At 61.2% G+C, this 54,627-nt stretch carries 61 protein-coding genes and 1 tRNA gene (2 of these 62 cut by a window edge); 29 read left to right on the top strand and 33 right to left on the bottom strand.

What is annotated here, in order from left to right:
- On the top strand, window positions 1-1,383 hold the 3' portion of the coding sequence (gene thrS / locus HTY61_RS04540; protein WP_175275676.1) for a threonine--tRNA ligase. The gene continues 609 nt to the left of window position 1, outside the view; only the last 1,383 of its 1,992 coding nucleotides appear in the window; its start codon lies beyond the left edge, outside the window; the stop codon is at window positions 1,381-1,383.
- Between the two features lie 117 nt (window positions 1,384-1,500).
- Complete coding sequence (locus tag HTY61_RS04545; RefSeq protein ID WP_175278419.1) at window positions 1,501-2,364, top strand: lysophospholipid acyltransferase family protein; 864 nt, start codon at window positions 1,501-1,503, stop codon at window positions 2,362-2,364.
- On the opposite strand, the gene HTY61_RS04550 is transcribed toward HTY61_RS04545, so the two are convergent.
- Window positions 2,358-3,287 carry a hypothetical protein gene (locus HTY61_RS04550; RefSeq protein WP_246272926.1) on the bottom strand — a complete coding sequence of 310 codons (930 nt, stop codon included), beginning with the start codon at window positions 3,285-3,287 and terminating at the stop codon, window positions 2,358-2,360. The genes HTY61_RS04545 and HTY61_RS04550 overlap by 7 nt on opposite strands.
- A gap of 214 nt (window positions 3,288-3,501) precedes the next feature.
- On the opposite strand from HTY61_RS04550, the gene HTY61_RS04555 reads away from it, so the two are divergent.
- The 3 genes from HTY61_RS04555 (at window position 3,502) to HTY61_RS04565 (ending at window position 5,928) form a co-directional block, all read left to right on the top strand.
- Window positions 3,502-4,086, top strand: coding sequence for a nitroreductase family protein (locus HTY61_RS04555; protein WP_175278421.1), 585 nt, complete (start codon window positions 3,502-3,504; stop codon window positions 4,084-4,086).
- Window positions 4,087-4,090: 4 nt separating this feature from the next.
- Window positions 4,091-4,690: a flavin reductase family protein gene (locus HTY61_RS04560; RefSeq protein WP_175275677.1), complete on the top strand. Its 600-nt coding sequence runs from the start codon at window positions 4,091-4,093 to the stop codon at window positions 4,688-4,690.
- Between the two features lie 92 nt (window positions 4,691-4,782).
- Entirely contained in the window at window positions 4,783-5,928 is a 1,146-nt protein-coding gene (locus HTY61_RS04565) for a DUF2336 domain-containing protein (protein ID WP_175275678.1), read from the top strand.
- Between the two features lie 5 nt (window positions 5,929-5,933).
- Here HTY61_RS04565 and parE read toward each other — a convergent pair whose 3' ends face one another.
- Window positions 5,934-7,985 carry a DNA topoisomerase IV subunit B gene (parE, locus tag HTY61_RS04570; protein WP_175275679.1) on the bottom strand — a complete coding sequence of 684 codons (2,052 nt, stop codon included), beginning with the start codon at window positions 7,983-7,985 and terminating at the stop codon, window positions 5,934-5,936.
- A gap of 234 nt (window positions 7,986-8,219) precedes the next feature.
- On the opposite strand from parE, the gene cpaB reads away from it, so the two are divergent.
- The 9 genes from cpaB (at window position 8,220) to HTY61_RS04615 (ending at window position 16,957) form a co-directional block, all read left to right on the top strand.
- Window positions 8,220-9,155 carry a Flp pilus assembly protein CpaB gene (cpaB, locus tag HTY61_RS04575; protein WP_175275680.1) on the top strand — a complete coding sequence of 312 codons (936 nt, stop codon included), beginning with the start codon at window positions 8,220-8,222 and terminating at the stop codon, window positions 9,153-9,155.
- Entirely contained in the window at window positions 9,155-10,543 is a 1,389-nt protein-coding gene (locus tag HTY61_RS04580) for a type II and III secretion system protein family protein (protein WP_175275681.1), read from the top strand. Before cpaB ends, HTY61_RS04580 begins: the two co-directional genes overlap by 1 nt.
- Window positions 10,544-10,611: 68 nt before the next feature.
- Window positions 10,612-10,824 carry a hypothetical protein gene (locus HTY61_RS04585; protein WP_175275682.1) on the top strand — a complete coding sequence of 71 codons (213 nt, stop codon included), beginning with the start codon at window positions 10,612-10,614 and terminating at the stop codon, window positions 10,822-10,824.
- Window positions 10,825-10,872: 48 nt separating this feature from the next.
- A complete protein-coding gene (locus HTY61_RS04590; protein ID WP_175275683.1) occupies window positions 10,873-12,090 on the top strand; it encodes a CpaE/TadZ family protein in 1,218 nt (405 codons plus the stop codon).
- Between the two features lie 55 nt (window positions 12,091-12,145).
- Window positions 12,146-13,561 (top strand): TadA family conjugal transfer-associated ATPase, encoded by a 1,416-nt coding sequence (locus tag HTY61_RS04595; RefSeq protein ID WP_175275684.1) that lies wholly within the window; start codon window positions 12,146-12,148, stop codon window positions 13,559-13,561.
- A 1-nt stretch (window position 13,562) separates the two neighbouring features.
- Window positions 13,563-14,531: a type II secretion system F family protein gene (locus HTY61_RS04600; protein ID WP_246272927.1), complete on the top strand. Its 969-nt coding sequence runs from the start codon at window positions 13,563-13,565 to the stop codon at window positions 14,529-14,531.
- Between the two features lie 10 nt (window positions 14,532-14,541).
- Complete coding sequence (locus HTY61_RS04605) at window positions 14,542-15,489, top strand: type II secretion system F family protein (protein ID WP_246272928.1); 948 nt, start codon at window positions 14,542-14,544, stop codon at window positions 15,487-15,489.
- 134 nt (window positions 15,490-15,623) lie between these two features.
- Window positions 15,624-16,097: a tetratricopeptide repeat protein gene (locus HTY61_RS04610; protein ID WP_175275686.1), complete on the top strand. Its 474-nt coding sequence runs from the start codon at window positions 15,624-15,626 to the stop codon at window positions 16,095-16,097.
- A gap of 71 nt (window positions 16,098-16,168) precedes the next feature.
- A complete protein-coding gene (locus tag HTY61_RS04615; protein WP_428978276.1) occupies window positions 16,169-16,957 on the top strand; it encodes an ATP12 family chaperone protein in 789 nt (262 codons plus the stop codon).
- Here HTY61_RS04615 and radC read toward each other — a convergent pair.
- From radC to HTY61_RS04635, 4 genes are read right to left on the bottom strand one after another with little or no spacing between them, the layout of a single operon-like run.
- Window positions 16,954-17,730: a RadC family protein gene (gene radC / locus HTY61_RS04620; protein WP_175275687.1), complete on the bottom strand. Its 777-nt coding sequence runs from the start codon at window positions 17,728-17,730 to the stop codon at window positions 16,954-16,956. The genes HTY61_RS04615 and radC overlap by 4 nt on opposite strands.
- Before the next feature lie 38 nt (window positions 17,731-17,768).
- Entirely contained in the window at window positions 17,769-18,596 is an 828-nt protein-coding gene (map, locus tag HTY61_RS04625; RefSeq protein ID WP_175275688.1) for a type I methionyl aminopeptidase, read from the bottom strand.
- Window positions 18,597-18,619: 23 nt separating this feature from the next.
- Complete coding sequence (gene sfsA, locus HTY61_RS04630; RefSeq protein ID WP_175275689.1) at window positions 18,620-19,321, bottom strand: DNA/RNA nuclease SfsA; 702 nt, start codon at window positions 19,319-19,321, stop codon at window positions 18,620-18,622.
- Entirely contained in the window at window positions 19,318-21,150 is a 1,833-nt protein-coding gene (locus tag HTY61_RS04635) for a PHA/PHB synthase family protein (protein WP_175275690.1), read from the bottom strand. Before HTY61_RS04635 ends, sfsA begins: the two co-directional genes overlap by 4 nt.
- Window positions 21,151-21,327: 177 nt before the next feature.
- Here HTY61_RS04635 and HTY61_RS04640 point away from each other — a divergent pair, with 177 nt between their 5' ends.
- The 5 genes from HTY61_RS04640 (at window position 21,328) to recJ (ending at window position 27,389) form a co-directional block, all read left to right on the top strand.
- A complete protein-coding gene (locus HTY61_RS04640; protein ID WP_175275691.1) occupies window positions 21,328-21,768 on the top strand; it encodes a hypothetical protein in 441 nt (146 codons plus the stop codon).
- Window positions 21,769-21,851: 83 nt separating this feature from the next.
- On the top strand, window positions 21,852-23,069 hold the full coding sequence (locus HTY61_RS04645; RefSeq protein WP_175275692.1) for an LL-diaminopimelate aminotransferase: 1,218 nt from the start codon (window positions 21,852-21,854) through the stop codon (window positions 23,067-23,069).
- A gap of 48 nt (window positions 23,070-23,117) precedes the next feature.
- Window positions 23,118-24,434, top strand: a complete 1,317-nt coding sequence (locus HTY61_RS04650; RefSeq protein WP_175275693.1) for a homoserine dehydrogenase — start codon at window positions 23,118-23,120, stop codon at window positions 24,432-24,434.
- 126 nt (window positions 24,435-24,560) lie between these two features.
- On the top strand, window positions 24,561-25,553 hold the full coding sequence (gene glpX / locus HTY61_RS04655) for a class II fructose-bisphosphatase (protein ID WP_175275694.1): 993 nt from the start codon (window positions 24,561-24,563) through the stop codon (window positions 25,551-25,553).
- 57 nt (window positions 25,554-25,610) lie between these two features.
- A complete protein-coding gene (gene recJ, locus HTY61_RS04660) occupies window positions 25,611-27,389 on the top strand; it encodes a single-stranded-DNA-specific exonuclease RecJ (protein WP_175275695.1) in 1,779 nt (592 codons plus the stop codon).
- Between the two features lie 7 nt (window positions 27,390-27,396).
- Here recJ and HTY61_RS04665 read toward each other — a convergent pair whose 3' ends face one another.
- The 3 genes from HTY61_RS04665 to bcp form a co-directional block, all read right to left on the bottom strand.
- Window positions 27,397-28,674: a M23 family metallopeptidase gene (locus HTY61_RS04665; RefSeq protein ID WP_175275696.1), complete on the bottom strand. Its 1,278-nt coding sequence runs from the start codon at window positions 28,672-28,674 to the stop codon at window positions 27,397-27,399.
- A gap of 89 nt (window positions 28,675-28,763) precedes the next feature.
- On the bottom strand, window positions 28,764-29,579 hold the full coding sequence (locus tag HTY61_RS04670) for a ferritin-like domain-containing protein (protein ID WP_175275697.1): 816 nt from the start codon (window positions 29,577-29,579) through the stop codon (window positions 28,764-28,766).
- A gap of 19 nt (window positions 29,580-29,598) precedes the next feature.
- Window positions 29,599-30,069, bottom strand: coding sequence for a thioredoxin-dependent thiol peroxidase (gene bcp / locus HTY61_RS04675; RefSeq protein ID WP_175275698.1), 471 nt, complete (start codon window positions 30,067-30,069; stop codon window positions 29,599-29,601).
- On the opposite strand from bcp, the gene HTY61_RS04680 reads away from it, so the two are divergent.
- Window positions 29,978-33,595 (top strand): hypothetical protein, encoded by a 3,618-nt coding sequence (locus HTY61_RS04680; RefSeq protein ID WP_487345368.1) that lies wholly within the window; start codon window positions 29,978-29,980, stop codon window positions 33,593-33,595. The two genes, bcp and HTY61_RS04680, sit on opposite strands and share 92 nt — an antisense overlap.
- Window positions 33,596-33,600: 5 nt before the next feature.
- Here HTY61_RS04680 and tyrS read toward each other — a convergent pair whose 3' ends face one another.
- Window positions 33,601-34,851, bottom strand: a complete 1,251-nt coding sequence (tyrS, locus tag HTY61_RS04685) for a tyrosine--tRNA ligase (RefSeq protein ID WP_175275700.1) — start codon at window positions 34,849-34,851, stop codon at window positions 33,601-33,603.
- Window positions 34,852-34,947: 96 nt separating this feature from the next.
- Here tyrS and HTY61_RS04690 point away from each other — a divergent pair, with 96 nt between their 5' ends.
- Window positions 34,948-36,075, top strand: a complete 1,128-nt coding sequence (locus HTY61_RS04690) for an anhydro-N-acetylmuramic acid kinase (protein ID WP_175278424.1) — start codon at window positions 34,948-34,950, stop codon at window positions 36,073-36,075.
- On the opposite strand, the gene HTY61_RS04695 is transcribed toward HTY61_RS04690, so the two are convergent.
- The gene (locus HTY61_RS04695; protein WP_246272929.1) at window positions 36,068-36,742 is read right to left on the bottom strand and encodes an alpha/beta hydrolase; all 675 of its coding nucleotides are present in this window, start codon (window positions 36,740-36,742) and stop codon (window positions 36,068-36,070) included. The genes HTY61_RS04690 and HTY61_RS04695 overlap by 8 nt on opposite strands.
- Window positions 36,743-36,934: 192 nt before the next feature.
- On the opposite strand from HTY61_RS04695, the gene HTY61_RS04700 reads away from it, so the two are divergent.
- The 7 genes from HTY61_RS04700 (at window position 36,935) to sufA (ending at window position 43,940) form a co-directional block, all read left to right on the top strand.
- A complete protein-coding gene (locus HTY61_RS04700) occupies window positions 36,935-38,110 on the top strand; it encodes a cysteine desulfurase family protein (RefSeq protein WP_175278425.1) in 1,176 nt (391 codons plus the stop codon).
- A gap of 141 nt (window positions 38,111-38,251) precedes the next feature.
- Window positions 38,252-39,721 (top strand): Fe-S cluster assembly protein SufB, encoded by a 1,470-nt coding sequence (sufB, locus tag HTY61_RS04705; protein WP_175275702.1) that lies wholly within the window; start codon window positions 38,252-38,254, stop codon window positions 39,719-39,721.
- A 74-nt stretch (window positions 39,722-39,795) separates the two neighbouring features.
- Window positions 39,796-40,551: a Fe-S cluster assembly ATPase SufC gene (gene sufC / locus HTY61_RS04710; protein ID WP_175275703.1), complete on the top strand. Its 756-nt coding sequence runs from the start codon at window positions 39,796-39,798 to the stop codon at window positions 40,549-40,551.
- 19 nt (window positions 40,552-40,570) lie between these two features.
- Complete coding sequence (gene sufD, locus HTY61_RS04715) at window positions 40,571-41,842, top strand: Fe-S cluster assembly protein SufD (RefSeq protein WP_175275704.1); 1,272 nt, start codon at window positions 40,571-40,573, stop codon at window positions 41,840-41,842.
- Between the two features lie 2 nt (window positions 41,843-41,844).
- Window positions 41,845-43,080 carry a cysteine desulfurase gene (locus HTY61_RS04720; RefSeq protein ID WP_175275705.1) on the top strand — a complete coding sequence of 412 codons (1,236 nt, stop codon included), beginning with the start codon at window positions 41,845-41,847 and terminating at the stop codon, window positions 43,078-43,080.
- A gap of 10 nt (window positions 43,081-43,090) precedes the next feature.
- A complete protein-coding gene (locus HTY61_RS04725) occupies window positions 43,091-43,498 on the top strand; it encodes an SUF system Fe-S cluster assembly protein (RefSeq protein WP_175275706.1) in 408 nt (135 codons plus the stop codon).
- A 64-nt stretch (window positions 43,499-43,562) separates the two neighbouring features.
- Window positions 43,563-43,940, top strand: coding sequence for a Fe-S cluster assembly scaffold SufA (gene sufA / locus HTY61_RS04730; protein ID WP_175275707.1), 378 nt, complete (start codon window positions 43,563-43,565; stop codon window positions 43,938-43,940).
- Between the two features lie 68 nt (window positions 43,941-44,008).
- Here sufA and HTY61_RS04735 read toward each other — a convergent pair whose 3' ends face one another.
- A complete protein-coding gene (locus HTY61_RS04735) occupies window positions 44,009-45,409 on the bottom strand; it encodes a DEAD/DEAH box helicase (protein ID WP_175275708.1) in 1,401 nt (466 codons plus the stop codon).
- Window positions 45,410-45,596: 187 nt separating this feature from the next.
- Window positions 45,597-46,364 carry an NAD kinase gene (locus HTY61_RS04740; protein ID WP_175275709.1) on the bottom strand — a complete coding sequence of 256 codons (768 nt, stop codon included), beginning with the start codon at window positions 46,362-46,364 and terminating at the stop codon, window positions 45,597-45,599.
- Between the two features lie 97 nt (window positions 46,365-46,461).
- Between HTY61_RS04740 and HTY61_RS04745 the strand changes: the two genes are divergently transcribed.
- Window positions 46,462-46,537 (top strand) — tRNA-Thr (locus HTY61_RS04745).
- A 6-nt stretch (window positions 46,538-46,543) separates the two neighbouring features.
- On the opposite strand, the gene HTY61_RS04750 is transcribed toward HTY61_RS04745, so the two are convergent.
- The 20 genes from HTY61_RS04750 to HTY61_RS04840 form a co-directional block, all read right to left on the bottom strand.
- Window positions 46,544-47,185: a hypothetical protein gene (locus tag HTY61_RS04750; protein WP_175275710.1), complete on the bottom strand. Its 642-nt coding sequence runs from the start codon at window positions 47,183-47,185 to the stop codon at window positions 46,544-46,546.
- 2 nt (window positions 47,186-47,187) lie between these two features.
- Entirely contained in the window at window positions 47,188-48,261 is a 1,074-nt protein-coding gene (locus tag HTY61_RS04755; RefSeq protein WP_246272931.1) for a tyrosine-type recombinase/integrase, read from the bottom strand.
- An 8-nt stretch (window positions 48,262-48,269) separates the two neighbouring features.
- Complete coding sequence (locus tag HTY61_RS04760; protein WP_175275712.1) at window positions 48,270-48,473, bottom strand: hypothetical protein; 204 nt, start codon at window positions 48,471-48,473, stop codon at window positions 48,270-48,272.
- Between the two features lie 2 nt (window positions 48,474-48,475).
- Window positions 48,476-48,844, bottom strand: coding sequence for a hypothetical protein (locus HTY61_RS04765; RefSeq protein WP_175275713.1), 369 nt, complete (start codon window positions 48,842-48,844; stop codon window positions 48,476-48,478).
- On the bottom strand, window positions 48,837-49,019 hold the full coding sequence (locus HTY61_RS04770; RefSeq protein WP_175275714.1) for a hypothetical protein: 183 nt from the start codon (window positions 49,017-49,019) through the stop codon (window positions 48,837-48,839). Before HTY61_RS04770 ends, HTY61_RS04765 begins: the two co-directional genes overlap by 8 nt.
- Window positions 49,016-49,414 (bottom strand): HNH endonuclease, encoded by a 399-nt coding sequence (locus tag HTY61_RS04775; protein ID WP_175275715.1) that lies wholly within the window; start codon window positions 49,412-49,414, stop codon window positions 49,016-49,018. The genes HTY61_RS04770 and HTY61_RS04775 overlap by 4 nt, the downstream gene beginning before the upstream one ends.
- Before the next feature lies 1 nt (window position 49,415).
- Entirely contained in the window at window positions 49,416-49,556 is a 141-nt protein-coding gene (locus tag HTY61_RS04780) for a hypothetical protein (RefSeq protein WP_175275716.1), read from the bottom strand.
- Complete coding sequence (locus tag HTY61_RS19595) at window positions 49,553-49,681, bottom strand: hypothetical protein (protein WP_281367581.1); 129 nt, start codon at window positions 49,679-49,681, stop codon at window positions 49,553-49,555. The genes HTY61_RS04780 and HTY61_RS19595 overlap by 4 nt, the downstream gene beginning before the upstream one ends.
- Complete coding sequence (locus tag HTY61_RS04785) at window positions 49,678-50,076, bottom strand: recombination protein NinB (RefSeq protein WP_197945365.1); 399 nt, start codon at window positions 50,074-50,076, stop codon at window positions 49,678-49,680. Before HTY61_RS04785 ends, HTY61_RS19595 begins: the two co-directional genes overlap by 4 nt.
- Window positions 50,077-50,103: 27 nt before the next feature.
- Complete coding sequence (gene ssb / locus HTY61_RS04790) at window positions 50,104-50,556, bottom strand: single-stranded DNA-binding protein (protein ID WP_175275718.1); 453 nt, start codon at window positions 50,554-50,556, stop codon at window positions 50,104-50,106.
- Complete coding sequence (locus HTY61_RS04795) at window positions 50,553-51,356, bottom strand: ERF family protein (RefSeq protein WP_175275719.1); 804 nt, start codon at window positions 51,354-51,356, stop codon at window positions 50,553-50,555. The genes ssb and HTY61_RS04795 overlap by 4 nt, the downstream gene beginning before the upstream one ends.
- Window positions 51,353-51,718: a hypothetical protein gene (locus HTY61_RS04800; RefSeq protein WP_175275720.1), complete on the bottom strand. Its 366-nt coding sequence runs from the start codon at window positions 51,716-51,718 to the stop codon at window positions 51,353-51,355. Before HTY61_RS04800 ends, HTY61_RS04795 begins: the two co-directional genes overlap by 4 nt.
- Window positions 51,715-51,933 carry a hypothetical protein gene (locus tag HTY61_RS04805; RefSeq protein WP_175275721.1) on the bottom strand — a complete coding sequence of 73 codons (219 nt, stop codon included), beginning with the start codon at window positions 51,931-51,933 and terminating at the stop codon, window positions 51,715-51,717. The genes HTY61_RS04800 and HTY61_RS04805 overlap by 4 nt, the downstream gene beginning before the upstream one ends.
- A gap of 15 nt (window positions 51,934-51,948) precedes the next feature.
- Window positions 51,949-52,158 (bottom strand): hypothetical protein, encoded by a 210-nt coding sequence (locus tag HTY61_RS04810; protein WP_175275722.1) that lies wholly within the window; start codon window positions 52,156-52,158, stop codon window positions 51,949-51,951.
- The gene (locus HTY61_RS04815) at window positions 52,155-52,496 is read right to left on the bottom strand and encodes a hypothetical protein (RefSeq protein WP_175275723.1); all 342 of its coding nucleotides are present in this window, start codon (window positions 52,494-52,496) and stop codon (window positions 52,155-52,157) included. Before HTY61_RS04815 ends, HTY61_RS04810 begins: the two co-directional genes overlap by 4 nt.
- Before the next feature lie 11 nt (window positions 52,497-52,507).
- Window positions 52,508-52,861 carry a hypothetical protein gene (locus tag HTY61_RS04820; protein ID WP_175275724.1) on the bottom strand — a complete coding sequence of 118 codons (354 nt, stop codon included), beginning with the start codon at window positions 52,859-52,861 and terminating at the stop codon, window positions 52,508-52,510.
- Window positions 52,858-53,169 (bottom strand): hypothetical protein, encoded by a 312-nt coding sequence (locus HTY61_RS04825; RefSeq protein WP_175275725.1) that lies wholly within the window; start codon window positions 53,167-53,169, stop codon window positions 52,858-52,860. The genes HTY61_RS04820 and HTY61_RS04825 overlap by 4 nt, the downstream gene beginning before the upstream one ends.
- Before the next feature lie 41 nt (window positions 53,170-53,210).
- Window positions 53,211-53,429 (bottom strand): hypothetical protein, encoded by a 219-nt coding sequence (locus tag HTY61_RS04830; protein WP_175275726.1) that lies wholly within the window; start codon window positions 53,427-53,429, stop codon window positions 53,211-53,213.
- A gap of 61 nt (window positions 53,430-53,490) precedes the next feature.
- Entirely contained in the window at window positions 53,491-53,733 is a 243-nt protein-coding gene (locus HTY61_RS04835; protein ID WP_175275727.1) for a hypothetical protein, read from the bottom strand.
- Between the two features lie 505 nt (window positions 53,734-54,238).
- Window positions 54,239-54,627: the 3' portion of a helix-turn-helix domain-containing protein gene (locus HTY61_RS04840; protein ID WP_175275728.1), read on the bottom strand. 25 nt of this gene lie beyond the right edge of the window; 389 of the gene's 414 nt are visible here — the last part of the coding sequence; the start codon falls outside the window, past its right edge; its stop codon occupies window positions 54,239-54,241.

The raw sequence follows: 54,627 nt of genomic DNA on the forward strand, positions 1-54,627 counted from the left end.
GCTTTCAAGCTGATGAAGGTCGCGGGTGCTTACTGGCGCGGCGATTCCACCAAGCCGATGCTGACCCGGATCTATGGCACCGCATGGGCCAACCAGAAGGATCTCGATCAGTACCTGCACATGCTTGAAGAGGCCGAGAAGCGGGATCACCGCAGGCTCGGCCGCGAGATGGATCTGTTCCATTTCCAGGAGGAAGGACCGGGTGTGGTGTTCTGGCATGCCAAGGGCTGGCGAATGTTCCAGAACCTGCTTTCCTACATGCGTCGCCGTATCGAGGATGACTACGACGAGGTGAATGCGCCCCAGGTGCTGGACAATTCGCTATGGCAGACGTCGGGCCACTGGGGCTGGTATCGCGAGAACATGTTCGCGGTCACCTGTGCCGACGATGAGGCGGAGGACAACCGAGTATTCGCCCTGAAGCCGATGAACTGTCCGGGGCACGTGCAGATATTCAAGCACGGGTTGAAATCCTACCGTGAACTGCCGATCCGGCTCGCCGAGTTCGGTGCCGTCCACCGCTACGAGCCTTCCGGTTCCCTGCACGGATTGATGCGCGTGCGCGGGTTTACGCAAGACGATGCGCACGTGTTCTGCACCGAGGACCAATTGGAAGCGGAGATTCTCAAAATCAACGACCTGATGATGTCGGTCTACGAGGACTTCGGATTCCAGGAAGTCGTGGTCAAGCTTGCGACGCGGCCCGAAAAGCGCGTCGGAACCGATGCGATGTGGGATCATGCGGAAGACATCCTGAAACGGGCGCTCGCCAGGATGGAGGCCGAATCCGGCGGTCGGATCAAGGCCGGTATCAATGAAGGCGAGGGCACGTTCTATGGCCCGAAATTCGAATACACGCTCAAGGACGCGATCGGTCGTGACTGGCAGTGCGGAACGACCCAGGTCGATTTCAACCTGCCCGAGCGGTTCGGTGCCTTCTACATCGACAAGGATTCCGAAAAGAAGCAGCCGGTGATGATTCACCGAGCTATCGTCGGTTCACTGGAGCGTTTCCTCGGAATCCTGATCGAGAGCCATGCCGGTCATTTCCCGCTCTGGTTCGCGCCACTGCAAGTGGTTGTCGCGACCATCACGCAGGAAGCCGACGATTACGCGATCTCTGTGGCGAAGAGACTGAAGGATGCCGGTCTCCAGGTTCAGACCGACCTGCGCAACGAGAAGATCAATTACAAGGTCCGGGAGCACAGTCATGCGAAGGTGCCGGTCATTCTCGTGTGCGGTCGTCGTGAAGCGGAGGAGGGCACGGTCAATGTGCGTCGGCTCGGTTCCAGGGACCAGGTATCGAAAAGCCTGGACGAGATCGTGACGCTGCTGGTCGATGAGGCGACGCCACCCGATATCAAGCGCAAAACCGGTGCGTAATGCTATAGATCACGGAATACCTGAAAGCCGGCGGCCAGTCCGCCGGTTTTCACTTGCGCCTCGACCCCGATGCGACAGATCTATAGAACTATACCGGGTGGAGATATCCTGCGGATGATGAGAACCGTCCGATTTGCCGAGCTGTCATATGCGCGTCCGGACGATCCGCCGTTCAAGCGATGGGTCATACGAACGATCGAGAGTCTTTCCGGCCGCGAGCGGCTGGCGAATCTCTATGAACACTGGCGCAGCGAGATTTTCGGGAAAAGCGAAAGCGTTTTCACGGAGATGCTGAACCTGATCGAGGTGAAGCTGGACGCCGGAGGCCACTGGCCGCCCGTGGATATACCCGATACGCCAATAGTCATGGTTGCCAACCACCCCTACGGTATCGGCGACGGCATAGCCTTCCTGTCGTTGGCAGAACAACTGGGGCGGCCGTTTCGGGTCATCATAAACAACGATCTGCTCAAGGTGCCGGAGATACGGCCCTATTCGCTGCCGATCTCGTTCGAGGATACGAAGGAGGCTCTGGCGCTCAATCTCCAGACGCGCAAGGAAGCCGTGCGTCTTCTGAAGGAGGGGGTGACGATAGTTATTTTTCCGGCCGGCGGGGTGGCGACGGCCCACAAGGGGTTCGGCCGTGCGGAGGACCTGCCCTGGAAGATGTTTACCGCGAAACTGATTCAGGCTGCTCGTGCCTCGGTCATCCCCGTATATTTCGAGGGGCAGAACGGAAGGCTGTTTCACCTCGTCAGCCAGTTCTCACTGACCCTGCGCACCTCGATGCTGATACGCGAGTTTCAACGGCTTTATGGCAAGCAGATTCGGGCCTGGATTGGACAGACGATTCCATGGGACACACTGGCCAGGATCGATGACAGAAAGGTGCTGCTGCAAAGCGTGCACAACGCGGTGTTTTCGCTCGATCCGAATCCGAGCCGCCGCATCCGTCCGGCCACGTTTGCCGAACGCTACTGAGCGATCTGTTCTGCGGTCTCGGTATCCACCTTCACCACGATATCGCGACCTGGCCGGATCGTGATGTCTCGCTGAAAGACGCGGTTCTTGTTCTTTGCAAGCACGGTGTAATCGCCTGCCGCGAGTATCATGGTGGGGAAGGCGCCGACATTCTCTGCGATAATGTCGCCGGAAGGACCCAGTATCGACCATGCCGTATCCGCGAGCGGAAAGCCGTTTTCTCCGCGCACGAGGTTGAGTGTGACCTGAGCGGCGCGGTGCTCGACCTTGGCGGTGGTCGTCTTTCCTGCCTCGACACGGATATCGGCGCGGATCGTCGCGTTCACGTCGCCATAGTTCGACACGACATGATACGTGCCGGCATTAAGGCGCACGGTCCTGCCGGGGCGCACATCGGGAAGGATCAGACGGCGTTCGCCGTCTTCCTGCTCCTGCGCGTCATAGATGTCGAAGCTGAGCTTGTCCTCGCGCATCGGGATGTTGTCCGGAAGCACGCCCTCCAGGCGCAGGCCGCCCGCGTTCAGCACCATCGTTTCGTGGCGCGGTTCGTTGCGCTGCAGCGTGATGCGGGTGGTGGCACCGGCACGGCCGAATGCGGCGTGAACAAGATAGCTTCCGGGGCTCAGTTGAAGCCGCGTCGAACCTCCCTCTGCCGTGGCGAGCAGGGGCAACTTGCCGTCCGGCCCGGTATCGGATCCGAATATGCGCCAAATAAGGCCCTTCGCGACGAGGTTTCCGTCTTCGGCGAGCTTCGCGTCCAGAAAAAGGTCGACTGCCGGCCCCTCGGCGAGCGCGCCGGCGGAGACATTGGCTGGAGCGTAATTCGCGATGCCGGGAAGCTCGAGGCCTTCGGAGAACGGCGTGGTCTCCTGGGCTCGGAGGGGCAGGGCGCCGCAGAAGGCGCAGCATGCAATTGCGATCAATGCCCGCAATGTCCGCCGCTTCACGGGAATCGGCGGCCGGATGTTCGCCGTGCGTGTCCGATTGATCGCCGTCTGTCGGAATGCCGATTGCAAGAAGCGCATTGTTTCCGTTTCGAATCCCGTCCGTTCGATGAAAGGCAAGGCTCTGGCAATTGCAAGGCCGCTGCGCCATAGGGAGCATACCAATCATGCAAAATCGAGCAATTTCATGTCCATGGATAATCCTGTCATCGAATACCTGAAGTCCCGTCGCTCCGTGCCGCTGACCATGATCCGCGAGCCCGGTCCGGACGCGGCCCAGCTGCGTGAGATCATGCAGATCGCCGCGCGTTCGCCAGATCACGGCCGGCTGGAGCCGTGGCGGTTCATAATCTACCGCGAGGCTGCGGGGCGCGAGATCGGCGAGAAGTTGGCAGCACGCGCGCAAGAGTTGAACGGCCCCATGAGCGAGGAGCAGATCGAGAGGGAGCGAAACCGGCTGTTGCGCGCGCCGGTCGCCGTCGGTGTCGTTGCCGTCACCCGGGCGCACGACACGATCCCCGCCTGGGAGCAATTCCTCTCCGCGGGGGCGGTGGCGATGAACCTGGTTCATGCCGCCAATGCCCTCGGGTTCGGCGCCAACTGGGTGACCGGCTGGTATTCCGACGACGAGAAGGGGCGGGCGATCCTCGGCCTGTCTCCGGAGGAGCGCATGGCGGGAATCGTCCATATCGGAAGCCGGGCCGCCGAGGTCCCGGACCGGCCGCGGCCGGATATTGACAAGCTGGTCTCGGAATACAGCGGCGAATACGAGGGCTGACGGAATGTTCTTCGAGCCGGCCAGCGGGCACGGGCTGCCGCACAATCCCTTCAAGGCCATCGTCGCGCCGCGACCGATCGGATGGATATCGACACGCGACCGGGACGGGGTGGCAAATCTCGCACCCTATTCATTCTTCAACGCGGTTTCCGATACGCCGCCGGTGGTGATGTTCTCGTCCGGCGGGCGCAAGGACAGCATCCAGATCGCCGAGAGGACCGGCGAGTTCGTGTGCAATTTCGTCGGCGAGAAGCTGGTCGCCGCAATGAACCAGACTTCCTTCGCGTATGGACGGGGCGTGTCTGAGTTCGGGGCCTCCGGCCTGGCCGAAGCGGGATGCAGGATCGTGAAGGCGCCGCGCGTGGCGGATGCGCCGGCCTCGCTCGAATGCGTGGTCACCGAGATCCGCGCGGTGAGGGGGCGCGACGGCGAAACGGGAAACTTGATGTGCTTCGGCGAGGTCGTCGGCGTGCATATCGATGATGCGATGCTGACCGACGGTCTTTTCGACCTCGCCAAGGCAAAACCGGTGACCAGGCTGGGATATCTCGACTACGGACTCGATCCGCAGATCGTCAGCATCGCGCGTCCGGTACGCGGCTGACCGCCTCTCCTTTGCTAACAGACATGGTGAAGGAAACGTAAACCATTTCCGCCTAGCGTGCTTCCAGAGCCAATTTGCGGGGGAATCGCGCGATGACGATCGTTCAGCACTTCTTGAAATGGAGTCGCGCAGCCGATGTGGCCAAGCGGGCGGCGGCCGCATCGGCGCTGGCCCGGGCCTATCTGCAGTCGCAGGTGATGGATTTCGACGAGCGTTGCGCAGCGGATGCGGCAATGACCCTGCTGCTCGACGATCCGTCTCCCAAGGTGCGGCTCGCCCTGGCGGAGGCAATGGCTTCCAGCCGCGCGGCGCCGCCGCATATCATCGCCGCTCTGGCCGGCGACCAGTACGAGATCGCCAGCCTCGTCATTGCGCGTTCGCCGGTGCTGCGCGACGGTGACCTGATTGCCCGGGTCGCGATCGCGGAGCCGCGGATCCAGGTGCTGATCGCAAGTCGGCCGGAAGTATCCAACAGCCTGGCGCTGGCGATCAGCCAGCATGGCCATCGCGATGCGATCCTGGCGCTGCTGGGAAATCACAATGCCAAGGTCTGCGCGCGTTGCCGGGAGTTGATCATTGAGCAGCATCTGACGGATGCGGATGTGCGTGGCGCTTTGCTTGCAGATCCGGACCTGTCTCCGGTCCAACGGCTGAAGGTCATGCAGGCTGCCCGGGACGCGCTGGCCGGTTCTCCTCTCGTGGCGCGTGTGCTGGGCGAAACGAGCGCCCGACGTATCAGCAATGAGGCTGCATCAAGTGCGCTGGTGCTATTCGCATCGGGGCGCACGGATGATGGCGTAACCGAGTTGATCGATGAATTGCGGGCCACCGGTGCGCTGACCACGAAGCTGCTCATACGCGCTATCTGTGCCGGAAAGGTCGACTTCGTGGCCCGTGTCATCGCGGACCTTTCGGGGCAAGCCTATACGCGGGTAACGGCAATATTCGCCAGCGAGCGTGAGAACCAGTTGCGCGCGCTCCTCGAAGCCGCGGGCCTTGCCGAAAGTGTCCACTCGCTGTTCACGCATGCAATCCGCATCTGGCGCGACGTCGCGAACGGTAGGTTGCAATCGGGAGAACAGGAAGTCACCCGGATGGTGCTCGAACGGTTCGAAACCGAGCACTTGGCGGCGAAGGACCATGCCAATGACGACGTTGTAGCGCTCCTTCGGTCGATCCATCTCGACATGATCCGCCAGAACGCGCGCAAACATGCGCTGAACCTCGCTGCCGCGTAGCGGCCCTAGATATCGAGATCCTTGGCGAAGGCCGCGTTTTCCTGGATGAAGCGGAACCTGGCGTCGGCTTTCGTGCCCATCAGGCTGTCGACGGTTTTCCGGGTCTCCGTCGCATTTTCCTCGTCGACCTCGACCCGCAGCAGCGTGCGTACCGACGGGTTCATGGTCGTTTCCTTCAGCTGCTGGGCGGACATTTCACCCAGGCCCTTGAAGCGGCTGATCTCGATCTTTCCGCGACCGGCGAACTCTGATTGGACGAGCTCGTTCTTGTGGGCATCGTCACGCGCATAAAGCGTCTTGCCACCCTGGGTTATCTTGTAGAGCGGGGGAACGGCGAGGAACAGGTGCTGGCCTCGGATCAGTTCCGGCATCTCCTGGTAGAAGAAGGTGATCAGCAGCGAGGCGATGTGGGCACCGTCCACGTCGGCGTCCGTCATGATGATGACCCGCTCGTAGCGCAGATCGGATTCGCGGTATTTCGAACGGACCCCGCAACCCAGCGCCTGGATCAGGTCGGCGATCTGCTGGTTGGCCACGAGCTTGTCGCGTCCGGCACTGGCGACATTCAGGATCTTGCCGCGCAGCGGCAGGATCGCCTGGGTCTTGCGGTCACGTGCCTGTTTTGCCGAGCCGCCGGCGGAATCGCCCTCGACGATAAAGAGTTCCGCGCCTGCGGCCGAATTCTGGCTGCAGTCGGCTAGCTTGCCCGGCAGGCGCAGCTTGCGCACGGCGGTCTTGCGGTTGACTTCCTTTTCCTGGCGTCGTTTGAGGCGCTCGTCCGCGCGGTCGATCACCCATTCGAGAAGGGCGTTGGCTTCCTGGGGAGAAGCTGCCAGCCAATGGTCGAAGGCGTCGCGCAAGGCCTGTTCGACGATGCGCTGGGCTTCCGTGGTCGCAAGTCGATCCTTCGTCTGGCCAACGAATTCCGGTTCGCGCACGAAGACCGACAGCATAGCGGCGGCGGAAATCATCACGTCATCCGTCGTGATGACCGAGCCGCGCTTGTTTCCAACCAGTTCGGCATAGGCCTTGAGGCCCCGGGTCAAGACGGTACGCAGGCCGGCTTCGTGGGTGCCGCCTTCAGGGGTCGGAATGGTGTTGCAGTAGGAATGCACGAAACCGTCGCCGCCATGCCACGTGACCGCCCATTCAACCGAGCCGTGACCGCCCGGGCGCTCGCTTTTCCCGGCAAAGATGTTGGACGTGACCCGCTGCTCAGGGCCAAGGCTAGCTTCCAGATAGTCCTTTAGGCCGCCCGGGAAGTGGAACACCGCCTTCGGGGGCGTCTCGTCCTTTTCGCCAAGCAGTTCAGGTGCACAGTTCCAACGGATCTCCACGCCGCCGAACAGGTAGGCCTTCGAGCGTGCCATCCTGTACAAGCGAGCCGGCTCGAATTTCGCGTTCTTGCCGAAAATTTCGGCATCGGGGTGGAAACGGACCTTCGTGCCGCGACGGTTCTGAACCTCGCCGATGTCCTCCAGGGATGTTACCGGCAGACCGCGCGAAAAGCGCTGGCGATACAAGCGGCGCCCGCGGGCCACCTCGACTTCAAGATCGTCCGACAGCGCATTGACCACGGACACGCCAACGCCGTGCAATCCGCCGGACGTCTCGTAGACCTTGGAATCGAACTTGCCGCCGGCATGCAAGGTTGTGAGGATGACCTCGAGCGCCGACTTGTCCTTGTATTTTGGATGCGGGTCTACGGGTATGCCGCGGCCGTTGTCGGTGACCGAAACATAGCCGTCAGCACCGAGCGTGACTTCGATGAAGGTCGCGTGGCCGGCAACAGCCTCGTCCATCGAGTTGTCGATCACCTCGGCAAAGAGGTGGTGCAAGGCCTTGTCATCCGTGCCGCCGATATACATGCCGGGGCGCCGCCGAACCGGCTCCAGCCCTTCGAGTACCTCGATAGCGGATGCGTCGTATTCGCTCGTCTTTTCGATGGCGGCCTTCGTCTTGCGTGATGCAGGGGCATCGGAGGCCGCTGCCTTTTCGGTAGGCCGTGGCTTCGGCGTTTCCTGGTAGCCGCTGAAAAGATCGCTGTTGTCGTCCATTGCCATTGTCAGTCGTCGGTGGAGGGGCGAATCACATTCGGAATATTGCACGCGGGGATGCCAGACGCGAACAGGTCTGGTGCTATGCCGCGCGGTTTTACGCTGGTTTAACCACAATCCCGATTAGTGAGAATTAGAGACAAGGGATTTCCCTAATATTTATCGTTCTCCGCCATTGTAACCCGAAAAGTGGGGAAAACTGGCATCCGCAAAGCGGAAAAGGCGGGGGCTCAATTGAACAAGAAATTCCTGGTCATGGGGGGGATCGCCATTGTCTTTGGCGGCATGTCGATCGTTGCGGCCGACTTTTGGCTGAAAAGCAATGTCCGCACGGTGGTCGAGACCGTGGAGACGCAGGGCGGCGATGCTTCCGAGGTTGAGTTTACCACAATCGTCGTAGCAGCTGAGCCGATGCGCTATGGCGCGCTGATCGATCCGGGCATGGTGAAGGAGATTCCCTGGCCGAAAGACAGCCTGCCGAAAGGCGTGTTCAGGACAGTAGACGACATGCTTTCCGAGGGCGAGCGCACTGCCCTGGCGGCGATCGAGGCAAACGAACCGATCCTGGTCGGCAAGGTGACCGATCCGGGCGAGCGGGCGACGCTCTCGCGCCGTATCGAGGACGGGATGCGCGCGGTGACCATCCGTGTAGACGATATCTCGGGTGTTGCAGGTTTCGTGGTGCCCGGCGACCGCGTGGACATAGCACTGACGCGCACTTTCACGATCAAGGGTGATGCAAACGACACGAGCGCGGGGGAAATCGCGCCGATCGAGGTGTCGCCGGTGGGAGACCGGACCTTCACCGGTGATCCGGATTCCTTCGTGGCGACGACGATCATACTCGAAAAGGTGAAAGTCCTGTCCATTGACCAGATAGCAGACGAGCGCCAGTCCGATCCGGTGGTCGTGCGGGCGGTGACGCTGGAAGTCGATACAGCCGGCGCCAAGGTGTTGGCCGCCGCGCAGTCGGCGGGGGCGCTTTCTTTGCAGTTGCGCAGCGCGGGTGACGTCGATGACGACGAGCTGGCCATGCCGTCGCATGGTATCGACGACTCTTTCACCTCGTCATTTTCGACCGAACCGGTAGCCTCGACCGCGAAGGTGACGGTCCGGCGCAATGCCGAGGTGCAGACCTACGATGTCCGGAACGAAGGAGCGGTGCAGTGATGAAACGTTCGCACCCTTTCTTGAACGCTTTCTTCGGGATACTTGCCGCAGGGGCTGGCCTTGCGGCAGTAGCGCCGTCCGACGCCGCGCTGGCGGACGCCAATGTGATCAACATCACGTCCGGCGGAACGCATCTGATCACCGTGGAGAAGGGCAAACCCAAGACCATCCGTACGCAGAACGCCTTCCACGAGATTGTCGTCGGCGATCCTGAAATCGCCAATGTGCAACCGCTGACCAACCGGTCCTTTTACGTCCTGGGCGTATCTGCCGGCACGACGGGCATTGCGCTCTTCGATGCGCAGAAGCAGTTGATCGGTTCCGTTGACATCGAGGTTTCGGTCGACACGACGCGATTGAAGTCGGCAATCCGGCAGAACGTGCCCGATGCGGATATCAAGGTCACAACCACCAACGGCCAGGTCGTGCTTTCCGGCGATGCGCCGGACCAGGTCTCCGCCGACCGGGCGAAGGAGATCGCCGCCAAATTCGCCGGCAGCGAGGAGGAGATCATCAACTCGGTGAATATTACCTCGTCGCAGCAGGTTCAGCTCAACGTGCGTTTTGTGGAGATCAACCGGAACGCGGGCCATGAGCTTGGGGTGGATATCAACCGGCTGAGCTACGATTCCGAAACGAGGTACAAGGATCGGGGGGCGGTCGGCTATTCCTCGATCGGCAATTTCTTTGGCGCCGCGATAAGTGGCGGGCTCAATGTCGATGTAGCGATCAAGGCGATGGAGAAACGCGGGGTCGCGCGACGGCTGGCCGAGCCGAACCTCGTGGCGCGGTCGGGAGAAACCGCCAGCTTCCTGGCCGGGGGCGAATATCCGATAGCCATAACCGACGATGACGGGAAGGTGACCGTAACCTACAAGAAGTTCGGTGTAGGATTGGAATTTACTCCAACGGTACTGAAGGGCGGCTTGATTTCGCTGGAGATCGAACCCGAAGTGTCGTCCATCGACCAATCCTACGATTCCTTCGGCTATCCGGTGTTTTCCGTGCGCCGCGCCAAAACCTCGGTCGACCTGAAGAGCGGTCAGAGCTTCATGATGGCGGGGTTGTTCCAGGTCGAAAGCGATGTCGCGCGGGATAACCTGCCCGGTGCGCGCAAGCTTCCGGTTATCGGCGCGCTGTTCTCTAGCAAGGAGTTCCAGCGCAAGGAAACCGATCTTGTGATGATCGTTACGCCTCACCTGGTACAGCCAATCCAGCCTGCCACGCCGGCTACAACGCCGCTCGACGGCTCGCGTCCGGCGACCGAGTTCGAAAGTACGATCCTTGGTGTCGATGAAATGCGTTCCGCTGCCATCGCGAAGACCGCGGACGGCATGCCGGCCATGCGGACAAGCGGGCATATCCTGACCCTCGATCTGGATCAGTAGGTGCGACCATGCGGTTAGTTTCCAGAATTATCGTTCTTGCTCTGGCAGGTGTTGCGTCTTGCGGGTGCATGTCGACCACGGAGGACCGGGACCTGGAGGGCATCACGCTCGGCGCGGGTAACTCGGTCGCGGCAAACAGTGCGTTGCAAATCATCGACCCGTGGCCGTCCGGCGTGCAGGACACCGACCTCGTCGTGCCGGCGGAGCGCGGTGGTACGGAAGCGACCGGTAACGGCGGCTCGAACGCCGGAAGTGGCGCGACGACATCGCTCGCCGAGTGAGAAAGATGCTGAAGAATACAGTGTAACCAACTGTAAAAGAAAAGAAAAATGACCGACGCCAAGCCAAGGAACAACACGGTCGTACTCGTCTCGACCGACAGGCAGTTTACAGCGACGACGCAGACGGCGTTCTCGGTGTCGGATGCGATCACGCTGGTCACGATCGACAAGGACGTGACCGAACTGCAGGGCGAGATCAGCGATACCGAAGCTGGCACGATCATCATAGATATCGACGAGGCCAATCTCGAGCGCCTCGAGGCATTGCAGCGGGTAACGCGCCGGCTGACCGATCGGGTGCCTGTGATCGTGGTGGCCAGCAGCTGCGAGCCGGCGATGGTGCGCATCGTGGTGCAGCTGCATGTCGCCGACTTCCTGGTCAAGCCGGTGTCGACGACCGACCTTGTGCGTTCCTGCATTAGGGCGCTTAAGGGGATGGACAAGAACGAGGCCGGCGAGGCGGACATCAGCGCCTTCATGCCGGTCGCGGGCGGTGTCGGCAACACGACGATCGCGCTGCAAACCGCGTTTCTGTTGCATCGCTCGGCCACGCGTGCGGCTTCGACCTGTGTCGTCGATCTCAATTTCCAGAACGGTTCGTGCGCCGAGTATCTCGACCTCGAGCCGCGCTTCGACATCACCGAGATCGAGAACCAGGTGGAGCGTCTCGACCGGCAGTTGCTCGACGCGATGCTGTCCAAGCATTCATCCGGCCTCGCGGTGCTGGCGGCGCCGAACATGCCGATGGAAATGCGATCCTTCGATGTCGATGTCGTGATCCGCGTGCTCGATCTCGTCTCTGCCTATTTCGACAACGTGATCATCGACGTGCCGCGCACATGGTTTCCCTGGACCGAAACGGTGTTGCGTGGCTCCAACCATGTCTACCTGACGGCGGAGATGACGGTGCCCTGCCTGCGTCACACGCAGCGGCTGCTGCACGCAATCGAGACGGAGATCGGCAAGGAGGTAAAGCCGCGTGTCATCGTCAACCGCTTCGCACAGAAGGGGCTGGAAGGCGGAGGCGTGCGCGCTGAGGATGTCGAGGAAGTGCTCGGCGAGCGCTTTGCGGGCGGGATATCGAACAACTATCGGCTCGTTCGCGAGGCCGTCGACCGCGGCGTGCCGCTGCATGAGATCGATGCCCACGCCAATGTCGTTCTCGATCTCAAGCGCATCATCCTGCCGGATGAAATGCAGCTCGAGAGCAGCCGCAAGCGCGGGCTTCTCGGGCTGGGCAGGGAACTTCTGAAGAAGGCAAGCTGAAGGGGGACGGCCATTCCGGTCGGCAACGGAATGTCGAAGGGGATCGGGTAACACGATGCAGAGCAGGTTCACACAGCTCAAGACGCGCGGCGAGACATCGGCCAGCCCGGCACCGGTGGCCGAGGAGAAGCCGGTCGTCATACCCAACAAGAGGGCGGCGAAGCCGGCTCCCGTGCGGGCCGCGCCGAAGGCCAAGGAACGCACGCTCGACGCGCGCGTGAAACTCCACCGCAAGCTGATCGAGGAAATCAACCTCGTCGCCCTCGAGTCGCTGCCGCCGGATCGCATGCGCGAGGAAGTCCAGACCTTCGTGACCGACTACGTGCGCACCGAAAGGCTCGCGCTCAACGCCGCGGAAGTGGAGTCGCTCATCGATGACCTGGTCGACGAGCTCGTCGGGCTCGGTCCGCTCGAGCCGCTGCTCAAGGATCCGACCGTCAGCGACATCCTGATCAACGGCCACGAGAACTGCTTCGTGGAGCGCGGCGGGAAGCTCGTGCAGGAGGCCATCCCGTTCAAGGACGAGGCCCACCTGCTGCGGATCATCAACAAGATCGTCGCCGCAGTGGGGCGCCGCATCGACGAGTCGCAGCCGATGTGCGATGCGCGCATGCTGGACGGCTCGCGCTTCAACGCGGCCATTCGCCCGATCGCGGTCGACGGCCCGCTGGTCTCGATCCGCAAGTTCTCCAAGAACAAGCTCGGCCTGCACAAGCTGGTCGAATTCGGCGCCCTGACGCAGCCGATGGCCGAGGTTCTCGCCGCAGCGGTATATGCGCGGATCACCACGATCATCTCCGGCGGTACCGGCACCGGCAAGACGACCATGCTCAACGCGCTCTCGGCTTTCATTTCCGAGGACGAGCGCCTCATCACCATCGAGGACGCGGCCGAGCTGCAGCTGCAGCAGCCGCACGTGGCGCGCATGGAAACGCGGCCCGCCAATTCCGAGGGACTGGGCGAGATCCGGCAGCGCGATCTCGTCAAGAACGCGCTGCGCATGCGTCCCGACCGCGTGATCCTCGGCGAGTGCCGCGGCGAGGAAGCGTTCGACATGCTGCAGGCGATGAACACGGGCCACGAGGGGTCCATGGCCACGATCCACGCCAATACGCCGCGTGACGCCATTTCGCGCCTGGAACAGATGCTCGGCATGACGGGTATGCCGATGACCGTCGCGTCGATCCGGAGCCAGATCGCGAGCGCCATCGGCCTGATCGTGCAGCTGACGCGCCTCTCGGACGGCAAGCGCAAGGTGACCAGCGTCGCGGAAGTGACGGGCATGGAAGGCGACGTCATCCAGATGCAGGAGATATTTGCCTTCAGGCGTACCGGCATGACCGCTGACGGCTCGATCATCGGGCATTTCGAGGCCACCGGCGTCCGTCCGCGTTTCCTGGAGGAACTGCTCGCCATGGGCATCGAGTTCCCCGGAGATTACTTCGATCCGTCCAACAAGCAGGCAGGGTGACATGGAGCTGGACGAAGTCACGCTCTACATCGTCTATGCCTTCGCCGCGGGCGCCGGCATCATGCTGGCGGAGGCCGCCTACATGCTGTTGTCGACGGGCGCCGAGCAGCGGAAGGTGGTGAACCGTCGCATGCGGCTGCAGTCTAAGACGGTGAACCAGAAGCAGGTGCTGGTGCAGTTGCGCAAGGAACGCGGCCTTGACGGCGAAGCGACCCGCATCTCGCCGATGGCGGCGCTGCGCGAGCTGCGCATCCAGTCGGGCATGGTGATGCCGCTTCCGACGTTCCTCGCCATAACGTCGGCGATCGCGATGGCGATCGGCGTCGGCGGCGGGGTCTATGTCGGCAAGCCTGCCTTCGGCATCCTGGTCGGGCTGGCGCTGGTTCCGGCGATACCGGTTCTGTTCCTCCGGTGGATGCGCAAGAAGCGCCACAAGCGCTTCGGCGTGCAATTGCCGGAAGCGCTCGATCTCATCACGCGCGGCCTCAAGGCAGGCCATCCCGTGCCGGTCGCTGTTTCGATGGTTTCACGCGAGATGCCGGATCCCATCGGTACCGAGTTCGGTATCGTGTCGGACGAGGTGACATACGGATCCGACATGGTGACGGCACTGCGCAATCTCTATGAACGGGTCGGCCACGAGGACCTGCCGTTGTTCGTCACCGCCGTCTCGATCCAGTCGACGACCGGTGGCAACCTTCGCGAGATACTTGAGGGACTTTCGAACGTGATCCGCGAGCGTGGCAAGCTGCGGCGAAAGGTGAAGGCGATCTCCGTGGAAGGCAGGATGTCGGCCTATATCCTGACGGCGGTGCCGGTTCTCCTGGTGCTCGCGGTTCTCGTTCTCATGCCGTCCTATTACACGGACGTCGTGGACATACCCCTGACCTGGTATCTCGTCGGCGCCTCGTTCGGCTGGCTGGTCCTCGGCAATGTCATCATGTTCAAGATGGCCAGCTTCAAGTTCTAGGAGAAGCGTCATGGACCTGTCGGCATATGTCCTTCCTGCGGGCGCCCTGATCTCGCTGCTTGGCATCGGCGGCATCGCCTATTCCTTCATGCAGGATCGCCGGACAAAGTCGCATGTCCGTAACCGCCTTCACGTTCGCATCGAGGAGAACGACGTCCAGGCGGGCGAGGCGGCGAACGCTGCGGAGGAGCAGAAGCGCAGGGAAGCGGAAATCGCCGACAAGGCTGCGCGTAGGGCGGCGGAGTTCTATGCGTCGGCGGATCCCGAGAACGTGGTCCGGTTGCGCCAGACACTGATGCGCGCCGGCTATTTCGACCCGGATGCTGTCGGCAAGTTCTTCCTGATCCGGTTCGGGGCGATGGTTGCCGGTCTGGTTCTCGGCATCGTCCTGATTCTGACAATGCATGTGTCGCCCGTTTCGCAACGCGGCGTCATGATCCTCGCCGGACTTTCAATCGGCGGCTATTTCGTGCCGGCCTTCATACTGAAGCAGCAGGTCGCCCAGCGCGTCACCGAATACCGCAACGGATTTCCGGATTTCATGGACCTGATGATCGTCTGCGCGGATGCCGGCATGAGCCTGGAAGCAGCCATCGAGCGCGTTTCCAAGGAAATTCGTACGACCTATCCGCTCCTGAGCCAGAACCTCGTTCTGGTTTCGCTGGAATTGCGTGCGGGGCGCAGCATCAATGACGCGTTGAAAGCGCTCGGCGACCGCCTGGGAGTCGATGAAGTGCGTGCGTTCGCCACGCTGTTGCAACAGTCCAAGGAACTCGGCACAAGCCTGTCCGGCGCTCTGAAGGTGTTCTCGGAAGAAATGCGGCACAAGCGGATGTCGGCCGCAGAAGAGAAAGCACACGCGCTTCCGGCGAAAATGTCGATACCGGTCACCGTGTGCATCCTGCCGGTGGTGGTGATGATCGCGATCATTCCGATCATCGTTCGGTTCAATTCCTGAACCGGGTTTCGGAAGATTCTTCGGCCGACATTTGCAATTCGTTAGCCGCGTTTGTCGACCGCAGATTTACCCGCAACCTGTACCGTTTTGGAAAAGAGATCCGGGAAGCCGGACGGATCAAACGGGGACTGCAAATGATCAGGACGTCATCTCGGCTTTTGGCGGTTGTGCTGCTGGCTGGTGCGGTTGCCGGCTGCCAGACGGATTCCATCGACAGTGCTTTTGCGCTGGGCAACAACGCGAATGGCCAGGGCGATCTTGCCAGCCGCAAGATCGCGTTTGCCCGAAAGCAGTTTGCCGCGGGAAACTACGGACTTGCCGAGAAGAACTTCCGCCTTGCCGTCGAGGCAACGCCTGAAAATGGCGAGGCGTGGCTCGGCCTTGCGGCTGCCTACGATCAGTTGGGGCGCTTCGATCTCTCCGACCGCGCCTATGACCGGTTGATCAAGCTTGCCGGACGCAAGCCGGCGATCCTGAACAATCAGGGTTATTCCTACATCCTGCGCGGCGACATGGACAAGGCGCGCCGGATTCTCGCGGATGCGATGGCGCTTGCGCCCGGCAATCCGATCATCGAGGGAAACTGGAAGCTCGCGACCGAAGGCTGAGCGACGACCTTGCATTGCTTCGAATGACATGGTCTATCCGGCGCGTCTGAAACGAGCCGGATGGATTTTTCGTGCGCGACATTCTTTCATTTGCCGACCCTGACGATCAAAAGCCCCGGGATCCGATGGCGAGCGCGCAGGCGAACATGCGCCGTCAGCTTCCCAAGCGGTTCTACGAGCAGGTCTCGACCGGTGAACGGGACGGTGCTTTCCACGTCCTGCTGGACGGGCGGGCCGTGAAGACTCCGGGAAAGAATGCACTGGCTTTTGCCACGGCGGGCGCCGCGGCGCTTGTCGCCAAGGAGTTCGAGGCACAGGGCGAGGAAATCGACCCGGCAACGATGCCGTGCTACCGGCTGGCAAACACCGCATTCGATGGCGTCGCGTCCGACATGCAATCCGTGCTGGAAGACATTTTGCGCTTCAGCGGGTCCGATCTGCTGTTCTACCGGGCAGACAGTCCAAGGGAACTTGTCGAGAGGCAGCGCAGATCCTGGGACCCGGTCGTGGAATGGGCCGAGCGGCTTGCGGGCATACAACTGAACCTCGCCGAAGGCGTCATCCACGTGGAGCAGCCGCGGGAGTTGTTCACGGCGCTGGGCGTTCATCTTAAGGAGGTGGACGATCCCGTTGTGCTGGCGGCGATCCATTCCATGACGACCCTGACGGGGTCCGCCTTGCTGGCACTTGCCGTCAGGAAGGGCGAGTTGACCGCACGGGAGGCGTGGGATGCCGCCCATGTCGACGAGGATTGGAATATTTCGCAATGGGGTGAAGATGCCGAGGCAAAGGAGCGCAGGACCCGGCGCTGGGCGGAGATGGATGCCGCCGACCGCCTGGTAAAGGCACTCGCCGGCTAGAAGAGGCCTAGTCCCTTCAGGCTGACGTGACCCGATTTGCCGATGATTATGTGGTCGTGAACGGTGACGTTCAGGGGCACGCCGGCTTCGGCAATTCTTTTCGTCATGTCGATGTCCGCGCGCGATGGCGTCGGATCACCTGACGGATGGTTGTGAACCAGGATGATGGCGGTCGCCGCCAATTCGAGGGCCCTGCGCATCACCTCGCGTGGATAGACCGGCGTGTGGTCGACGGTACCCACCTGCTGGACCTCGTCGGCAATCAGGGCGTTCTTCCTGTCGAGAAACAGGATGCGGAATTGCTCCCGGACCTCGTGCGCCATCGTTGCATTGCAGTAGGCGATGACGGCATCCCACGAGGAAAGCACCTCGCGCCTGATGATCTCGGTCTTCAGCATCCTTTGTGCAGCCGCGGCCACGATCTTCAGGTCGGTTGCTACCTGTTCCTTGACGCCGGGAACTTCCATGAGCCGTTTGGGATCGGCACCGAGCACCGCCCCGAACGAACCGAACCGGTCGACGAGAGCCTTCGCAAGCTGTTTGGTGTCGCGGCGCGGAACGGAGCGGAACAGGAGCAGTTCCAGGAGTTCATAGTCAGCGAATGCTGTCGGGCCGGCGTCCTTGAAGCGCGCGCGCAGGCGCTCACGGTGACCGGCATGGGGCGAGGGCGCCTTTCGGGGCTTTGCAGGCGCGGCCTCCGCGCGCGGGCGTGGTACGATCGGAGGGGCGAACTCTCCGAGAAATATGTGCCGTTCGTCGGGTTCGTCTGCCATGCTTGCCCCCGTTTCGGCGACATGCCCGTGACGACAGGTTAATCGGGCAGGCCGGGACGGTCGAGACCCTTCGGCGACAGCGTGAAAATCTCGCAACCGTCATCGGTAACGCCGACCGTGTGCTCGTATTGTGCCGTCAGGCTGCGGTCCCGCGTGACTGCGGTCCAGCCGTCGGAAAGTACCTTAACGTGTGGGCGGCCAAGGTTGATCATCGGCTCGATGGTGAAGATCATACCCTTCCGCATCTCGATGCCCTCGTCGGCACGCCCGTAGTGCAGCACGTTCGGCGCGTCGTGGAACAGCCGGCCGACGCCGTGGCCGCAGAAGTCCCGAACCACGGAACAGCGGGCGGCTTCGGCGTGTTTCTGAATCGCCTCGCCGATCGCTCCCATGCGCGCACCCGGCTTGACGGCCGCGATACCGAGCATCAGGCATTCGTGCGTGACCTCCATCAGGCGTTCGGCGGCGCGCTTGATCTCCCCGACGGGATACATGCGCGACGAGTCGCCGTGCCAGCCGTCAAGCACGTAGGTCACGTCGATATTGACGATGTCGCCCTCGCGCAGCGGCTTGTCGTTCGGAATGCCGTGGCAAACCACGTGATTTATCGAGGTGCAGCAGGACTTGGTATATCCGCGATAGTTGAGCGTTGCCGGGATGGCGCCGTTGTCCATTCCGAATTCGAAGACGAAGCGGTCGATCTCGTTCGTGGTCACGCCGGGCTTGACCCTGTCCACCAGCTCGTCGAGCGCCCGGGCCGTCAGCTGGCAGGCTCGCCTCATCCCCTCGAAAGCTTCCTCACCATGCAGGCGGATCTGGCCGGTGTTCTTTACCGGCGCCAGTTCGGCTTCGAGATAGGTTACCATGAACGCGCTCCGATCGCGGCAGTTCATTCCCCGAGGGGAATGGTCTTTTCCGGAATGATTTCGTTTGGGGTGATTTGGCACCGAATGGCAAAAGCTTCAACCCCGGCGGATGCCGCGCGGTCGAAGGCGGCGCAATAGGCCGGGTCGAGATCGCGGCAGAGCCTCAGCTCCGAACAGTCGCTTCGCTGGACCAGGTAGACCATCGCGGCACGATGGCCGGCGCGCACCATATCGGCCATTTCATCCAGGTGACGGGCACCGCGAGCGGTCACGGTATCGGGGAATTCCGCGAGGCCCGGTATGCGCATCATGTGCACGTTCTTGACCTCGACATAGGCAAGGCCCTTCGCCGGATCGCTGAGAAGAATGTCGATGCGGGATTTCATTCCGTATTTCTGCTCGCGCTTCAGTTCCGCGAAATCCGCGAGATCGGCGATCATGCCGGCACGGATCGCTTCCTCCACAAGCCGGTTCGGCAGGCCGGTATTAACGCCGACCATGGTCCCGTCTGCTTCCACGATTTCGAGCGTATGGCGGTATTTGCGTTTCGGGTTGTCGGAAGTGGACAGCCAGACACGCGAACCCGGATCGGTCAGCCCCATCATCGAACCGGTGTTGGGAACCGCGCAGGTGACAAACGTGCCATCCTCGAGGTGCACGTCGGCGAGGAAGCGCTTGTAGCGCCGTTCAAGACGGCCGGGAACGAGCGGGGCTGGAAACTTCACGTGCGTTCGCGGACATATGAACCCGGTGCGTCCTCCAGCGGTTTCAGCTTGCCGCCGAGCTTCTTTCGCGCGGGTACCCTTTCGTCATCGTGCTTCTCTATCCATGCCTGCCAGTGCGGCCACCACGAGCCCTCGGTCATCTTCGCCTTCTTTATCCATTTGGACAGTTCGCCCGCGACCTTCGGTCCCGACCAGAACTGGTACTTGTTTCGGTGCGGCGGATTGATGACCCCGGCGATGTGTCCCGAGCCGCCCAGCACGAATGTCACCTTCGAGCCGAAGCATTTCGAGCCCTCGAATACAGAGACAGCCGGGGCAATATGATCTTCCTTGGCGGCGAGATTGTAGATCGGGATTTTCACGTCCGCGAGTGATACCGGTGCGCCGTGAAGAACCATCTTCGCGTTTGCCAGGTTGTTCTCGTGATAGCAGTTGCGCAGGTAGAAGATATGGTTCGCCGCGCCCATGCGGGTGGCGTCCGCATTCCAGTATAGCAGGTCGAAGGGCATCGGCTCTTTGCCCTTCATGTAGTTGTTCACGACATAGGGCCAGACAAGGTCGCCGGAGCGCAGCAGGTTGAACGCGGTCGCCATCCTCGATCCGTCGAGATAGCCGTCGCGCCGCATCTGGCGCTCCAGCGATTCCAGCTGGTCCTCGTCCACAAATACCTTCAGGTCGCCCGCATTGGTGAAATCCACCTGCGTCGTGAACAGCGTTGCCGTTGCGATACGGTCGTCGCCCTCGCGGGCGTACAAGGCCAGCGCGGCCGCAAGCAGGGTGCCGCCGACGCAATAGCCGATCGCGTTGACCTTCTTTTCGCCTGTCGCCTTTTCCACCGCGTCGAGGGCGAAGGTGATCCCCTCGTCGATGTAGTCGTTCCAGTCCTTGTCGGCGTGTTCCTTGCGGGGATTGACCCAGGACATCACGAAAACCGTGTGGCCCTGCTCGACGGCCCAGCGCACGAAGGATTTTTCCGGGTTCAGGTCGAGGATGTAGAACTTGTTGATCCAGGGCGGGCAGATCAGGAGCGGGCGCTTGAGGACCTTGTCGGTAAGCGGCGCGTACTGGATGACCTCCACCAGATCGCTTCGCGCGATCACCTTGCCCGCGCTGACGGCGATGTTCTCGCCCAGCGTGAACGCGGAGCCGTCGGCCTGGCGGAGCTTCAGGTCGCCCTTTCCGGCCTCGATGTCCTCGGCCAGCATCTTCATGCCGGCGACGAGATTGGCGCCGTTCGATGCCACGGTTTCCTTGAATATCTCCGGATTGGAGACCATGAAGTTCGAGGGCGATGCCGCGTTGGCCAACTGCCGGACGTAGAAGGACGCCTTGTGGCGGGTGTGCTCGTCCAGCGTCTCGGCATTCTCGACGAGATCGACCGCCCATTTCGAGGTTACCAGGTAGGTCTGCTTGAGGAACGAGAAGAACGCGTTGTCGCGCCAATCGTCGTCGGTGAAGCGACGATCGCCTTTTTCGGGCAATACGACCTCGGAAGCGGACGGATCGCCCATCCGCTTGATGGAATTGGACCAGATGTCCATGTAGGCTGAGAACAGCCGGGTCTGCGCCTCGATGGCGCGCTGCGGCTCCGACAGCCAGTATTCGGAAACTTTCGACAGGGTCTTGACGACATCGGCCATCGGCTCGGCCAGGGTGTCCGTCTTCTCGCCGGCCTCGCGCGGTTTGATCCATGCCGAGGCGGCGTGGCCAGCCTCCTCGATCATCCGGGCGAGATTGCGCGCGAAGGTTTCGGGGTCCCTTATGACATAGGCGTCGATCGGACTGCGGTCGCGAGGCTGGGTCGGCGCATCTTTCTTCTTTTCTGCCATTCCACTTTCGCCTCGAATTGCCAATTTCGCCCGTTGTTAACGGACTTCTTTGTGCCGCCATTTTATTTTGCATTGATGACACACGGCAAGCGGCGTGTCATGGGACCTTGGTCGGCTGCGATGGGCGTGTCCGACGGCGCCCATGAACCGAACCCGTAAAGGATGCCGCAAGGTAACATGAGCAGAGTTGGTATTACGTTACTGTCGTCAGGTTTTCTCGCGCTCTCCGGATGCGCCGGCGGGAACGCGATCGATCGCGCCGTGCCCCAAGCCGCGGCCGTCGAAAGCCTGACGCCGCTGCCCGATTCTGCGCAGCCGATGGGCGATGTCGCAGTGGTGGACGCTTCAGTCGCGGACGCGCCGCAGGCGATGATCCCTCTTGGGACCGGACAGCCCGCGCTGACGGGTCGGTATCCCAATATCAATGTCGAGCCGGGTGGCGCCGTGGCGCAGATGACCGATGCCGAACGCGATGCGCTTCTTCTGGAGATGCAGGCGCTGGCCGATGCGCAGGCGAAGGGTGGCGTTTCACGTGCGGATTACGAGCGCCGGCTGGCGGAACTGCGTCACCTGGCGGCGACGCATTCCCAGGCCGCGATAGACACGATCGAAGAGTGAACGCCTCAATTTCGACGAAAACGCTCTCTCGATTTCCGGATGCGAAAGCGCTATAGCGCCTTGAAATGCCGAGGAAACCGACAATGGAAGAATTTCACAAAGTCCGCCGCCTGCCGCCTTACGTCTTCGAACAGGTCAACCGGCTGAAGGCGACCGCACGCGCGGAGGGGCGCGACATCATCGACCTCGGCATGGGGAACCCGGACCTGCCGACCCCGACGGCCATAGTCGACAAGCTCGTGGAGACGGTGCGCGATCCGCGTACCCACCGCTATTCCTCCTCCAAGGGTATTCCGGGGCTGCGCAAGGCGCAGGCCGCCTACTACGCGCGCCGCTTCGGCGTGAAGCTCGATCCCGAGAGCCAGGTCATCGCGACGCTCGGCTCGAAGGAAGGTTTCGCCAACATGGCCCAGGCCATCACGGCTCCCGGCGACGTGATTCTCTGTCCCGATCCGACCTATCCGATTCACGCCTTCGGGTTCATCATGTCCGGCGGCGTGATCCGCTCGATGCCGGTCGAGCCCGACGACGGCTTCATACCGGCACTCGAACGTGCCGTGAAACACTCGATCCCGAAGCCGCTGGCCCTGATTCTCAACTATCCGTCGAATCCGACCGCGTTCGTGGCGACCCTCGATTTCTACAAGGAAGTGATCGCATATGCGCGCAAGCACGAGATCATCGTGCTGTCGGATCTCGCCTACGCCGAAGTCTATTTCGGCGACGAGCCGCCGCCCTCGGTGCTGCAGGTGCCGGGCGCCATGGATGTGTGCGTCGAGTTCACATCAATGTCCAAGACCTTCTCCATGCCCGGCTGGCGCATGGGTTTCGCGGTCGGGAACGAGCGGCTGATCGCTGCGCTGGCTCGCGTGAAGTCCTATCTCGACTACGGGGCGTTCACGCCGATACAGGTGGCCGCCACCGCCGCGCTGAACGGCGACGGTTCGGACATCGCGGAGGTCCGCGATACCTACCGCAAGCGGCGTGACGTGCTGGTCGAGAGCTTCCGCCACGCCGGGTTCGAGGTTCCCGCGCCCGAGGCCACCATGTTCGCCTGGGCGCCGATCCCGGAACCTTTCAAGGGAATGGGCTCGCTGGAATTCTCCAAGCTGCTGATCGAGAAGGCAGATGTCGCGGTATCGCCGGGCATCGGGTTCGGCGAACACGGTGACGGCCATGTCCGTATCGCCCTCGTGGAGAACGAGCACCGCATCAGGCAGGCGGCAAGGAACATCAAACGCTTCCTTGCATCGACGAACGGAAATTTGCACAACGTCGTCACGCTAAACGCCCGCCGCTGACGCGTGCGGGCATTTCATCGGTAACTTCACATCCGGAAGGGTGGTTTCATGAGCGAGCCGCTGCGCGTCGGTATTGCAGGACTTGGCACGGTCGGGGCGGCGGTCGCCCGGATACTGACTAACAAATCGAATTCCCTGCTGCACAGGTGCGGGCGTCCCATCGCGATCACCGGCGTCAGCGCGCGCGACCGAGACAGGGACAGGGGCGTCGATCTCTCGGGTGCCGAATGGTTCGATTCGCCGGTCGCGCTGGCGAAGTCCGACAAGATCGACGTGTTCGTGGAACTGATCGGCGGAGAAAACGGCGCGGCGCTGGACGGCATTCGCGCCGCATTGGAAAGCGGTCGGCATGTCGTGACGGCCAACAAGGCCTTGCTGGCCCGGCATGGCGTAGAAATGGCGCTGGCGGCGGAGGAAAGGGGACTGATCCTCAACTACGAAGCCGCCGTTGCCGGCGGTGTTCCGGTCATCAAGACGATGCGCGAGTCGCTGGCCGCCAACGATGTAGGCCGTGTCTACGGTATTCTGAACGGGACGGCCAACTACATCCTGACGCGGATGGAACAGGACGAAATCTCTTTCGAGGAATGCCTCGCCGATGCGCAGCGGCTCGGTTATGCGGAGGCGGATCCCACCTTCGACATCGAGGGCTTTGATACGGCGCACAAGCTTTCGATCCTGACGAGCCTGGCCTTCGGTACACAAGTCGCGATCGACGAGATTTATGTCGAGGGAATCAGCAACATCTCACTTTCCGACATTCACGCTGCGCGTGAACTCGGCTACCGCATTAAGCTTCTGGGCGTCGCCCAGCGGACGGCCACGGGGATCGAGCAGCGCGTTCATCCGACCATGGTTCCGCTCGGGTCGGTGATCGCGCAGGTCGACAGCGTCACGAACGCGGTCGCGATCGAGGCGGATACCGTCGGTTCGCTCCTGTTGTCGGGCCCCGGTGCCGGCGGCGATGCGACGGCATCGGCGGTTATTGGCGATATCGCCGATATCGCCAAGTCGCGCCCCGGTCACCAGGAGGCGCCGGTGTTCGGCCGTCCGGCGGAGGAGCTGGAGCCCTATCAGCGCGCGGAAATATCGACGCATGCCGGCGGCTACTTCATTCGGATGACGGTTCACGATCGCATCGGAGTATTTGCCTCACTCGCCGGCCACATGGCCGAAAACGGCATCTCGCTCGCATCGATCGTCCAGCACGGTTCGCCGAATGGCGAGGAGAATGCCATGAAAAATGTGGTACTTGTCACCCACGAGACCACCGAATCGCATATCCGCGCCGCCCTGGATGCCGTGCTGGCCGACGGGCACCTTGTCTCGAAGCCGCAGGTCATTCGCATCGAGCCAGCAGGCTGAAGCAGCTTCCTGCATCAAAATCGATTAGATCGGGATTTACTTCCAAAAGGCGGCTGTCGCGCTGTTGCGCGGGCGTGCGGAGTGCGTCTAAACGGATGCGAAAATCACGAGGGCGAGGATAACCGCATGAACGACAAGCCGAATACCGGTTCCAGACGAGCCGGGCTGACACGCGAACTCTCGCTGGAACTTGCGCGCGTGACCGAGCGGGCCGCGGTGTCGGCCGCCCGTCTGCGCGGGCGCGGCGACGAGAAGGCCGCGGACCAGGCCGCCGTTGATGCAATGCGTTCCGAGCTGAACCGCCTCGCAATTCGCGGCACCGTGGTGATCGGCGAAGGCGAGCGCGACGAAGCTCCGATGCTGTATATCGGCGAGGAGGTCGGATCCGGCACGGGGCCGGAAGTCGATATCGCGCTGGATCCGCTGGAAGGCACGACGATCTGCGCCAAGAACCTGCCGAACTCCCTGGCCGTCATCGCCATCGCGGAGAAGGGCGCGTTGCTGAACGCGCCGGACGTTTACATGGAGAAGATCGCCGTCGGCCCCGGATACCCGGCTGGGATCATCGACATCGATGCTTCGCCGGAAGACAATATCAACGCGGTTGCCAAGGCAAAGGGCGTGCCGGTCACTGAAATCGCTGCCTGCATACTCGACCGGCCGCGCCACAGCGCCCTGATCGAGGCGGTCCGCGCGACCGGTGCCGCCATCCGGTTGATCGGCGACGGCGACGTCGCCGGCGTCATCGACACGTCAGCGCCGGAAGAAACGGGGATCGACATCTACATGGGAATTGGCGGCGCGCCGGAAGGCGTGCTGGCTGCATCGGCCTTGCGCTGCGTCGGCGGCCAGATGCAGGGGCGATTGGTTCTCGATACCGACGAAAAGCTCGCGCGCGCGGAGCGTATGGGGATCGCCGATCCGAAGAAGGTGTACAGTCACCTCGAGATGGCGCATGGCGAGGTCATCTTCGCGGCGACCGGCGTTACAGACGGCAACATGATCGGCGGCGTCCGGTTCATGCGCAATTATATCCAGACCGAAACCATTGTCATGCGCTCGTCTTCCAAGACGGTTCGCGAGATCAAGGCCCGCCACCAGGACATGGACAAGTTCTGACGATGGATTGTCCTGCCGGCGGCTTGACGTCGCCGGCTGCGCGGCTCACATAGCCGCATGAGCTCGGCACCTGCTTTTCTTGGCGTGGAGCGCTCCGCCAAGGGGCGACGCTGGATCGATCGAATGACGCCTGCCCAGGCGCAGGTGGCGCTCGATATTGCGCAGCGCCACGGCATATCCGATATTCTTGCTCGGGTAATGGCCGGTCGCGGCGTTGCGGTGGATCGCGCGCTTGAGTTCCTCGACCCGACAATCAAGTCCCTGATGCCCGATCCGCGGTCGATCACGAACCTGGAACATGCCGCTACGCGGATCGCGGACGCGGTGAACAAGCGCGAGCACGTGGCCGTATTCGGGGACTACGACGTTGATGGTGCATCCTCGGCGGCGCTTCTGGCGCGTTACTTGCGCTTTTTCGGTGTTGAGACCGAGATCTATATCCCGGACCGGATATTCGAGGGTTACGGTCCCAATCCGAACGCGATGAAGGAGCTTGGCGCGCGGGCCTCGCTGATCGTGACCGTCGATTGCGGCACCAACAGCGCGGAAGCCTTCAATGCCATCGCGGGCCGGGAAGGCGACATCGTCGTGCTCGATCATCACCAGGTCGGCGGGCCGCTTCCGGAAGTCGCGGCCGTGGTCAATCCGAACCGGGACGACGACCTTTCGGGGCTCGGGAACCTGTGTGCGGCGGGCGTCGTCTTCATGACCCTTGTCGAGGTTTCGCGGCAACTGCGTGCCAGGGGCGTTTCGCCCTTGCCGGACCTGCTGGCCATGCTGGACCTGGTGGCGCTGGCCACGGTTTGCGATGTCGTTCCGCTTACCGGCCTCAATAGGGCGTTCGTCGCCAAGGGGCTGGTGGCCGCGCGCCATCTCGGCAATCCGGGCCTGGCGGCGCTGGCCCGCGTCGCGTCGATTGGCGAGCCTCTGAATCCGTTCCACTTCGGCTTCCTTATCGGACCGCGCATCAATGCCGGCGGGCGTATCGGAAACGCCGCGCTGGGGTCGATGGTGCTGAGCGAAAACGATCCGAACCGTGCTGCCGAGATCGCTGCGGAGCTCGACAGGCTCAACAAGGAGAGACAGGCCATCGAAACGCAGATGGTCGAGGAAGCCAAGGCGGAAGCCGAGCGCGAAATGGCGTCCGGCATGCCGCCGGCGGTGGTTGTCACTTCGAGCAGGGATTGGCATCCCGGCATTGTGGGGCTGATCGCCGCCCGCCTGAAGGAACATACCCGAAGGCCGGCGTTTGCGATTGCGCTGGACCCTTCAGGCAAGGGAACCGGGTCGGGGCGGTCCATTCCCGGATTCGATATGGGGAAACTCGTTCGCGGCGCCGTGGAGGCGGGCCTGTTGGTCAAGGGCGGCGGACATGCCATGGCGGCGGGCATTACGGTCGAGCAGGAAAGGCTCGGCGAGTTGCGCGCCTATTTCGAGGAGAAGGCGGCGGCAGCCGTGAGTTCCATTCTCGATAACGAGACGCAGGCTATCGATGCCGCAATGACCGCACGGGGCGCGACCGTAGAGATGATCGGCGAGATCGAGAAGGCCGGTCCCTACGGGGCGGGCAATCCGGAACCCGTTTTCGTGCTTCCGAACCACCGGATAGCCTCGTCCGCGGTGGTCGGAAACGGGCATCTGAAACTGCGGCTGATGGCCGAGGACCGTTCGCAGCTGGATGCGATCGCGTTTCGCGCGGCGGACAGCGAGCTGGGCCGTTTCCTGTCAGACAGGAGAGGTGCGCCGGTGCATGTTGCCGGTACGCTGTCCATCAATCACTGGAATGGCCGGAGAACGCCTCAGATGCGCGTTCTCGATGCCGCGTCGTCGCCCTAGCGCCCCGTCACAAATAAGGCCCGAGACGCCTTCCCGCTTCCAGATATGTCATCGGATTGACCGCCTTCTGGTTGCGACGCACCTCGAAGTGAAGATGCGGACCGGTCGATCGGCCGGTTGATCCCGATGCGGCTATCTTCTCGCCGGCCGCGACGGTCTGGCCGGGCTTGACGTATATCCGGCTCAGATGCGCATAGCGCGTCGTCAACCCGCCTGCGTGACGGATTTCTACCATGTTGCCGTATCCGCCATTGCGGCCGGCCCTGACAACGGTGCCGGAGCCGGCGGCGTATACCGGCGATCCGGTCTTCAAGGAAAGGTCGATACCGGAATGAAAGGCTGATTTTCCGATGATCGGGTCGCGGCGATATCCGAAATTGCTGGTTAATCGATGGCCCGGGGCGGGATTGGAAATCGGAAAGGCGCGGAGCTTGCCTCGAATGTTTTCGAGCGCCTCGAGTTCCCGGTTGAGTGCCTCCAGTTCATTCTCGAAGACTTCCGGAGCCGTATCTTCCACGCGCGCAGGAATGAATGGTCCCCCGGTTCCTTCGGTTTCGGGAGCGGGTACCTGCAGCGGCAGCCCGGCGTTTCTCGCGTCGGTGACGATCTTGCGGCGAAGGGCACGGGCCGACGATGCGAGGGCGCTGATCTGATTTATCTGGTCGCTTTCAAGGTCGTCGAGCGACGAGCCGAGCCGCGAAAGCGCGATAACTGGCGTCGTGCCGTCTCCGGGCGTTTCAGCCGGGCTCTCGGCGGCCGCCTGATCGGTGCCGGCACGTACCGGTGTCTGCGGTCGGAAGAGTGTGCGTTTCGAACCGTCGGGTTCTTCGCGGATCGCCGGAACCGGGATACTGGCCGGATCGAGCCTGCCTCCTTGGGGGGCGATGCCACTCGCACGGGCCTGGTCGAGGAGGGGGGCCAACCTCGAGCTTCGCTTTGCTAGGACCGACTGGCGCGAAAGCAGTTCGGCGACCTTCGTTTCCATGAGTTGCTGGTCCAGCAGCCGATAGGAGGTGATCCGATCGACCTGAGAGCGCAATGCGGCAATGCGGTCTTCGTAGGCATGTTGCATGCGCGCCTGGCGTGCGATCGCCGCGCCCAGCATGTCGTCGCGCAATACGAGATAGCTCGTCGCAAGCAGATAGCCTACGGCGACCGCGACGAGCACTGTCGCGAACAGCGCCGCAAGCCACGGACGGACGGTAAAATGACTGATCCGGTCGCCGCGGGCGATGATTATCGTATGAGGTTCTTTGCGTTTTCCGAAGACTGCAGTGTTACTCAAGGCAAACCATCGCGAATGCTGGATATGGCGTTGCCCGATTACACTTTATTAGGGTTAACAAAGCCCTTCCGTTACGTCTTACTCCGGACCTATCGCGACATGGCGGCCGATGACAGCGAGCGGTAGAAAAGCGGTGTCAGTCCGGCTGCAGAGCGCGCCCGATCATTGAAGGGAGGCTTTATCTGCCCGTGGAAGTGATCGCGGACCAGTGTGCGGAACCGATCTGCCGCGTTCACGCCTTGCCGGACGCAGAAGAAGCGGAACCACTTGGCACCGACGGCGACGTGAGTTTTCTCGTCATTGTAGATGACATCGAGTATCGCCGCCGTCTCCTCGTCGCCGAAAGACCGCAATTTGGCGGCAAGACCCGGGGTGACATCCAGACCGCGAGCCTCGAGTACAAGGGGGACAACCGCAAGGCGGGCGACCAGGTCGCCGCGCGTGTCCATCGCTGCCTGCCAGAGGCCATCATGGGCGGGCAGGTCGCCATAGTCGGCATCAAGCGAGCGGAGGCGGTCGCGCAGGAGGGTGAAGTGACGGGCCTCGTCGTCGGCGACCTGCATCCAGTTGTCGAAAAAACTTTTCGGTATCTGCATCGACGCGAAGCGGGCGACAATGTCGAGGGCGAGATCGATGGCGTTCAGTTCGATATGGGCGAGAGCGTGCATGAGGGCAATACGGCCGCGCACGGTATTCAGCGAGCGCTTCTTCAACATGCGCGGCGGCACGAGTTCGGGGCGATCCGGCCGGCCGGGGCGTGCCGGGACCGGCGGATCGGAAGGCGTGCGCAATGACAATGTCCGTTCGCGCCACTGGGCCTGGGCGCGGCGCGTGATGGCCACCTTGTCGTTTAGGTTCGCTGCTGCGAGGGCTTCGGTCGCTGCGGCACGAAGGCTTTCCGTCATCTTCCTGGCCTCGCCGGAGTCATGCCAGTTCCCTGGCCGCGGCCAGCACTTCGGCGGCGTGGCCGGCGACCTTCACCTTGCGCCAGGCGCGTGCGATACGGCCTTCGCGATCGACCAGGAAGGTCGATCTTTCGATGCCCATGTATTTTCGCCCGTACATGCTTTTCTCGACCCAGACGCCATAGGCCTGCGCCGCGCTCTTTTCCTCGTCGGATATTAGCGTGATAGCGAGGTCATGCTTGGCGCTGAACTTCTCGTGCCGGGTCGGATTGTCCGGTGAGACGCCGAGGATGACCGCTCCGATCGTGTCGAACTCCGGCTTGAGGGTGGTGAAGTCGACGGCCTCGCGCGTACAGCCGCTGGTGTCGTCCTTGGGGTAGAAGTAGAGCACCACAATCTTGCCGCGCATGGATGCCAGGTTAACCGTCGTGCCGTCGCCGGCGGGCAGGGAGAAGTCCGGTGCGATCGATCCTTCGGCGATCTGGGTCATCGTATTTCCTTCGGATTATTGTGCATGGTTCGCGACAGCCAGCGGTATATTGTGCAAAGTGGTTCCGTCAAACCCGGTCATGTGCATCCGAAGGCACAACCGGGGGGCAGCTGGGAGCTCTACGACTGAATTGAACATCGAACGCGTTCACAAGATGAGGTTCGGTTCCGCGCGACGACGCCTAGGTTCATTGCCGTCCTCTTGCGCGCAAACGGCACCGCCGCTGCGCAGCCCGCTGTTCTCGCGCCCGCGAAGACGCCGTCGGCGGCGCTGGCTGCTGGGAAGCCTCCTGGGATTGCTCGCGGTTCCGCTGGTTCTGCTCGGCTTGCTGCAGTCGGGTCTGTTTGCACCGATCATAGAACGTGAAGCCGTCAATTCCCTTGCCGATCTGCTACCGGAAAGCCTCGAAGCAAAGATTGAAGGAGCGGAATTCGGTGTCAAAGGTTTGGACGGAATTGGTGTATCGCTCGAAAAACTGGTTCTGACCGATAAGCAATCGGGCAAGCTGGTGTTCAGCACGAATGCAATGCGTCTCGGCGTGCGAGCCATCTCCGCCTTGCGCGGAAAGCCGCAGGTACGCAGCCTCTCGCTCTCTGGTGTGGAGATCAGACTTCCAGGTCCGATCGGCAATACCGAGGGAATCCCCGCGATCTCGGAAATCCACACTGCCCTTGGTCTCCTCTTCGATTCCACGAACAGGCTCTTCGAGCAGACCACGGTCAACGGTTCTCCGGTAGGAATCGAAATCTCCGAGATGCGCTTGACGGGACCCGGCGTTCCCACAGGGGAAATTCTTGTCAAGAAGGCCGAGATCCTCGCGCGGCCGAGACAACGTGCTCTCAATGCAGAAATCAGTTTCAGGGGAGAAGACATACAGGTCTTGGCAATTCTGAGTCGCGACAGCCCGAACGACATTTCGGTATCGCTCAAGGCTGATGGCGTACCGTTGCCAATAGGTGCCTTGCGCACCCTGTTCTCAGCGGTCGAAGAAGACCATTCTCCCGGTCTCACGCATCCACCGGTCCTGGCGAGTGTCGCGTTCATCGCGCGACGCATGCCGGGGGATGTCCCTGATGAACTCACATTCGAAATCGATCCCGGAACGGTGCCGCTCAAACTGGACGAAGGCGATTTTGTCGATCTTTCGGGGCGCCTGAAATTTTCCTGGATGCCGGAAAGCCGTGTCTTGTCACTGTTGGAATCGCCGGTCCGCTTTGGCCGTTCTTCGGGGGTTCTGTCGGGTGGGATCAGGGATGTATCCGATAGCGGGATTGCAGGTGACACGCGCGACTTTCAGTTCGAAATTCTGCTGAACGATGCAATCAGCAATCCGCTGGATTCGCCGGAGCCCCCGGTGAGGTTCGCCGCGCGTTCGGTAGGCACCATCGCGCCGGAAGAGGGCAAAGCAGAGATCTCGCGTATCGAGATCAAATCTTCAGCCGGCTATGCCGAAGGCGTGGGAACACTCGATTTCACCACCGCGGTACCCAGCGCCATCTTTGCCCTATCCGTCAGCGATTTCGATCTGGCAGGCGTCAAGCAGTTCTGGCCGGGTTCGGTGGCTCGCGCCGCGCGCCGGTGGGTGCTGTCAAACCTCGCCGGCGGGCGGGTCGTCGAGGGTGATTTCCTGATCGCCGAACCACTGCGGCGGCGCGTCGAGGGATCGGACGAAAAATTGAAGGGCGACACCGAGGTGTCCTTGCGTGTCGAGGGGGTGCGCTTCGATGTCGCCGGTGACATTCCACCGGTGCGCGATGCGAATGGCAGGGTGGAGTTCAAGGACGGGGAAACTGTCATTTTGCTTGAGAGCGGTACCGCGTATCTGCCGAGTGGCCGGACTGCCGATGCCTCGGATGGTCGGCTGGTGATCCATCCCAAGGACGAGAATGGCCTGGTCTTCGCGGACATGGATGTGAAGGTTGCCGGCACGGCCGATGCGCTTGGCGAACTGATTTCGTACCGGCCAATAAATGCGAGAGAACTGCGCGACTATAGACCCGAGGAATTGTCCGGAGAGGCCGATGCACGGGTGCAGATGCGTTTCGCTCTCAATCGGCGTGAAGGGGCGCCGCCGCCGGACTGGACCGTCACGCTCGACGTCAGAAACGCCGCACTGTCAACGCCGTTCGAGGGGCGAATGCTTTCGGAAATGAGTGGCCGGATCGAGATCGATCGGCGTCGAGCCGACATTGACGTCAGTGGAAAAATCGACGGATTCCCCGCGGAAATCTCTATGATCATGCCCTTCGGGGGCGCGCAGATAGAGGCGTCCCGCGACATCCTGCTGAAACTGACCGATACGGACCGGCAAGAAATCGCACCCGGGCTTGGCGATATCGTGAAGGGTCTGACGGTGCTGAATGTAAAGTCGGGAGGAGATGACGGGCATGTCTCCATCGACGCAGACCTGAAAGACGCGGCGCTGTTCCTGCCATGGATCGGGTGGACGAAAGGCACTGGCGTTCAGGCGGAGGCGTCGTTCGATCTTGTGTCGAATGACGGGGAGACGCGGATTAGCGACTTTTCACTGGATGGCGGCAGCTTTTCAGCGCGTGGCGACATCACGACCGGTCCGTCGGGGGTGAAATCCGCCCGATTTGCCAAGGTTAGCCTCAATCCGACGGACGACATTTCGGTTTCCGTGAACCGCAAGGGGGGGCGTCTGGAGATATCCATAAGCGGTACATCGTTTGATGCGCGTGCCTTGATCCGCCACATACGCAAGGAACTAAGCGCAAAGGGAAGCGGCAAGGGAACGCCGGTCGACCTGACCGCGAAAATCGCGGAGGTCCAAGGGTTCGGCGATGAATCCTTGCGGAATCTCGAGGTCGTGATGCGCCACGACGGCACCGCGGTAACCGAGCTAACGGCTTCGGCCATATCCGCCGCGGGATTCCCGGTCAATTTTTCGCTGAGAGGAGCCCGCGGAGACCGAACCGTACGACTCGAGGCGCTCGATGGCGGGGAAGTCCTGCGCTTTCTGGACATTTACGGGCAGATTCGCGGCGGGGTCCTCACCCTGGCGCTCTCGGGAAACGGGTCGGATAGGCTGTCCGGCACGGTGGATCTCAACGACTTTCGAGTCTTCGACGAACCGAGGCTGAACGCCCTCGTTTCGACGAAAGCGGGCGAATCTGCAAGTATCAACGAAGCGATCGGGAAAGAGATCGATACACGCGAGATCAGATTCGAGAAGGCGTCTGCAACCGTTTCCCTCGCACCTTCGATCCTTGAAATCGAGAACGCCATTATTCGCGGACCCGAGGTGGGCGCGACCTTCCGAGGGACGGTCTACGACGAAAACGAGCAGATGCGGATCGCCGGCACCTTCATGCCGGCATATGCGATCAACAGCCTGCTTTCGAATGTTCCGATTGTCGGGCTGGTGCTAGGAAACGGAAGCGATCGAGCTCTGATAGGTGTGACTTTTCTCTTGGCCGGCGACGCGAAGAAACCGAAGATCACGGTCAATCCGCTGTCGCTGATCGCTCCCGGCGTTTTCCGTTCGATCTTCGAGTTTCGCTGACCGTCCTATACCGGCTTGACGAGAGCGTGCTTCTTCTTGCCCAGCGAAAGCTTGATGACACCGTCTCGCAGGTGGCTTTCGTCGAGCATCATGCGTTCGTCGGAAACAGGCTCGTCATTGACCCGAACGGCGCCGCCCTTCACGTGGCGGCGCATTTCGCCATTGGACGCGGCCAAGCCGGCCTGCACGAAGGCAGCCAGCATGCCGATCCCGGCCTTGAGTTCCGAACCGGGAATCTCGATTGCCGGAAGATTTTCGGAAACGCCGCCTTCCTCGAATGTCTTGCGCGCCGTCTCGGCGGCCTGCTCGGCCGCTTCGCGGCCGTGCAGGATGGCCGTGACCTCGGTGGCGAGGATCTTCTTCACATCGTTGATTTCCGAACCTCCCAGCGCCGAAAGCCGTTCGATCTCCTCCATCGGCAGCGTTGTGTAGAGCTTCAGGAAGCGCGAAACGTCGGCATCCTCGGTGTTTCGCCAATATTGCCAGAAGTCATAGGCTGACAGCATTTCGGGATTGAGCCAGATGGCGCCGGTGGCAGACTTGCCCATCTTCGCGCCGGACGCAGTGGTCAGCAGCGGTGATGTGAGGGCATAGAGTTGCGGCGTGCCCATCCTGTGGCCGAGGTCGATGCCGTTGACGATGTTGCCCCACTGGTCGGAGCCGCCCATTTGCAACCGGCAATCATAGCGCTGGTTGAGCACCACGAAATCGTAAGCCTGAAGGATCATGTAGTTGAATTCCAGGAAGGAAAGCGACTGCTCGCGATCAAGCCGCAGCTTCACGCTGTCGAAGGACAACATGCGGTTGACGGAGAAATGGCGCCCGACATCGCGCAGGAATTCGAGGTAGTTGATCGAACGGAGCCAGTCGGCGTTGTTGATCATCAGCGCGGGGCGTCCGCTGTCCTCGTAATCGAGATACCGGGAAAATACCCGCTTGAGAGAAGCGATGTTCTCCTCGATCTGATCCACCGACATGAGCTTGCGGGCCTCGTCCTTGAAAGACGGGTCGCCAACCATTCCCGTGCCGCCGCCCATCAGTGATATCGGGCGGTGGCCGGTCTGCTGGAACCAGTGCAGCATCATGATCTGGATCAGCGAGCCGGCGTGCAGGCTCGGTGCCGTCGGGTCGAAGCCAATATAAGCGGTAACGCTTTCCTTGCAGAGAAGTTCGTCAAGGCCCGTTTCATCGGAAATCTGGTGGATGAAACCGCGTTCGTCGAGGATACGAAGGAAATCGGATTTGTAACCGGACATGTTGCTTGCCTGCATGCTTGGGGAGGAGCGCACGGTGGTGCTCGGCGCGGCGCGGCTTTAGCATTAAAAGGCGAGTACGGACAAGGAGCAGCCGGAATGGGCATGATGCGGGCGATCGGCCTGATGAGTGGTACATCAATGGACGGAATCGACGTCGCGATGGTGGAGACGGATGGAATTCGCGTCGATCGTCGTGGTCCCTGCCTTTCCGTTCCCTATGCTGCGGACTTCCGGCGCCGCATCGAGGTCGGGCTGGCGGACGCGCAGGCGATTGGCACGCGCGAAGAGCGGCCGGGAACCCTCGCGGAACTGGAGCGGGGTCTGACGATGCACCATGCCGATGCCGTCAAGACGTTCCTGGACGAATACGGCATCGCGCAGGACAGCGTCGATGTCATCGGGTTCCACGGACAGACGGTTTTGCACCGGCCGGAAAAGGGGCTGACCCTCCAGATCGGCGATGGATCGTTGCTGGCGCGCTATACGGGCATTCCGGTGGTATCGGACATGCGCGCCAATGACATGAAACATGGTGGTCAGGGCGCGCCGCTCGTGCCTGTCTATCATGCGGCTCTGGCCATGAACCTCCCGCCTGCGCTCGAGCCGGGGTTCGGGCCGGTGGCCTTCGTCAATATCGGGGGAATTTCCAACGTCACCTTCATTGCATGCGGGCAGCCGCCGATGGCCTTCGACTGCGGGCCCGGCAATATGCTGATCGATCAGTGGATGGAGCAACAAGCGGGTGTTCCCTTCGATGATGGCGGGCGGATCGCCGGCGAGGGAAACGCGGACATGGCCGTCGTGAAGCGCTACCTGTCCGCGCCGTTCTTCGCGAAGGACGGGCCGAAGTCGCTGGACCGCGGCGATTTCACGTTGGACGGCGTGGCCGGAATGGAGCTTTCCGACGGAGCCGCGACGTTGGCGATGCTGACAGCAGCGGCCATCGTCAAGTCGGCTGAAAGGCTTGAGGTGCCGCCCGCGCTCTGGATCGTGTCAGGTGGCGGCGTGCGGAACAGGGCAATCATGGCCTCCCTGCGTGCCGTGGCGGGCCGCGGCGTCGTGATCGCGACCGCCGGCGAGGCAGGCTTCAATGCCGACATGATGGAGGCCGAAGCTTGGGCCTATCTTGCGGTTCGTTCGATGAAGGGCCTGCCGCTGACCTTCCCGACGACGACAGGTTGCGACAGGCCGGTGACAGGCGGTGTATCGTGCCGGCCTATTTGAGCCGCTTGACCGTTTCGGGCACCAGCTCGCCGCGCAGGCGGGCATCCAGGTAGTCTGCGCACTCGTCCATCAATGTCTCCATGTGATCGGAGAAGAAGTGGTTCGCACCCTCAATTGTCTTCTGGGTGATCAGAATGCCCTTCTGTGTGTGCAGCTTGTCCACCAAACCCTGAACGTCCTTCGCAGGGGCAACCTTGTCTTCCGAACCGTGAATGATCAGGCCGGATGACGGGCACGGCGCCAGGAAAGAGAAGTCGTAAGTGTTCGGCTGCGGCGCGATGGAGATGAAACCCTCGATCTCCGGTCGGCGCATGAGCAATTGCATTCCGATCCAGGCGCCGAAGGAATAGCCCGCGATCCAGCATGACTTCGAATCGGGATGCAGCGACTGCACCCAATCCAACGCGGCCGCGGCGTCCGACAGCTCGCCTGCACCGTGGTCGAACTCGCCCTGGCTGCGACCGATGCCGCGGAAATTGAAGCGCAGGGTGGTGAAGCCGCGCTTCTGGAACATGTAGAACAGGTTGTAGACGATCTGGTTGTTCATCGTCCCCCCGAACTGCGGATGGGGATGAAGAACAAGCGCGATGGGCGCGTTCTTCTCCGACGACGGCTGGTAACGGCCTTCGAGCCGGCCCGCAGGTCCGGCGAATATAACCTCAGGCATGGATGCTCCGTGTTGCTGTGAGTCGTTCGATGTCGGGCGCATGAGGCGCCGTTTCGGTTTGGTTGACGGTGGTGAACGGCATCACTATGACAAGTTCATACGGTTCCAGATTGGCAGCGTCATTGGACGCAAGGTCGCTGTCATAAGGTGTTTGGACCGGAAAATTCAAGGAAATTGATCGTTTCTTGGCTGATGGCGTCGGGAATGAAGGCCATATACCTCGATTACAACGCCTCAGCACCGCTCCTGGCCGAAGCGCGGGAGGCGATGCTGTCCGCGCTTTCAATCCACGGCAACCCGTCTTCCGTTCATGCGTCGGGACGGGCGGCAAAGGCAAGCCTGCAGAAGGCGCGGCGGCAGGTTGCCGCACTGGTGAATGCCAGACCGGACCATGTCGTCTTCACCTCCGGGGCCACGGAGGCGGCCGCGACGCTGCTCAGCCCCCGATATTCCTTCGGTCGGTCGCCACTGGCATTTTCAAAGCTTTACGTGTCGCAGGCGGATCACCCCTGCATCCTGGCCGGGGGAAGGTTCGCGCCGGAGGACGTCACCAGATTGCCGGTATCGCGAACGGGCTTGCTGGACCTGGATGTGCTGGACGATGCGCTTGCGGGTCATGACAAGGGAGCGGGACTTCCGCTGGTCGCCATTCACTGGGCGAACAACGAGACCGGCGTGATACAGCCGATTGCCGAAATTGCGACTCTCGTGAAGTCGCGAGGCGGAGTCCTGGTGGTTGACGCCGTGCAGGCGCTCGGGAGAGTTCCTGTCGATATATCAGATGGGTGTGGGGACTTTCTGATCGTGTCTTCGCACAAGATTGGCGGTCCCAAGGGCGCAGGTGCAATCGTCGCGCATTCGGACCTGATGATGCCGATGCCGCTGATATCCGGCGGAGGGCAGGAGAGAGGCCATCGCAGTGGCACCGAAGCCGTCGCCAACATTGCGGGATTCGGCGCGGCGGCCGAACTTGCTGCGCAGCGCCTCGGGGAGTTTCCCGTCTGCGCGGATCTGCGCGACCGTTTCGAACAGGCGGTGCTCGAGGTGGCAGCGGATGCCATCATTCACGGGCGCGACGCACCGCGGCTGGCCAATACCCTGTTTTTCACCATTCCCGGAGTGAAGGCCGAGACGGCGCAAATCGCATTCGATCTCGCCGGGATCGCGCTTTCCTCCGGATCCGCCTGTTCCTCCGGGAAGGTCGGCAAGAGCCACGTGCTGGCCGCAATGGGGGCGCAGACCGACGATGGCGCCATTCGCGTTTCCTTCGGGCCGGAGACGGAGGAGGGCGTTCTTGTCCGGTTTCGCGACGAACTCGGTGCGATCGTTGCGCGGGCTCGCGAGAAAAACCACCCTGCCGGGGCTTGAGAAACCGGCTTGGGGAAAACATATGTCATAAAGTCATATTTTCACTTTAGAACTTTTCAAAACTGGATTATCACCTATTTCGATTGACCGAGTGGCCGGTTCGGCGAGGACCGGGGATGTGACAAAGGAACGGAGACGGTTATGCCGGCTGTACAGGAAACGATAGATCAGGTCCGCAAGATTGACGTCGACCAGTACAAATACGGCTTCGAGACCGTCATCGAGGCCGACAAGGCGCCGAAGGGCCTATCGGAAGACATAATCCGGTTCATTTCGGCCAAGAAGAACGAACCCGAGTGGATGCTCGAGTGGCGGCTTGATGCCTATAGGCGCTGGCTGACTATGGAAGAGCCGAACTGGGCGCGCGTCGAGTATCCGAAGATCGATTTCAACGACATCTACTACTATTCCGCACCGAAGGGCACGTCGGGACCGCGTACCATCGACGACGTCGACCCGGAACTGCTGCGCACCTACGAGAAGCTGGGCATTCCTCTCGCCGAGCAGGAGATTCTGGCGGGCGTGCAGGAGCGCAAGGTCGCAGTCGACGCCGTGTTCGACTCGGTATCGGTCGTCACGACGTTCAAGGAAGAACTCGCCAAGGCGGGCGTGATCTTCATGTCGATCTCCGAGGCGATCCGGGAACATCCCGATCTGGTTCGCAAATACCTGGCGTCGGTGGTGCCGGTGTCGGACAACTACTATGCTGCGCTGAATTCCGCCGTGTTCACAGACGGCTCTTTCGTCTACGTGCCCAAGGGCGTTCGTTGTCCGATGGAGCTGTCCACCTATTTCCGCATCAACGAGAAGAATACCGGGCAGTTCGAGCGTACGCTGATCATCGCGGAGGAGGGAGCCTATGTCTCCTACCTCGAAGGCTGCACGGCACCCCAGCGCGACGAGAACCAGCTTCATGCCGCCGTGGTCGAGCTGATCGCTCTCGATGACGCGGAGATCAAGTATTCGACAGTCCAGAACTGGTATCCGGGTGACTCCGAGGGCAGGGGCGGCATCTACAATTTCGTCACCAAGCGCGGCGACTGCCGGGGCAAGAACTCCAAGATATCCTGGACGCAGGTCGAGACCGGCTCGGCGATCACCTGGAAATACCCGTCCTGCATCCTGCGCGGCGACGGCAGCCGCGGCGAGTTCTATTCCATTGCCGTTTCCAATGGCGCGCAGCAGGTCGACAGCGGCACCAAGATGATTCACCTGGGCAAGAACACGTCGAGCCGCATCATTTCCAAGGGTATTTCCGCTGGCCGGTCCAACAACACCTATCGAGGTCGCGTCTCGGCGCACCGCAAGGCGGAGAACGCGCGCAACTTCACGCAGTGCGACTCGTTGCTGATCGGCAATGACTGCGGCGCGCACACGGTGCCCTATATCGAGGCGAACAACGCGACGGCGCAGTTCGAGCACGAGGCGACGACCTCGAAGATTTCCGATGACCAGCTGTTCTACTGCATGCAGCGCGGGATCCCCGAAGAGGAAGCCATCGCGCTGATCGTCAACGGCTTCGTCAAGGAAGTCATCCAGGAACTGCCGATGGAATTCGCCGTCGAGGCGCAGAAGCTGATCGGCATCTCGCTGGAAGGCAGCGTCGGCTGATCGGGGTCGGAAACCAGGGAACAACCCGCTGCGGGCTCGCGGCGGGAACAAGGACAGAAAGACGAGACGGAACTATGCTTGAGATCAGGAACCTGCACGCACGCATCGCCGAGGACGGCACCGAGATCATCAAGGGGCTCGACCTGACCGTGAAGGCGGGCGAAGTCGCGGCGATCATGGGGCCGAACGGCTCCGGCAAGTCGACGCTTTCATATATCCTCGCCGGCCGCGACGACTACGAGGTCACCGAGGGCGAGATCCTGTACAATGGCGAGAGCATCCTCGAGATGGACCCGGCCGAGCGCGCGGCCGCGGGCATCTTCCTCGCCTTCCAGTACCCGATGGAAATTCCCGGCGTTGCGACCATGCAGTTCCTGAAGGTCGCGATGAACGAGCAGCGCAAGGCGCGTGGCGAGGCCGAACTGACCACGCCGGACTTCATCCGCCTGGTCAAGGAAGCCGCGGGCAGCCTCGACATCTCGATGGACATGCTGAAGCGCCCGCTCAATGTCGGGTTCTCCGGCGGCGAGAAAAAGCGCGCCGAGATCCTGCAGATGAAGCTGCTGGCGCCGAAGCTCTGCGTACTCGACGAGACGGATTCCGGCCTCGACATCGATGCGCTGAAGATCGTCGCCGACGGCGTGAATTCGCTGCGCGCGCCCGACCGGGCGACAATCGTGATCACGCATTACCAGCGTCTGCTCGACTATATCGAGCCGGACACGGTGCACGTCCTGTCAAAGGGCAGGATCATCAAGACCGGCGACAAGTCGCTGGCGCTCGAACTCGAGGCGAAGGGTTACGCCGACATCATCAACGAGGCGGCCTGAGGCGCCAGGAGAGAACGACATGACCGTTCAGTCGAAACTGCCGCTGACGGCAGCCGAGACCACGCTGGTCGAGACATTCGGCGAGCAGTTCAGCTATCTGCCCGGCAATGCGGAAATGGTGTCGCATCGCGATCGCGCGGTGCAGGCGCTCAAGGAATCCGGCCTGCCGACGCGCAAGGTGGAAGCGTGGCACTACACCGATTTGCGGCGGCTGCTGACAAGCATCCCGTCGCATGATGACGGTGCCGTGGCAGACGACCTCGAATGTCTGGTCGAAGGATCGGCGCGGCTGGTCCTCAACAATGGAAAGATCGCCACGACCGAGGCGGTCGACGGAATTACGGTCGCGTCGGTGGCCGACGCGTTGCGCGCAGAGGTTTCCGGCGTGACGCTGAGCGATCACGGCAGGTTCGATGCGGTCGGCCTGATCAATTCCGCATTTGTCGCCAACGGATTCGTGCTCAAGGTCGAGGACGGCGCCGAGCCGGACCGGCCGATCGAACTGCAGTCCCTGCATGACGGTGGCCAGGTGCATACGCGCAACATCGTGACCGTCGGTGCGGACGCGAAGGTTACCTTGTTCGACCGGCAGGCCGGATCGGACAAGAGCGTCCTTGCAAGCAACGTCACCGAGCTTGTCGTGCGCAAGGGCGGCGACGCGAAATGGATCTGCGTGCAGGAACAGGGCGGGGAAGCCACCCATCTCGGCCAACTCAATGTCACGCTGGAGGAAAACGCCAAGCTGACGGTATTCGTCGTCAACCTGTCGGGGCAACTGGTACGCCAGGAGATCAATGCCGACGTCGTCGGTGAGGGGGCGGACCTGACCTTCCGCGCAATCAACCTGATCGGCGGCAATGCCCACTGCGATATCACCCTTTCGCTCGGCCATCTCGTGCCGAACACCACGTCGACCGAAGTGGTGCGCTCTGTCGTGACCGACAGTGCCCAGGGCGTATTTCAGGGCCAGATCCGGGTCGACCGGATAGCCCAGAAGACAGATGCCCAGATGGCTTGCAACACCTTGCTGCTGTCCGACGACGCCGGATTTTCCACCAAGCCCGAACTCGAGATTTTTGCCGACGACGTGGTGTGTGCGCATGGCGCGACGGTCGCGGAAATCGATCACAACAGCCTGTTCTACCTGATGGCTCGAGGGATCAGCGAAAAGACCGCGCGCGGTCTGCTGATCAAGGCGTTCGTGGCCGAGATCATCGAGGAACTGGACGACAACACGCTTGTCGAGGCACTGGAAATGCGAATCGACAAGTGGCTTGAGGCATACGGCTGATCATGGACGCGAAAACACCAGGTTACGATGTCGAGGCGATCCGCGCGGATTTCCCCATCCTTGCGCGGGAAGTTCACGGCAAACCGCTCGTATATCTGGACAACGGTGCATCGGCGCAGAAGCCGCGATCCGTGATCGATGCGGTGGCATTCGCTTATGAGAACGAGTATGCGAATGTGCATCGGGGTCTGCATTTCCTCTCCAACAAGGCCACGGATGCCTATGAGGGCGCGCGCGAGAAGGTTCGCCGCTTCCTGAATGCTTCTTCCAGCGAGCAGATCGTGTTCACGAAGTCGGCCACCGAGGCAATCAACACGGTGGCATATGGGTATGGCATGCCGAATATCGGCGAGGGCGACGAGATCGTCCTGTCGATCATGGAGCACCATTCCAACATCGTGCCGTGGCACTTCATCCGAGAGCGGCAGGGCGCAAGGCTTGTTTTCGCACCCGTCGACGATGATGGCGCGTTCGACGTGGAGAAGTTCAAGGCCTGTCTGAGCGAAAGAACGAAGCTTGTCGCCATCACGCACATGTCGAACGTGCTTGGAACGGTCGTGCCGGTGAAGGAGATCTGCCGGATTGCGCACGAGCGGGGCATTCCAGTACTGGTGGATGGCAGCCAAGGGGCCGTGCACATGCCGGTCGACGTGCAGGACATCGACTGCGACTGGTATGTTTTCACCGGTCACAAGGTCTATGGCCCATCGGGCATCGGCGTTCTCTACGGCAAGAAGGAGCGGCTGGCCGCGATGCGCCCGTTCCAGGGGGGCGGCGAAATGATCGGGGAGGTGACCGTCGACACGATTACCTACAACGAGCCGCCGCACCGGTTCGAGGCCGGGACGCCGCCGATCGTGCAGGCTATCGGACTCGGTCACGCATTGGACTACATGGAGACGATCGGGCGCGCGGCGATCGCGGCGCACGAGGCCGATCTGAAGGACTATGCGCATGAGCGCCTGGGCCGTATCAACTCGCTCCGCATCATCGGCAATGCGCCGGGAAAGGGTGCGATTGTATCCTTCGAACTGGAAGGCATCCATGCGCATGACGTGTCGATGCTGATCGACAGGTCCGGCGTTGCCGTGCGTGCCGGCACGCATTGCGCGCAGCCGCTGTTGCAGCGTTTTGGCGTGACATCGACATGTCGTGCCTCATTCGGGATGTACAATACGCGCGCCGAAGTGGACATACTGGCCGAAGCCCTGGAGAAGGCGCGCGGCTTTTTCGCCTGACGAGGATCGCATGACGGAAGACCAGCACAAGCAGGATGAAGATGCCCGGGTCGCCGAGCCGCAGGCAGCCAATGACGACGCGGGCCGCAGTTCCGCAATTCCGCGCGATGAACTCGCGCGGATGACGGACGATATCGTTGCCGCGCTCAAGACGGTGTATGATCCGGAAATCCCCGCGGACATCTACGAGCTGGGCCTCATCTACAAGGTCGACATCGAGGACGATCGAACGGTGAAAATCCAGATGACGCTCACGGCCCCCGGATGTCCGGTCGCCGGCGAAATGCCCGGCTGGGTGGAAAATGCCGTCAGGACGGTCGAGGGCGTGATGGATGTCGAGGTCGAAATGGTGTTCGATCCGCCATGGACGCCGGACCGCATGTCGGAAGAAGCGCAGATCGCGGTGGGGTGGTACTAGGTCGTCGCTTGCCTGACGACGGCCGCGTCCCCAGATGAAGGCGCAAGGAACACGGGAGCCGAGCATGCCAATGCCGATCATGACCATGACCGATGCCGCGGCGAACCGCGTGAAGGAAATCGTTGCCTCGCGCGAGGGCGCGAAGGGCGTGCGGGTCAGCATCAAGAAGGGTGGCTGCGCCGGCATGGAATACACGGTCGACCTGGTGACCGAGCCGGACCCGAAGGACGATCATATCGAACATGACGGCGCGCATTTGTGGATCGATCCCTCGGCGATGCTCTACCTGCTCGGCACGGAGATGGATTTCGAGGTGACAAAGCTTCGCACCGGCTTTGTCTTCAACAATCCGAACCAGTCATCCGCCTGCGGGTGTGGCGAGTCGGTGGAATTGCAGCCTGCGGACCTCAAGCAATTGGCCGAGGCGCGCGGCGAACTCTAGTTTCGAGACAAGTTCCGGGATCGGATGCGCCGTGCAGGGCGGGCACGACAGGCGCCTTCCGGCTCTCTCTACTGGCCGTTCATCATGAATGCGGGGATATCCTCGCCGAAACCGACCGGAACGCGCCCGTCGTCTTCGCGGCGACGATCCTTGCGCTCGCGTTTGGGTTCGGAGCGGGGCTCCTGCTTCTCCGGCTTTTCCCTAGGCTTGCGCTCCTCGGCAGCCACCGGTGCAGTCTTGTCGGATTCCGGTCGGGCTTCGCGTTCACGACCGCGTTTGCCGCGCTTGTCGCCACGTCCGCGCTTCTTCTCGGTTTCGGAATCGTCGGCCGCATCACCCTCGGGTATCGGGCTCAGCCATTCGATCTCGGTGGTGATCAGCTTCTGGATCGCTTCGAGGTGCTTCATCTCCGACCTGGAGACGAGCGTGAAAGCTGCTCCTTCTCGGCCCGCGCGGCCGGTACGACCGATGCGGTGCACGTAATCCTCGGCGTGAATCGGCACGTCGAAATTGAAGACGTGGCTAACATCCGGAATGTCGAGGCCACGCGCGGCGACATCGGAGGCAACGAGAAGCTGGATCTTGTTGTCCTTGAAACCCTGCAGCATGGCCATTCGCGAACGCTGGTCCATGTCGCCATGCAGCGCGCCTACCGAAAAGCCGTGTCGGTCCAGCGAACGGAACAGCTCGGATACATCGCGCTTGCGATTGCAGAAGATGATTCCGTTCTTGAGGTCCGTCTGGTTGCGGATCAGTTCGCGCAACACGGCGCGTTTTTCATAATCCTTCTTCGGGACGCCGACCAGCCGCTGTGTCACCGTCGTTGCGGTGGAAGCGGCGCGAGAGACCTCGACCCGCACCGGTGCGTGCAGGAACTGGTCCGCCAGACGGGTGATTTCGGGAGGCATCGTCGCCGAGAAGAACAGCGTCTGGCGAGTGAAGGGGATCAGCTTCACGATCCGCTCGATATCGGGAATGAAGCCCATGTCCAGCATGCGGTCGGCCTCGTCGATAACGAGAACTTCCACGCCGGTCAGCAGCAGCTTGCCGCGTTCGAAGTGGTCGAGCAACCGCCCGGGGGTGGCGATCAGGACATCCACGCCGCGCTGCAGCTTGCGGTTCTGCTCCTCGAAGGAAACGCCGCCGATAAGCAGTGCCACCGTAAGCTTGTGGTTGACGCCGTACTTGCCGAAATTTTCCTCGACCTGTGCGGCGAGCTCGCGGGTCGGCTCGAGGATCAGGGTGCGTGGCATGCGAGCGCGTGCCCGTCCGCGCTCGAGCCTCGTAATCATCGGCAGGACAAAGGAGGCGGTCTTGCCGGTGCCCGTTTGCGCAATGCCGAGCACATCCTTGCCCTCAAGCGCATGGGGGATGGCTTGCGCCTGGATTGGAGTCGGTTCCGTGTAGCCGGCGGCCTCAACGGCCTTCAGGACTTTCTGTGAAAGACCCAGATCAGAAAATGAAGTCAATGGAGTTCCACGCTTCGCAAATCGAAAACGGTATTGTGTGCGCCATTATTGGCACTCTCGGCCCCGGACGTAGGCTCTTGAAGTCGCAAAGTCAACAGAAAGCCCGGTATTCCGCCATTCAGATGGTGAATTTGTATTGTCCAATGGTTAGCGAAGACGTGGTGCAATTTCGACGCATCGGTTGCCGTCAGTAACGGAACTGTTCCGCGAGGATGCGCTCGTCCCACGAGTGACTGGCATCGAACAGGATGGTTGCCGTCGCATCCAGGGCTTCCGCGATCTCGACCCTGCGGACCGACTTGACCTCCGAGTGATCGGCGACAGCGTTGACCGGGCGCTTTTCGGGCTCGAGGATGTCGAAAGTCACCGACACCCTGTTGGGCAGAAGCGCACCGCGCCAGCGGCGCGGACGGAACGGGCTGACGGGCGTCAATGCGAGCAGCGGGGCGTCGATGGGAATGATCGGCCCCTGGGCGGAGAGGTTGTAGGCTGTCGATCCTGCCGGCGTCGCCAGCATGACGCCGTCGCATATCAGTTCTGCCAGCCGCTCCTTGCCATCGACATGAATGGCGATCTTGGCGGCCTGATAGGACTGGCGAAACAGCGACACCTCGTTGATGGCAAAGGCTTCCGTGATATTGCCGTCCATGTCCACGGCTCGCATTCGCAATGGCCGTATGGTTTCCGGGACCGCGGCGGCGATGCGTTCGCGCAGATCGTCCTCGCGGAAGTCGTTCATCAGGAAGCCGACGGAGCCACGATTCATGCCGTAGATCCGCTTGTCGGCATTCATGAAGCGGTGAAGGGTCTGCAGCATGAAGCCGTCGCCACCGAGGGCGACGATGATTTCGGCCTCCTCCACAGCTTCCTGCCCGTAAAGGGTCGCCAGCAATGCGGCGGCCTCGCGCGCCTCGGGCGTGTCGGAGGACAGAAATGCAATGGAGTCGGTCGTCATCGATCAGGGTGTCCGTTCACTGTTGCATGGTGCGCTTAGCACAGAGCCGGGAAATAGTCTCTTTACAGCCCGTCTGTATATGCTATCGGCATGGTGTGCCCTTGTAGCTCAGTTGGTAGAGCATCTGATTTGTAATCAGAGGGTCGGCGGTTCGAGTCCGTCCGGGGGCACCAACATTATTAAGCCACCGTTTTTTCTTCTTTATTTTCAATGTCTTGCTTGTGGTGGTGCCCCATTTCGCAATACTGTGCCCCAAGCGTGGTCCTCGCTCGGCTGTTTCTTGCCACTGCGGCGCACATGCGATGAAAGTCATCGTCGCTCCAATTCAGGCGCGCCATATTCACGATAACCGTAGTTACGCGAACGTTGTCTCGCGTGTACCCTCCAGCATTGTTGATCCGGTCCAGACTCATTCGGAATGGGCCGGCGCCACCCTTGCGCGGGTATTTACTGGTATCGAAGAACATGCCGCTAACGGCGCATTTCCCGTCCTGCTTCTCGAGAATTTCGATAACGTCCTCGGGAGTGAGGTCGAATTTGATTCCTTTCCTTCTCGCCCTGTCTTTTGCCCGAGACAGCATCACGTAAATATTTGACATAAAGCCTGGACGGCGGCGCATCGCGTTTAGCCGCATGGGCGTGTAGTTAGTTGCAACACCTTTACGCGCCTCATTGTATGCAGCATTGAAGTCTTCGTCGGACAATCCAGATGGGATTGTTATTTTCCGACTTATATCCCCCTCCACTCGGACGCGGATTCGCTCATTCCCGCTTGGGAGTATTTCTACGGTAAGTCCGGGGTATTTCGAATAATCAATCATGTCTATTTATACCACCAAACACCTGAATTCGCTACCTTTCCCAGCCCATCAAGTGCCAGTCTCCACCGCTCCACGCGGCGAGTGTAAACCTCCGAAGTCTTGGCTTCGGAGTGCCCCAGGATCGACATGATCCCGTATTGAGAGCAGCCCAATTCAGCAAGCAGCTCTGCCAGGCCTTTGCGCACCCCGTGGGCTGACAGATGGCCCAAATCCGCGTCCTTGCACCACCGCTTGAACATGGCGGACATGGAATCGCCGCTTGAATACGGATTGCCGCCCTGACCGAGCACGTATGTCCGGCCCTGCACGGTAGGTGCGCGGGTGGCATCCTTGAGCGGCGGGAATATCGGTACTGTAACTTCCGTCGAGCCCTTCTTGAGCGGCGTCCAGCGGAGCGCCTCAACGCCGTCCAGAACGCATTCGTGTTCACGCCCAAGGATGATCAAGTCCTCGATGCGGCATCCGGTCCACAGAAGCACCGTCATCGCGACGTGCGGCTTCGAGCCAAGCTTGTGGCGGGCATAGAACTTCCGAACGTCATCGGCCTTCCACGGCTGCGCTCCGGGGCCGTCGCGGTAAATCTTCTCGATACCGACGACCGGATTTTCCCTCACATATTCGCGCTTGAGCGCCCAATTGTACATGCCACGCGCTGCCATGATGAATGCGTCGGCTTGGGCAGGCGTTGCCGATCGCTCGTCCTGCCACCGCTGCCATTTGCCGCGACTGACGAACATATGCACATCCGTATGTCGCATGAGCGGCGCCAGCAGGTTGCGCTTTTTCTTGAGCGTCTTGTGGCTCATTGTCCCGGCCTCAACGGCGCGCTCAAGGTGTTCCAGGTATGAGGCGACCAGCCACCCGAGCGAGCGTGGTGTCGCGTATTCCGATGCGCGCTTGACCGGCTTCTGCCTTTCGCCGGTGCGGGCTGCGAGGTACTGCCGGTGAAAGTCCTCATGGCCGGGCTCGGCGTAGATCCTGATCTTTGTCTTTGGATCGCCATCAACGCGGACGCGATAGCGGTACCGGCCGGATGGCAGGCGTTCCTTGAGTAGTCCGGGATATTCGATGTTCATGGGGCTCCTCACCATTGCTTGAGGCCCCCATGATTTTCGTGTGAGGAGTCGGCTTCAACGGACCGCGTGTGGATTTCGACTTGTCCACCCTTTACGCACAGCTTTTCCACAGACAGGCCCTTTTCTGCCAAAACGTCGAGCGCGATTTCCAGCGCCCGTTTCGAGGCCCTGACGCGTGTCTGTTTTGGCTTGTCGAGGACCGGCGCGCTCATGGCTATTCGGCCTCCAGGGCGCGGATGGCGGCAGCACACATCCGGTAATTTTCGGCGTGCTGCTGCGCTGCCCATGCCGCGCTAAGGCAGCCTGCACGCTCAAGGTCTTCACTAATTTCTCGGCACTCCCTTTCTTTGGAGCCCAGCCATTTCCCCGCCTTCTCGCGCATTTCCTCGGCGGCGCGCTTGGCGATGAGAGGGGCGATGGATTCGAGGGCCTTTCTCATGATATGTCGCTCCCACGTCCTGACGTATTCGACGTCATCTGATGACGCCTCCCCACTCGCTTCGCTTTCGTCATCTCTGAAAATGTCCGGCCATACTTTTTTGCAGGCCGCCTCCACCATCTCGTCGGTGACGTATTCAGCCATTGTCGCCTCCTTTGATCGCTGTGAGGGCAGCGCGGGCGATGCGGGCGGACTTCGTAACCCAACGGTCGCCGATCGCGATCTTCTCCAGCGCCTCTACAGCCTGTGCGAGTTGTGCGCGGAGCCTCGCGATCTCGGTCATGTCCTCATATGCATCTGCCAGTTTGTGTTCTGTCATTTCTCAATGCTCCTGTAGATTGATCTGGCCGGCGGGAGGGGCAGCTTCTCCGTGCGTTCCTTCTTGCCGAACCCTCTCGACTGGATACGCCCCTTCGGCTTCACCGCCCCGATGTGCTTCTGCCGTGTTCGGTTTACCTTGGACTTGCGGGCGGACTCCTGAGCCGCCTTCGCCAGATTGCAGTGAGCGTGTGCCGGCGCGAGGTTTGATTCCTTGTTCTCGCCTCCCTCGATCAGCGCAATGACGTGATCCAGGTGCCATGTCTCGCCGGGCTTTATCGGCAGTTTGCAGATATGGCATACGCCTTCATGCCTATCGAACACCCTCTGCCTGACGCGTGGCGGGGCTTTGGTGTCCGGCGTCTTGCCTGTCCATTCCTTGACGGCGCGGGCCATCCTATCCCTTCCATTCCATCCCAAGCTCACGGGCGAGTTGCCTGTGCTTTTCTTCCTTGAGCGCCTGCCAGTCCCTCTTTGCCACCCGGTAGGTGTTTATCGTGACGTAGCGGCGAAACAGGTAGCGTATGATGCGGGTCATTTGGCCTTCTCCGGCTTCCAGCGCTTGCGGTAGTAATCCACCTTCGCGAGCCATTCACCGAGCCATCCGGGGAAGGCGAGGAAGATGGTACCCCACCAAATTATAAAGAATGCCAAGCCACTCATGCCGCATTCTCCTGCTTCTCTCTCGGGTCCGTCAGATCAACGCCGTGCGCCGCGCCAAAGGCGAGGATGATTTCAATCAGGTCGCTGAACTGCTCTTTCGTCATGCGCGACGTGCTCTGGCCGAGGACTACCATTGTGCCTCTGTCGATGCCTGGCACCGCCTCATAATGCCTGTGCGCCGCCGTGAAGATGTGCTTCCAGTCGTCTGGTGTCAGGTACTGTCCGTACCATTCGACCTCCTTGCTGATCTTCGTGAGCAAGGGCCAGAGCATGGCGTTTTGGTCCAGCGTCCTCTTGTCGCCGCGCTCGAACGTCAGGCGCGTATCACCAGGCAGCTTCGGATTCTGGATGAGGCGTATTGCTTCATCCTTCATCTCCTGATTGCGCAGCACCATGACGTATTTCCCGCTCATCGCCGTACCCTAAAACGGCAAATCGTCGTCAAGACCGGGCGCGTTAGCTGGCTCATGTGCGAGCTGAGCGTCGGCCTCGATGTTATAGCCGGACTGCTTATCGTCCATCTTTGGCGCGTCCAGCATTTGCAGGTCGCCACGGTACTTCTGCAGGACGACCTCGGTCGTGTACTTGTCCTGTCCGCTCTGGTCCTGCCATTTGCGCGTCTGCAACTGGCCCTCGACATAGACCTTTGAGCCCTTGCGCAGATACTGCTCTGCGACCTTGGCAAGATGCTCGTTGAAGATGACTACGCGGTGCCATTCCGTGCGTTCCTTCTTGTCGCCAGTGTTTTTGTCGCGCCAGCTTTCGGAGGTCGCGACCGAGAGGGTGACAACCGGCTCGCCCGAATTGAGCCTGCGCACCTCAGGGTCAGATCCGAGATTGCCGACGAGGATTACCTTGTTGATCGATCCGCTCATTGTTCCAGCTTCCTTTCTGCTGCCTTGTAGATTCCTGCCAGCTCTTCATACTGGACCTTGCCATCAAGGGCGGCTTCCAGGTCGGCAAACTCGTTCGCAAGTTCGTCAATGTCCTTGCAGGCATCCAGACGTTCCGTCGCCTTTTCAAGCCGGTTGAACGTTATGCGTTCCTTGGCTTTCCAGTAATACGTGTCAGGCCAGTACCCGCGCCGCTTTTCGATCCACTCGGCTTGCTTGTCGAGCGTTGCTAGGTCCTTCGCGTTGTCGATCTTCGATTGGATTGCGGCCCAATTCAGCTCTTCCTTGGCTTGGTTTGCCGACATCTTCTCACGCGGCCCTTCTCCGACCGGGGCGGCGTCCTTGCCATCTGTGTCATCGACAGCAGCAACGCCTACGAGCGAGGTCAAAGCGTAGCGCCTGGCATACGTCATTGCTGCGCCCATCGCCTGATGGTTCCCGTTCAGACTGCACACCGGATATTCGCTCTCGATGCTTTCGTCCTTGAATGAAACCCGCGTAATCAGCACAATCGTGTTGTCGCGGATGACCGTAGGTTGCGTCAGCGCAAGGCCGTGGCGGGATAGGACAGGCAAGACAGTTTCGAGAACGTCTCCAATGTCCGCATAGTTGTACTGGTACTTGCCGGTGTCTGCCTTCTTCGACTTCTCCGGGTTGCGCAGTTCTCCCTGAGCTGCAGCAAGCGCAGCGTACAGGTTTTCGTGCGTTACGGTTTCATGCTTGGTCATCTTCTGCCCCTTCCCGCCATCTACCGGCGTGAATGTGTCGTGCTTTGCTGTCATTGGTCAGATCCCTTGATGGCGGTGAGGGCGGCGCGGGCGCGGCGGAACTGCTTCAGCTTGTAGACATCGAATAGATGCCCAGCCATGCAGAGATCCAGTTCATTGTCATCCCTGAACCCCTCGGTCTCGAGTTCGAACATCTCTCCAGTCATCGCAAACGGCTCCAACGCCTCAATTGCGACGGCAATCTTCGCGCTGTCGCTTTCCAGCCGATCGACCAGCCAGGCGTTCCACGCCTCGGTGTCATGCGGCAGGCCGTTTGACCGCCGGATCGCCTCCCAAAGCGCCCGATGGTTGTCGAGCGTGCCGAGCCGCCGGCGCTCGCCCAGCGCCGCGACCTGCGCCTTGTCGGTGTCGGTCATGCCGCCCCTCCCATCATCGCGATCATGCGGGCACGCTTTGCGGCGATAATTTCCAAAACGAGCGCCCGGTGCCGCATTAGCAAATCAATGCGTTCGTTCAGCTTTTTGGCAGCCTTCTCTGCCTCCTCGATCTCCCTCGCTAGACTAACCGGGGTGTCGTCGTTAGCGTCAAGTTCGCCAAGTTCGTCTGCAATAGTCTTTTCCAGTTCGTCCATGCGAATTCCCCCGTCTCAAGCCGCGCCGCAGCAGCCAACGGCGGCCGCGATGCGATCCCATTGCGTTGCGATTGCGAAAATACCGATCATCAGCGAACCGGCTGCCACCACCGCGACCGCCGCTGCATCGCGCAGTGCCTGGTGTGCTTGTTCGGCCTTGAGGCTGTGGTAGAAGTGTCCGCCGCGCATCTCGGCAAGCATGGCGTCGTATTCGTGAGAGGTCATGATGATTCTCCTCGGGCTTTGGCAAGGGCGGCGCGGGAGCTTGCGCAGCGCGTGCACGGCTTCTTCTCCGGGCTCTCCTCGGTGATCAGGTCCAGAACATCGACCGCCATTCCAGTGCCCTTGCAGACCGGGCAGTTGCGAACCTGCATGTCGAGTTCGTGGTACAGTTCCGGCGCGGCTGCCATGAGGTTGCCATTGGCTCGCGCGATATTGTACGGACGCTTGAGGTTGATGGTGCAAATTACTCCCTCTGTTTCAGAGATAACAAAGGGAGGTTCACCGGGGTCATATGGATTACCGCCGCAACGCCACGGTCCCTTCGTCCACTTCTCCGTCATCTCCGCCTCCCTCAAACCGTCTCGAACCAGCCAAGCCGGTGCTCGGCGTTCGGATCGACGCGGGGCAGGTCGTCCATTTCCTGCTCGATCCTGTCGCGGATCGGGGCAACCAGGTCTGCCCATGCGTCGGCCAGTGCTTCGCGGAAGCCTGCCGTGTCGATCTCGACATTGGCGTCTATCGCCGCCTGCAATGCGCCGGCACAGATCAGGTCGATTGCGGCTTCATTCGTCATGCCAGCATCGCGGAGAATGTCGGATGCTGTCTGCCAGCCGGGCGCCTCAACGTCGATGGCCGGGAGTGCGTCGGCAATAGCGACCAGCTTGCGGCCCGTTTCGTTGGTCGTGTTGTGGAGCGGGTGTTTCATGACGCGAACCTCCATGTGAGGTTGGCGTGCTTTTCCGCGTCGTAAGGTGCCCACTGCGTTCCGCAAATCATCGCTCCGCAGGGGAGCGGCATCCATTTTTCAAATGGGTCTATTACGACCCCGAAGTGCTCATATTCGCCGGGAAGGCTGTGGTGTCGGTACTTGCCCCACGCGGCCACGACCGGGAAGTCCATCATCTCGTTGCGCATCCAGACCCACCGGCCATCCTTTGGCGCGGATTTGACATCGCGCCAGTCGAGGCCGTAGTCGTCGGATTTGTATGCCGTCTTCGTCTCTGCCTGTGTCATCGTCTCTCTCCATCTTCCCGGACGGGCCGGGTGTTGAGCTGTCAGTAGGACGGGCCACGTTCTTTCGAGTCGGGGTGGTATTGGGTCGGTGCTGTAGACCGCCAAGCTCCGTTTTTATCCACGTAGGCCGTGCGCCGCGCCTCTGCCTTCATCGCCTTGGTGCGGTAGGGCTTTCGGTTCGTCATGTCGCGCACGCCTTCGCGCGTCAGCTTGGTCATGAAGGCGATCTGCGTCGCGGTGAGAAGGTGGCGATTGATCATTTTGCTTCTCCTATCAGTGCGGTTTTCCATCTTCCCGGATGGGCCGGGGTATTGGGTTGGATTAGTTGGCCGGGAATGCCGCGTTCTTGTCGATGTGCTTCCAGTACGCTGCAACGATGTCGGTGCAGGCACCTTCCTTCGTTTTGTCGGCGCCGGTCGTAATCGAGCGTTCCTCGCCATGAAGCGACCAGAACCATTCATTGGACCAGCCCGGCTGCCAGACAGCGCCACGGCGCTTGCCGTCCTCGTTCAAGTAGATGATGCGCTCGTTCTGCTCGTCGTAATCGAAGGTGAGGGTCGCCATTGTTCCTGTCCCATCGTTCGGTGTTGATGGTGGTACTATATGCGGGGACATATCCCCTTGTCAAGGGACCAATCCCGAATTAATTGTAGCGCAATCGGGATCAATCCCTTATAAGGGTAATCATGGAACAGGAAGAGAAAGCAGAAACCGCAAAATGGCTCAGGCGGCGTGACGCGTGGATACGTCACCTCGTTTCAAGCCCGCACGTGAGCCGTAATGCAAAGGTCGTCGGCGTTTATCTGGCGATGAGGATGAGCGCTAAACGGCCCTTCACCTATCCGGGCATCAAGACCATTGCACGCGCTCTCGATACATCATCGAGACACGTGTCTAGGGCTATCTCGGATCTTGAGGAGGAGATGTTTATTAGGGTTGACCGCCCAAAGGGCAGGGTGCCTCGTTACAGGCTAGACCTATGACACATATGTCGTGACCACCCATGACACATATGTCATCCGAAATACGGAAAGCTGAAATACGGAAAGGGTTTTTATTTTATAGGATATCAGGCTCTGAGTCTGGAGTCTGATATCTCTAGGGCCTGAGCGTTCAAAAGGCCCACCACGAGATCAGCGATATAATCGGCCCGCTGATGGCGATTTTTTTGAGACGACATAACCGCCAAAACGGCACGCCTTACCTGATCTTCGGTAAACAAATTTTGGGGGGTGTCGTCCCGAACGGGCTCGTCCCCGGTTAGTTCGGAAACCGATACCTGGAGCACAGAAGCCAGCTTTCGAAGGCTCTCTATCTGAGGGCTCTTCACCTTTTTCAGGTCACGAATGAAGCTTTCCGACAATCCGGCAGCCTTCGAGGCAGCGGTCGCCGAGATGTTGAGCTTAGCCAGACGCTCTTCGATGCGTTTTATCAGCTTTTCATTCATGGCGTCGATTC

It is taken from the genome of Oricola thermophila (assembly GCF_013358405.1).
Classification (GTDB): Bacteria; Pseudomonadota; Alphaproteobacteria; order Rhizobiales; family Rhizobiaceae; genus Oricola; species Oricola thermophila.

Bases quoted from the DNA above. Each gene is read 5' to 3' on its own strand.
- HTY61_RS04545 (WP_175278419.1), top strand. From the start codon at position 1,501: ATGAGAACCGTCCGATTTGCCGAGCTGTCATATGCGCGTCCGGACGAT.
- HTY61_RS04555 (WP_175278421.1), top strand. From the start codon at position 3,502: ATGGATAATCCTGTCATCGAATACCTGAAGTCCCGTCGCTCCGTGCCG.
- HTY61_RS04560 (WP_175275677.1), top strand. From the start codon at position 4,091: ATGTTCTTCGAGCCGGCCAGCGGGCACGGGCTGCCGCACAATCCCTTC.
- HTY61_RS04565 (WP_175275678.1), top strand. From the start codon at position 4,783: ATGACGATCGTTCAGCACTTCTTGAAATGGAGTCGCGCAGCCGATGTG.
- parE (WP_175275679.1), bottom strand. From the start codon at position 7,985: ATGGACGACAACAGCGATCTTTTCAGCGGCTACCAGGAAACGCCGAAG.
- HTY61_RS04580 (WP_175275681.1), top strand. From the start codon at position 9,155: ATGAAACGTTCGCACCCTTTCTTGAACGCTTTCTTCGGGATACTTGCC.
- HTY61_RS04585 (WP_175275682.1), top strand. From the start codon at position 10,612: ATGTCGACCACGGAGGACCGGGACCTGGAGGGCATCACGCTCGGCGCG.
- HTY61_RS04590 (WP_175275683.1), top strand. From the start codon at position 10,873: ATGACCGACGCCAAGCCAAGGAACAACACGGTCGTACTCGTCTCGACC.
- HTY61_RS04595 (WP_175275684.1), top strand. From the start codon at position 12,146: ATGCAGAGCAGGTTCACACAGCTCAAGACGCGCGGCGAGACATCGGCC.
- HTY61_RS04600 (WP_246272927.1), top strand. From the start codon at position 13,563: ATGGAGCTGGACGAAGTCACGCTCTACATCGTCTATGCCTTCGCCGCG.
- HTY61_RS04605 (WP_246272928.1), top strand. From the start codon at position 14,542: ATGGACCTGTCGGCATATGTCCTTCCTGCGGGCGCCCTGATCTCGCTG.
- HTY61_RS04610 (WP_175275686.1), top strand. From the start codon at position 15,624: ATGATCAGGACGTCATCTCGGCTTTTGGCGGTTGTGCTGCTGGCTGGT.
- radC (WP_175275687.1), bottom strand. From the start codon at position 17,730: ATGGCAGACGAACCCGACGAACGGCACATATTTCTCGGAGAGTTCGCC.
- map (WP_175275688.1), bottom strand. From the start codon at position 18,596: ATGGTAACCTATCTCGAAGCCGAACTGGCGCCGGTAAAGAACACCGGC.
- HTY61_RS04635 (WP_175275690.1), bottom strand. From the start codon at position 21,150: ATGGCAGAAAAGAAGAAAGATGCGCCGACCCAGCCTCGCGACCGCAGT.
- HTY61_RS04640 (WP_175275691.1), top strand. From the start codon at position 21,328: ATGAGCAGAGTTGGTATTACGTTACTGTCGTCAGGTTTTCTCGCGCTC.
- HTY61_RS04645 (WP_175275692.1), top strand. From the start codon at position 21,852: ATGGAAGAATTTCACAAAGTCCGCCGCCTGCCGCCTTACGTCTTCGAA.
- HTY61_RS04650 (WP_175275693.1), top strand. From the start codon at position 23,118: ATGAGCGAGCCGCTGCGCGTCGGTATTGCAGGACTTGGCACGGTCGGG.
- glpX (WP_175275694.1), top strand. From the start codon at position 24,561: ATGAACGACAAGCCGAATACCGGTTCCAGACGAGCCGGGCTGACACGC.
- recJ (WP_175275695.1), top strand. From the start codon at position 25,611: ATGAGCTCGGCACCTGCTTTTCTTGGCGTGGAGCGCTCCGCCAAGGGG.
- HTY61_RS04670 (WP_175275697.1), bottom strand. From the start codon at position 29,579: ATGACGGAAAGCCTTCGTGCCGCAGCGACCGAAGCCCTCGCAGCAGCG.
- bcp (WP_175275698.1), bottom strand. From the start codon at position 30,069: ATGACCCAGATCGCCGAAGGATCGATCGCACCGGACTTCTCCCTGCCC.
- tyrS (WP_175275700.1), bottom strand. From the start codon at position 34,851: ATGTCCGGTTACAAATCCGATTTCCTTCGTATCCTCGACGAACGCGGT.
- HTY61_RS04690 (WP_175278424.1), top strand. From the start codon at position 34,948: ATGGGCATGATGCGGGCGATCGGCCTGATGAGTGGTACATCAATGGAC.
- HTY61_RS04695 (WP_246272929.1), bottom strand. From the start codon at position 36,742: ATGCCTGAGGTTATATTCGCCGGACCTGCGGGCCGGCTCGAAGGCCGT.
- HTY61_RS04700 (WP_175278425.1), top strand. From the start codon at position 36,935: ATGGCGTCGGGAATGAAGGCCATATACCTCGATTACAACGCCTCAGCA.
- sufB (WP_175275702.1), top strand. From the start codon at position 38,252: ATGCCGGCTGTACAGGAAACGATAGATCAGGTCCGCAAGATTGACGTC.
- sufC (WP_175275703.1), top strand. From the start codon at position 39,796: ATGCTTGAGATCAGGAACCTGCACGCACGCATCGCCGAGGACGGCACC.
- sufD (WP_175275704.1), top strand. From the start codon at position 40,571: ATGACCGTTCAGTCGAAACTGCCGCTGACGGCAGCCGAGACCACGCTG.
- HTY61_RS04720 (WP_175275705.1), top strand. From the start codon at position 41,845: ATGGACGCGAAAACACCAGGTTACGATGTCGAGGCGATCCGCGCGGAT.
- HTY61_RS04725 (WP_175275706.1), top strand. From the start codon at position 43,091: ATGACGGAAGACCAGCACAAGCAGGATGAAGATGCCCGGGTCGCCGAG.
- sufA (WP_175275707.1), top strand. From the start codon at position 43,563: ATGCCAATGCCGATCATGACCATGACCGATGCCGCGGCGAACCGCGTG.
- HTY61_RS04740 (WP_175275709.1), bottom strand. From the start codon at position 46,364: ATGACGACCGACTCCATTGCATTTCTGTCCTCCGACACGCCCGAGGCG.
- HTY61_RS04750 (WP_175275710.1), bottom strand. From the start codon at position 47,185: ATGATTGATTATTCGAAATACCCCGGACTTACCGTAGAAATACTCCCA.
- HTY61_RS04755 (WP_246272931.1), bottom strand. From the start codon at position 48,261: ATGAACATCGAATATCCCGGACTACTCAAGGAACGCCTGCCATCCGGC.
- HTY61_RS04760 (WP_175275712.1), bottom strand. From the start codon at position 48,473: ATGAGCGCGCCGGTCCTCGACAAGCCAAAACAGACACGCGTCAGGGCC.
- HTY61_RS04765 (WP_175275713.1), bottom strand. From the start codon at position 48,844: ATGGCTGAATACGTCACCGACGAGATGGTGGAGGCGGCCTGCAAAAAA.
- HTY61_RS04770 (WP_175275714.1), bottom strand. From the start codon at position 49,019: ATGACAGAACACAAACTGGCAGATGCATATGAGGACATGACCGAGATC.
- HTY61_RS04775 (WP_175275715.1), bottom strand. From the start codon at position 49,414: ATGGCCCGCGCCGTCAAGGAATGGACAGGCAAGACGCCGGACACCAAA.
- HTY61_RS04780 (WP_175275716.1), bottom strand. From the start codon at position 49,556: ATGACCCGCATCATACGCTACCTGTTTCGCCGCTACGTCACGATAAAC.
- HTY61_RS19595 (WP_281367581.1), bottom strand. From the start codon at position 49,681: ATGAGTGGCTTGGCATTCTTTATAATTTGGTGGGGTACCATCTTCCTC.
- HTY61_RS04785 (WP_197945365.1), bottom strand. From the start codon at position 50,076: ATGGTGCTGCGCAATCAGGAGATGAAGGATGAAGCAATACGCCTCATC.
- ssb (WP_175275718.1), bottom strand. From the start codon at position 50,556: ATGAGCGGATCGATCAACAAGGTAATCCTCGTCGGCAATCTCGGATCT.
- HTY61_RS04795 (WP_175275719.1), bottom strand. From the start codon at position 51,356: ATGACAGCAAAGCACGACACATTCACGCCGGTAGATGGCGGGAAGGGG.
- HTY61_RS04800 (WP_175275720.1), bottom strand. From the start codon at position 51,718: ATGACCGACACCGACAAGGCGCAGGTCGCGGCGCTGGGCGAGCGCCGG.
- HTY61_RS04805 (WP_175275721.1), bottom strand. From the start codon at position 51,933: ATGGACGAACTGGAAAAGACTATTGCAGACGAACTTGGCGAACTTGAC.
- HTY61_RS04810 (WP_175275722.1), bottom strand. From the start codon at position 52,158: ATGACCTCTCACGAATACGACGCCATGCTTGCCGAGATGCGCGGCGGA.
- HTY61_RS04815 (WP_175275723.1), bottom strand. From the start codon at position 52,496: ATGACGGAGAAGTGGACGAAGGGACCGTGGCGTTGCGGCGGTAATCCA.
- HTY61_RS04820 (WP_175275724.1), bottom strand. From the start codon at position 52,861: ATGAAACACCCGCTCCACAACACGACCAACGAAACGGGCCGCAAGCTG.
- HTY61_RS04825 (WP_175275725.1), bottom strand. From the start codon at position 53,169: ATGACACAGGCAGAGACGAAGACGGCATACAAATCCGACGACTACGGC.
- HTY61_RS04830 (WP_175275726.1), bottom strand. From the start codon at position 53,429: ATGATCAATCGCCACCTTCTCACCGCGACGCAGATCGCCTTCATGACC.
- HTY61_RS04835 (WP_175275727.1), bottom strand. From the start codon at position 53,733: ATGGCGACCCTCACCTTCGATTACGACGAGCAGAACGAGCGCATCATC.